General features: G+C 72.0%; 46 protein-coding genes and 1 pseudogene. 15 read left to right on the top strand and 32 right to left on the bottom strand.

Going from position 1 to position 56,571, the window contains the following annotated elements; translation table 11 throughout:
• The first annotated feature begins 204 nt into the window (after window positions 1–204).
• Together ACIRR8_RS24120 and ACIRR8_RS24125 are read left to right on the top strand one after the other, a co-directional pair.
• Window positions 205–1,521: a type ISP restriction/modification enzyme gene (locus tag ACIRR8_RS24120; RefSeq protein WP_404068335.1), complete on the top strand. Its 1,317-nt coding sequence runs from the start codon at window positions 205–207 to the stop codon at window positions 1,519–1,521.
• A gap of 46 nt (window positions 1,522–1,567) precedes the next feature.
• Window positions 1,568–2,764 (top strand): CaiB/BaiF CoA transferase family protein, encoded by a 1,197-nt coding sequence (locus tag ACIRR8_RS24125; protein ID WP_404068337.1) that lies wholly within the window; start codon window positions 1,568–1,570, stop codon window positions 2,762–2,764.
• A 79-nt stretch (window positions 2,765–2,843) separates the two neighbouring features.
• On the opposite strand, the gene ACIRR8_RS24130 is transcribed toward ACIRR8_RS24125, so the two are convergent.
• The gene (locus ACIRR8_RS24130) at window positions 2,844–3,107 is read right to left on the bottom strand and encodes a hypothetical protein (protein ID WP_026242095.1); all 264 of its coding nucleotides are present in this window, start codon (window positions 3,105–3,107) and stop codon (window positions 2,844–2,846) included.
• Window positions 3,108–3,349: 242 nt separating this feature from the next.
• On the bottom strand, window positions 3,350–4,159 hold the full coding sequence (locus tag ACIRR8_RS24135) for an SGNH/GDSL hydrolase family protein (RefSeq protein ID WP_404068340.1): 810 nt from the start codon (window positions 4,157–4,159) through the stop codon (window positions 3,350–3,352).
• Window positions 4,160–4,346: 187 nt separating this feature from the next.
• On the opposite strand from ACIRR8_RS24135, the gene ACIRR8_RS24140 reads away from it, so the two are divergent.
• Window positions 4,347–5,441, top strand: coding sequence for a DUF5925 domain-containing protein (locus ACIRR8_RS24140; protein ID WP_404068342.1), 1,095 nt, complete (start codon window positions 4,347–4,349; stop codon window positions 5,439–5,441).
• Window positions 5,442–5,482: 41 nt separating this feature from the next.
• On the opposite strand, the gene ACIRR8_RS24145 is transcribed toward ACIRR8_RS24140, so the two are convergent.
• Window positions 5,483–5,857, bottom strand: coding sequence for a GntR family transcriptional regulator (locus ACIRR8_RS24145; protein WP_404068344.1), 375 nt, complete (start codon window positions 5,855–5,857; stop codon window positions 5,483–5,485).
• Between the two features lie 94 nt (window positions 5,858–5,951).
• Between ACIRR8_RS24145 and ACIRR8_RS24150 the strand changes: the two genes are divergently transcribed.
• Together ACIRR8_RS24150 and ACIRR8_RS24155 are read left to right on the top strand one after the other, a co-directional pair.
• Window positions 5,952–6,872: a GNAT family N-acetyltransferase gene (locus ACIRR8_RS24150; protein WP_404068347.1), complete on the top strand. Its 921-nt coding sequence runs from the start codon at window positions 5,952–5,954 to the stop codon at window positions 6,870–6,872.
• Complete coding sequence (locus ACIRR8_RS24155; protein ID WP_404068350.1) at window positions 6,853–7,365, top strand: DUF402 domain-containing protein; 513 nt, start codon at window positions 6,853–6,855, stop codon at window positions 7,363–7,365. The genes ACIRR8_RS24150 and ACIRR8_RS24155 overlap by 20 nt, the downstream gene beginning before the upstream one ends.
• A 36-nt stretch (window positions 7,366–7,401) precedes the next feature.
• Here ACIRR8_RS24155 and ACIRR8_RS24160 read toward each other — a convergent pair whose 3' ends face one another.
• Genes ACIRR8_RS24160 through ACIRR8_RS24175 form a run of 4 tightly spaced genes read right to left on the bottom strand, consistent with a single transcriptional unit; the run spans window position 7,402 to window position 12,057 of the window.
• Entirely contained in the window at window positions 7,402–8,895 is a 1,494-nt protein-coding gene (locus ACIRR8_RS24160; protein WP_404068352.1) for a trifunctional class I SAM-dependent methyltransferase/NUDIX hydrolase/VOC family protein, read from the bottom strand.
• Window positions 8,896–8,908: 13 nt separating this feature from the next.
• The gene (locus ACIRR8_RS24165) at window positions 8,909–10,441 is read right to left on the bottom strand and encodes a tripartite tricarboxylate transporter permease (protein ID WP_404068355.1); all 1,533 of its coding nucleotides are present in this window, start codon (window positions 10,439–10,441) and stop codon (window positions 8,909–8,911) included.
• A gap of 3 nt (window positions 10,442–10,444) precedes the next feature.
• Window positions 10,445–11,077 (bottom strand): tripartite tricarboxylate transporter TctB family protein, encoded by a 633-nt coding sequence (locus ACIRR8_RS24170; RefSeq protein WP_404068358.1) that lies wholly within the window; start codon window positions 11,075–11,077, stop codon window positions 10,445–10,447.
• Complete coding sequence (locus ACIRR8_RS24175; RefSeq protein WP_404068361.1) at window positions 11,074–12,057, bottom strand: Bug family tripartite tricarboxylate transporter substrate binding protein; 984 nt, start codon at window positions 12,055–12,057, stop codon at window positions 11,074–11,076. Before ACIRR8_RS24175 ends, ACIRR8_RS24170 begins: the two co-directional genes overlap by 4 nt.
• A gap of 148 nt (window positions 12,058–12,205) precedes the next feature.
• On the opposite strand from ACIRR8_RS24175, the gene ACIRR8_RS24180 reads away from it, so the two are divergent.
• The 3 genes and pseudogenes from ACIRR8_RS24180 (at window position 12,206) to ACIRR8_RS24190 (ending at window position 14,467) form a co-directional block, all read left to right on the top strand.
• Window positions 12,206–12,859, top strand: coding sequence for a response regulator (locus ACIRR8_RS24180; RefSeq protein WP_404068585.1), 654 nt, complete (start codon window positions 12,206–12,208; stop codon window positions 12,857–12,859).
• A 171-nt stretch (window positions 12,860–13,030) separates the two neighbouring features.
• Window positions 13,031–13,192: pseudogene (locus ACIRR8_RS24185) on the top strand (GNAT family N-acetyltransferase); the annotation flags it as partial.
• Between the two features lie 210 nt (window positions 13,193–13,402).
• Window positions 13,403–14,467: a lytic polysaccharide monooxygenase gene (locus tag ACIRR8_RS24190; protein ID WP_404068363.1), complete on the top strand. Its 1,065-nt coding sequence runs from the start codon at window positions 13,403–13,405 to the stop codon at window positions 14,465–14,467.
• A gap of 89 nt (window positions 14,468–14,556) precedes the next feature.
• Here ACIRR8_RS24190 and ACIRR8_RS24195 read toward each other — a convergent pair whose 3' ends face one another.
• The 3 genes from ACIRR8_RS24195 to ACIRR8_RS24205 all read right to left on the bottom strand — a co-directional run bounded on the left by ACIRR8_RS24195 (window position 14,557) and on the right by ACIRR8_RS24205 (window position 20,195).
• Window positions 14,557–15,447, bottom strand: a complete 891-nt coding sequence (locus tag ACIRR8_RS24195) for an esterase/lipase family protein (protein ID WP_404068366.1) — start codon at window positions 15,445–15,447, stop codon at window positions 14,557–14,559.
• Window positions 15,448–15,624: 177 nt separating this feature from the next.
• Window positions 15,625–16,665 (bottom strand): DNA polymerase thumb domain-containing protein, encoded by a 1,041-nt coding sequence (locus tag ACIRR8_RS24200; protein ID WP_404068368.1) that lies wholly within the window; start codon window positions 16,663–16,665, stop codon window positions 15,625–15,627.
• Complete coding sequence (locus ACIRR8_RS24205; protein ID WP_404068371.1) at window positions 16,662–20,195, bottom strand: DNA polymerase III subunit alpha; 3,534 nt, start codon at window positions 20,193–20,195, stop codon at window positions 16,662–16,664. The genes ACIRR8_RS24200 and ACIRR8_RS24205 overlap by 4 nt, the downstream gene beginning before the upstream one ends.
• A 181-nt stretch (window positions 20,196–20,376) precedes the next feature.
• Between ACIRR8_RS24205 and ACIRR8_RS24210 the strand changes: the two genes are divergently transcribed.
• Both ACIRR8_RS24210 and ACIRR8_RS24215 read left to right on the top strand, forming a co-directional pair.
• Window positions 20,377–21,429 (top strand): DUF3533 domain-containing protein, encoded by a 1,053-nt coding sequence (locus ACIRR8_RS24210; RefSeq protein ID WP_404068373.1) that lies wholly within the window; start codon window positions 20,377–20,379, stop codon window positions 21,427–21,429.
• A 187-nt stretch (window positions 21,430–21,616) separates the two neighbouring features.
• Entirely contained in the window at window positions 21,617–22,108 is a 492-nt protein-coding gene (locus ACIRR8_RS24215) for a phospholipase (protein WP_404068376.1), read from the top strand.
• Between the two features lie 76 nt (window positions 22,109–22,184).
• Here ACIRR8_RS24215 and ACIRR8_RS24220 read toward each other — a convergent pair whose 3' ends face one another.
• The gene (locus ACIRR8_RS24220) at window positions 22,185–23,303 is read right to left on the bottom strand and encodes a S1 family peptidase (RefSeq protein WP_404068378.1); all 1,119 of its coding nucleotides are present in this window, start codon (window positions 23,301–23,303) and stop codon (window positions 22,185–22,187) included.
• Window positions 23,304–23,633: 330 nt separating this feature from the next.
• Here ACIRR8_RS24220 and ACIRR8_RS24225 point away from each other — a divergent pair, with 330 nt between their 5' ends.
• A complete protein-coding gene (locus tag ACIRR8_RS24225) occupies window positions 23,634–24,542 on the top strand; it encodes an alpha/beta fold hydrolase (RefSeq protein ID WP_404068380.1) in 909 nt (302 codons plus the stop codon).
• A gap of 27 nt (window positions 24,543–24,569) precedes the next feature.
• Here ACIRR8_RS24225 and fxsT read toward each other — a convergent pair whose 3' ends face one another.
• The 4 genes from fxsT to fxsA all read right to left on the bottom strand — a co-directional run bounded on the left by fxsT (window position 24,570) and on the right by fxsA (window position 32,612).
• Window positions 24,570–28,502 carry an FxSxx-COOH system tetratricopeptide repeat protein gene (fxsT, locus tag ACIRR8_RS24230; protein WP_404068383.1) on the bottom strand — a complete coding sequence of 1,311 codons (3,933 nt, stop codon included), beginning with the start codon at window positions 28,500–28,502 and terminating at the stop codon, window positions 24,570–24,572.
• Entirely contained in the window at window positions 28,499–29,815 is a 1,317-nt protein-coding gene (gene fsxC / locus ACIRR8_RS24235) for an FxsC protein (protein WP_404068385.1), read from the bottom strand. Before fsxC ends, fxsT begins: the two co-directional genes overlap by 4 nt.
• A 141-nt stretch (window positions 29,816–29,956) precedes the next feature.
• Entirely contained in the window at window positions 29,957–32,305 is a 2,349-nt protein-coding gene (fxsBH, locus tag ACIRR8_RS24240; RefSeq protein ID WP_404068387.1) for a radical SAM/SPASM protein FxsBH, inactivated beta-hydroxylase extension form, read from the bottom strand.
• A gap of 52 nt (window positions 32,306–32,357) precedes the next feature.
• Entirely contained in the window at window positions 32,358–32,612 is a 255-nt protein-coding gene (fxsA, locus tag ACIRR8_RS24245; RefSeq protein WP_404068390.1) for an FxSxx-COOH cyclophane-containing RiPP peptide, read from the bottom strand.
• Between the two features lie 123 nt (window positions 32,613–32,735).
• Between fxsA and ACIRR8_RS24250 the strand changes: the two genes are divergently transcribed.
• Window positions 32,736–33,665, top strand: coding sequence for a DUF4231 domain-containing protein (locus ACIRR8_RS24250; RefSeq protein WP_404068392.1), 930 nt, complete (start codon window positions 32,736–32,738; stop codon window positions 33,663–33,665).
• A 43-nt stretch (window positions 33,666–33,708) separates the two neighbouring features.
• Here the strand turns inward: ACIRR8_RS24250 and ACIRR8_RS24255 are convergent, their stop codons facing one another.
• From ACIRR8_RS24255 to ACIRR8_RS24300, 10 genes are all read right to left on the bottom strand, one after another.
• Window positions 33,709–34,188 carry a hypothetical protein gene (locus ACIRR8_RS24255; protein WP_404068395.1) on the bottom strand — a complete coding sequence of 160 codons (480 nt, stop codon included), beginning with the start codon at window positions 34,186–34,188 and terminating at the stop codon, window positions 33,709–33,711.
• Between the two features lie 191 nt (window positions 34,189–34,379).
• The gene (locus ACIRR8_RS24260; protein WP_404068397.1) at window positions 34,380–35,279 is read right to left on the bottom strand and encodes a S1 family peptidase; all 900 of its coding nucleotides are present in this window, start codon (window positions 35,277–35,279) and stop codon (window positions 34,380–34,382) included.
• A gap of 251 nt (window positions 35,280–35,530) precedes the next feature.
• Window positions 35,531–36,352: a DUF1684 domain-containing protein gene (locus ACIRR8_RS24265; protein ID WP_404068400.1), complete on the bottom strand. Its 822-nt coding sequence runs from the start codon at window positions 36,350–36,352 to the stop codon at window positions 35,531–35,533.
• A gap of 4 nt (window positions 36,353–36,356) precedes the next feature.
• A complete protein-coding gene (locus tag ACIRR8_RS24270; RefSeq protein WP_404068402.1) occupies window positions 36,357–37,649 on the bottom strand; it encodes an NtaA/DmoA family FMN-dependent monooxygenase in 1,293 nt (430 codons plus the stop codon).
• Window positions 37,650–37,651: 2 nt separating this feature from the next.
• Window positions 37,652–38,764 carry an LLM class flavin-dependent oxidoreductase gene (locus ACIRR8_RS24275; protein WP_404068404.1) on the bottom strand — a complete coding sequence of 371 codons (1,113 nt, stop codon included), beginning with the start codon at window positions 38,762–38,764 and terminating at the stop codon, window positions 37,652–37,654.
• A gap of 289 nt (window positions 38,765–39,053) precedes the next feature.
• Entirely contained in the window at window positions 39,054–40,028 is a 975-nt protein-coding gene (locus ACIRR8_RS24280) for an ABC transporter substrate-binding protein (protein WP_404068406.1), read from the bottom strand.
• 48 nt (window positions 40,029–40,076) lie between these two features.
• A complete protein-coding gene (locus ACIRR8_RS24285) occupies window positions 40,077–40,829 on the bottom strand; it encodes an amino acid ABC transporter ATP-binding protein (RefSeq protein ID WP_404068589.1) in 753 nt (250 codons plus the stop codon).
• 17 nt (window positions 40,830–40,846) lie between these two features.
• Complete coding sequence (locus ACIRR8_RS24290) at window positions 40,847–41,761, bottom strand: amino acid ABC transporter permease (protein WP_404068408.1); 915 nt, start codon at window positions 41,759–41,761, stop codon at window positions 40,847–40,849.
• A gap of 46 nt (window positions 41,762–41,807) precedes the next feature.
• On the bottom strand, window positions 41,808–43,649 hold the full coding sequence (locus ACIRR8_RS24295; protein WP_404068410.1) for an FAD/NAD(P)-binding protein: 1,842 nt from the start codon (window positions 43,647–43,649) through the stop codon (window positions 41,808–41,810).
• Window positions 43,646–44,518 carry an amino acid ABC transporter permease gene (locus tag ACIRR8_RS24300; RefSeq protein ID WP_404068413.1) on the bottom strand — a complete coding sequence of 291 codons (873 nt, stop codon included), beginning with the start codon at window positions 44,516–44,518 and terminating at the stop codon, window positions 43,646–43,648. The genes ACIRR8_RS24295 and ACIRR8_RS24300 overlap by 4 nt, the downstream gene beginning before the upstream one ends.
• Before the next feature lie 486 nt (window positions 44,519–45,004).
• Here ACIRR8_RS24300 and ACIRR8_RS24305 point away from each other — a divergent pair, with 486 nt between their 5' ends.
• Entirely contained in the window at window positions 45,005–45,955 is a 951-nt protein-coding gene (locus ACIRR8_RS24305) for an ABC transporter substrate-binding protein (RefSeq protein ID WP_404068416.1), read from the top strand.
• Window positions 45,956–45,980: 25 nt separating this feature from the next.
• Here ACIRR8_RS24305 and ACIRR8_RS24310 read toward each other — a convergent pair whose 3' ends face one another.
• The gene (locus ACIRR8_RS24310) at window positions 45,981–47,249 is read right to left on the bottom strand and encodes a DUF5685 family protein (protein ID WP_404068419.1); all 1,269 of its coding nucleotides are present in this window, start codon (window positions 47,247–47,249) and stop codon (window positions 45,981–45,983) included.
• A gap of 311 nt (window positions 47,250–47,560) precedes the next feature.
• On the opposite strand from ACIRR8_RS24310, the gene ACIRR8_RS24315 reads away from it, so the two are divergent.
• Window positions 47,561–48,004: a cell division protein SepF gene (locus tag ACIRR8_RS24315; RefSeq protein WP_030569882.1), complete on the top strand. Its 444-nt coding sequence runs from the start codon at window positions 47,561–47,563 to the stop codon at window positions 48,002–48,004.
• A 67-nt stretch (window positions 48,005–48,071) separates the two neighbouring features.
• Here the strand turns inward: ACIRR8_RS24315 and ACIRR8_RS24320 are convergent, their stop codons facing one another.
• Window positions 48,072–49,295 (bottom strand): acyl-CoA dehydrogenase family protein, encoded by a 1,224-nt coding sequence (locus ACIRR8_RS24320; protein WP_404068422.1) that lies wholly within the window; start codon window positions 49,293–49,295, stop codon window positions 48,072–48,074.
• A gap of 103 nt (window positions 49,296–49,398) precedes the next feature.
• A complete protein-coding gene (locus tag ACIRR8_RS24325; RefSeq protein ID WP_404068425.1) occupies window positions 49,399–51,159 on the bottom strand; it encodes an MFS transporter in 1,761 nt (586 codons plus the stop codon).
• 454 nt (window positions 51,160–51,613) lie between these two features.
• On the opposite strand from ACIRR8_RS24325, the gene ACIRR8_RS24330 reads away from it, so the two are divergent.
• The gene (locus tag ACIRR8_RS24330; RefSeq protein WP_404068428.1) at window positions 51,614–52,618 is read left to right on the top strand and encodes a phosphatase PAP2 family protein; all 1,005 of its coding nucleotides are present in this window, start codon (window positions 51,614–51,616) and stop codon (window positions 52,616–52,618) included.
• A gap of 73 nt (window positions 52,619–52,691) precedes the next feature.
• On the opposite strand, the gene ACIRR8_RS24335 is transcribed toward ACIRR8_RS24330, so the two are convergent.
• The 4 genes from ACIRR8_RS24335 to ACIRR8_RS24350 all read right to left on the bottom strand — a co-directional run bounded on the left by ACIRR8_RS24335 (window position 52,692) and on the right by ACIRR8_RS24350 (window position 56,354).
• Complete coding sequence (locus ACIRR8_RS24335; protein WP_356754620.1) at window positions 52,692–52,907, bottom strand: I78 family peptidase inhibitor; 216 nt, start codon at window positions 52,905–52,907, stop codon at window positions 52,692–52,694.
• A gap of 346 nt (window positions 52,908–53,253) precedes the next feature.
• Window positions 53,254–54,219, bottom strand: coding sequence for a helix-turn-helix transcriptional regulator (locus ACIRR8_RS24340; RefSeq protein WP_404068432.1), 966 nt, complete (start codon window positions 54,217–54,219; stop codon window positions 53,254–53,256).
• A gap of 48 nt (window positions 54,220–54,267) precedes the next feature.
• On the bottom strand, window positions 54,268–55,080 hold the full coding sequence (locus tag ACIRR8_RS24345; protein ID WP_404068434.1) for a transferase: 813 nt from the start codon (window positions 55,078–55,080) through the stop codon (window positions 54,268–54,270).
• Complete coding sequence (locus ACIRR8_RS24350; protein ID WP_404068437.1) at window positions 55,077–56,354, bottom strand: glycosyltransferase family 4 protein; 1,278 nt, start codon at window positions 56,352–56,354, stop codon at window positions 55,077–55,079. The genes ACIRR8_RS24345 and ACIRR8_RS24350 overlap by 4 nt, the downstream gene beginning before the upstream one ends.
• Window positions 56,355–56,571 lie beyond the last annotated feature (217 nt).

Genomic DNA, 56,571 nt, shown 5'->3' on the forward strand with positions numbered 1-56,571 from the left:
GGCGCCCGGGTTCTCGTTCGCGGGGCGGTGGCGCCCCACGTGGGCCGGGGCTACAACCGCCCCCCGCCGGGGCGGGGGGGGATGTTTCACGACAGGCCCTGGGACCGCCCCTACGGGGCGCCCGTCTCCGCCGTTACGATGCGAACGGGTCACGGCGGACAGGGCCGGCCGAGGCAAGGGCAGCGGACAGGGGAGGACGGCTCGGTGGCAGCGCGCGGGACGGCAGCGGCGACGGCGTCCGGATCGGGCGAGGACACGGCGTCCGTGGAGCTGGACGAGCTGATGCCGTGGTCGGTGCGGCCGCTGCGAACCGGCCGCACCTGGGTGAGCGGTCCCGATCCCGCCGCACTCCGGGCCCGTTGGGAGCGCCTCGCCGCCGCCGAAGGCGCCGAGCAGGAGCGGCTGTTCCGCCCGAGCCGCTCCCGTACGCCGCACACGCCGGTCGCCGCACTGCCCGGCCGGTCCACCAGCGGGAGCAGCGCCGGGACCACCACCGGCACCGGCCGCTTCGCCCGCGAACCGGGCGCCTGCCCCGACCCCGTACGGATCGCGCACGGCCCGTTCGACGAGCAGTGGCTGCTCCCCGACCACCGGCTGATCGACGCGGCCCGGCCGGAGCTGTGGCGGGTGGGCGACGAGCGGCAGCTCTTCGCGGTCGAGCACGGTCACGTGCCCCAGACCACCGCCGGGCCCGCCCTCTCCGTGACCCACCTGCTCCCCGACGGCCACTCCCCCGCCGGACGTCCGGGCCGGATCCGGCCGCTGTACCGGCGCCCCGGCGCCACCGACCCGAACCTGGCACCGGGCCTGCTGGACGTCCTGCGTGCGCGGCTGGGGCCGGAGGCGGCCGACCCCGAGTCCGTACTGGCCTGGATCCTCGCCGCCGCCCTGCCCTCCCCGTCCGGCTGCCGGGTCCCGCTGCCCGCCGACGCCGAGGTGTGGGCGGCCGGGGTGGAGCTCGGCCGGGAGCTGGTACGGCTGCACCTGCGCGGGGCCCGGGACGGCGAGCGGCCCCGGCTGCCGGGCGGGCGCAGGCCTTACGTGCGGGCGGCGCTTCCGGCCCGGCCCACCGGGATCGCGTACGACGCGGAGGACGAGGCGCTGGTCGTCGGCGACGGCCGGATCTCGCCGGTGCCCGCGGGGGCCTGGGAGTTCACGGTGAGCGGGGTACGGGTGGTGGAGCTCTGGTTCGGGCGCCGGGCGGCGGCCGCGGTGGGCGCGGTGCCCGAAGAGGCGTCCGGGGACGGGCCCGAGGGGGGCGGGCTGGACGCGGTCGGGGCGCGCGGGTGGATCCCGGAGTGGACCTCGGAGCTGCTGGAGCTCATCACCGTACTGGCCCTCCTGGACGGTCTGCGGCCCCGGCAGGCGGCGTTGCGGGCCCGGCTGGAGCAGGCACCGCTGATCTCCCGGGGCGAGCTGCGGGCGGCCGGCGTGCTGCCGGTCCCGGCCTCCGCACGGCGGCCCGCCTCGGTCCTCGGCCACCAGGAGGAGGGGCCGGAGGGGCAGTTCGCGCTGCTGTGAGGGCCGAAGGTGGCGAAAGGGCCGGTCGGCAGGGTAAGCACGGCCCATGAGCACTCAGCCCCTCCCCCTCGACGGCATCACCGTGGTGGCCGTCGAACAGGCCGTCGCCGCCCCCTTCGCCACCCGTCAGCTCGCCGACCTCGGGGCCAGGGTGATCAAGGTGGAGCGCCCGGACGGCGGTGACTTCGCGCGCGGCTACGACACGGCGGCCCGCGGACTCGCCTCGCACTTCGTCTGGTGCAACCGCGGCAAGAAGTCGCTCGCCGTCGACCTGAAGGACCCGCGCGGTCTGGCGGTGGTGCGTGAGCTCGTCGCCGGTGCCGATGTGTTCGTACAGAATCTGGCCCAGGGCGCGGCGGCCCGGCTCGGGCTGGACGCCGCCACGCTCTGCGCGGCGCACCCGCGGCTGGTGGCCGTGGACATCTCCGGGTACGGGGAGAGCGGACCGTACGCGCACAAGCGGGCCTACGACATGCTCGTGCAGTGCGAGGCGGGCCTGGTCTCGGTCACCGGGACCGCCGGGCAGCCGGTGAAGGCGGGCATCCCGGCGGCGGACATCGCGGCGGCCATGTACGCGTTCTCCGGGGTGCTGGCGGCGCTGCTGCGGCGCGGGACGACCGGTCGCGGCGGGCCGGTGCAGGTCTCCATGCTGGACGCGCTGGCCGAGTGGATGGGCCATCCGCTGCACCAGGGGATGCACGGGTCCGCCACTCCGCCTCGCACGGGCCTCGCGCACTCGGTGATCGCTCCGTACGACGCGTACGGCACGGCCGACGGTGAACAGGTGCTGCTCTCCGTGCAGAACGACCGGGAGTGGCGGCGTCTGGCCGAACAGGTGCTCGTACGGCCGGAGTTGGCCGACGATCCGGACTTCGCGACGAACACCGCGCGCACCGCCAACCGGAGGCGGACCGACGAGGTGGTGGGGCGGGCGCTGGCGCGGCTGACGGGTCAGGAGGCGCTGGACGCGCTGGACGCGGCGGGGATCGCGTGTGCCCGGCTGAACACGGTGGCCGGCGTGGCGGCGCACCCGCAGCTGGCGGCGCGGGACCGGTGGCGGGAAGTGGAGTCACCGGTGGGGCCGCTGCGGGCGCTGCTGCCGCCGATCACGCTGCCGGGCGGCCCGGAACCCTCGATGGGTGCCGTACCTGCGCTGGGTGAGCACACCGATGCGCTGCTGCGAGCCCTGGGGATGACGGACGAGCAGACATCGGCGCTGCGCCGGGACGGAGTGATCGCCTGAGCCACGCCGAACAGCGGGGCGCACGAACGGTAGGGCCGCCCCGAGCGGTGGGCCGGCCCCGTGGTCGACGTGGCGTCGGTCAGTGGCGGCTGCCGAAGAGCGAACGCCGCAGTCGCCGCAGCGGGGCGAAGAGCGACACACGGGCGCTCCTGCTCCGGCGGGTGTGCGCGGCGTCACGCGAGGTCAGCTCGCGCATCAGCAGCGTCGCTTCCGCCGACTCGCGCTGCGGGACGACAGGGCCGCCGAGCACCGCGAGATGGCGGTCGAGGCGCGTACTGGTCGCACCGCTTCCGCATGTGATGGCAGGCACCCGCGGCCTGCTCCGCACCGTTATCTGTTCCATGTCACTCCCCACCCGTACGAGGGCACCCGGTCCGGGCAGGTTAACCCTATCGCCCCACGGTGACACACGGGTATCCCGTCTGCGGGACGAGCACACCTATACGGAGGTTGACGACCAGTTACCGAATCCGCCCGATTCCCGGGCGACTTCGGACAGTTCGGATGGATTGTTCGACGGAGCGGGAGGTCCCGACGCCCGGGACCCTCCCGCCCGGCAAGCTGGTTCGCCGTTCAACTCACTTTTCAGGCAGCCGACTTGAAGACCGGCAGATATCCGCCCGACTGTCCGGCGGCGGTGGGGTGGTAGGACTCGCCGATGTTGAGCCAGTTCACGCTGTGCAACCAGGCGTTGCCCGAGCAGATCTCGTGTCCGGTGAAGGTCGTCCTGACGTCACCGAAGGTGAATCCGTGGTCGGCGGCGCGCTTGGCGGTGGCGGCGTTGAGGTGGTCGGAGGCGCCGTTGATGGCGGTGCGCTCCCGCTCGCTGAGGCCGGCCACACAGTTGCCGCTGAGCTGGTAGAAGCGGGGGTAGCCGAGCACGACGACGCGGGCGGAGGGGGCCTTGGCCTTGATGGCGGAGTAGACGGAGTCGAGCCGGGCGGGCAGGGTCGAGTCGACGTAGGCGCGGGCGGTGGCGATGCGGTTGAGGCAGGTGGCCTCGGACTGCAGGACACAGGTCGTCATGACGTCGGCGAAGCCCGCGTCGTTGCCGCCGATGGAGATCGAGACCAGGTCGGTGGAGGCGTTGAGCGGTCCGAGCTGACTGCTCGTGACGTCGTTGGTCCGGGCGCCGGAGCAGGCGGTGAAGGCGAAGCTGGAGGGGGAGTTGGCGTTGGCCCAGAGCCGGGGGAAGGCGCGGGTGCTGCGCTTGCAGTCGCCGCTGGCGCTCTCGTAGCTGCCGGCGCCGACGCCGGAGGAGTACGAGTCGCCGAGGGCCACGTAGTCGACGGCTTGGGCGGAGGAGTCGGCGTTGGCGATCCCCGCACCGGTCAGGGCGAGGGCGGCACCGAGCAGGAGCGAGGACGAGAACGCCACGAGTCTGGACATTTTCATGGGGGACTCCTTGAGCAGGGGTAACTGCGTTACTCCGTAGTAGCAGCGCACCCGGCTTGCCGGAAGTGTTCATGCCAAAAATAGGTGACGAGTGCTTCCGTCCGCCGTCCGGAGTTCAACGCGCGCGCCTTGACGCGCCGGTGAAACCTGAGTGCGTGGGGTGGCGCCGTGCCGGATCATGGGCGCCATGTCTGCCAACCCCGAGTCCGCTCTGCCGATCCGGCTCACCGTCGACGACAGCGACTCCCCGTCCGACGTCGTCGACGCGCTCTTCCTCGGCCGCTTCGCGACGGGCGAGCAGCCGTATTCCCACAGCTCCTCCCTCGACCGGGTCAAGGCCGGAGCGACCCTGCTGCCGCCGCACGCCTCGGTGCTGAGGTCCGCCCGCGACGACGACCGCAGCGCCACGCTGGCCGAGGGCGACGGCTGGACCCTGCTGATCTCGCGGTGGAGCCGGGGCGCGGACGTCACGGTCACCGCGACCACCGCCGAGCTGGCGGAGAAGGTCCTCGGGCAGGCGACCGACGGTGCGCGGGACGAGCCGGAGCCGCAGCCGGACAACGTGACCATGGGCTTCTGGTACGTCTCGCCGCGCCGCGGCCCGTACCGCACCACCCGGCAGATCGCCGCCGGAAGCTGGGACGAGGTCCGGCCCAACTACACCGCGCCGGTGGCCGATGCCATGGACCGGCTGATGAAGGTGACCCCGGACGACATCGCGGGCCGGCTGCTCCTGCTGCACGGGCCGCCCGGCACCGGCAAGACCTCCGCGCTGCGCACGCTGGCCCGGTCCTGGCGCGACTGGTGCCAGGTCGACTGCGTACTCGACCCGGAGCGGCTCTTCAACGACGTCGGCTATCTGATGGACATCGCGATCGGCGAGGACGACGGCACGGCGAAGGGCCGGTGGCGGCTGCTGCTCCTGGAGGACTGCGACGAGCTGATCCGCGGCGAGGCCAAGCACACCGCGGGCCAGGCGCTGTCCCGGCTGCTGAACCTGACGGACGGTCTGCTCGGCCAGGGCCGGAACGTGCTGGTGGGCGTCACCACCAACGAGGACCTGGAGCGGCTGCACCCGGCGGTCGTCCGGCCGGGCCGCTGCCTGGCCCGGATCGAGGTGGGCCCGCTGACCCGCTCGGAGTCGGTGGCCTGGCTGGGCACGGAGGAGGGCGTGGGCAGGGAGGGCAGCTCGCTCGCGGAGCTGTACGCGCTGCGCCGGGGTATCGGCCCCGCGTCGGTGCCGAAGCAGGACGCGGGGGCGGACGCGGGGCTGTATTTGTAGGCGGTACGCGATCGCAGCCGGTACGGGGACGGGCGGCGGGCTCAGTCCCCGTACGCCACCCGCACCGCGTCCTTGGCCAGGGCCAGGGCCTGTTGCCGGGTGAGGCCGAGTCGCTCGGCGGTCTCGGCGTACAGCTGTGCGGCGGTCGCCGCCTTCTGCTCGGCCGCGTCTCCGGCGGCGGCGACGAAGGTCCCGTTCCGGCCGCGGGTCTCGATCACGCCGTCGGCCTCCAGCGCGCGGTAGGCCTTGGCCACGGTGTTGGCGGCGAGGCCCAGCTCCTCGGCGAAGCCGCGTACGGTCGGGAGCCGGTGGCCGACGGGCAGCGCGCCGGAACGGGCCAGTTCGGAGAGCTGGGTACGCAGTTGCTCGTACGGGGCGATGCCGGAGTCCGGGTCCAGGACGATCTTCTCAGTCACCCGCCGATTCTCCCTCACGGGCGGTCTCAGGGGCGGTCTCACAGCGGGAAAAAGGGGAGGCGGTCGCGGCGCGGTCGCGCGTAACCTCCGCCGCATGACAGTCATCGTGCGCGACTTCCGGCCATCCGACGCGGAGGCGTGGACCCGCGTCCGGCGCGCGGCCGTCCCCTATCTGGTGTCCACCCCCGAGCAGATCACCCACGATCTGGCGCACGCCCATCCGGACCGGCACTACCGGCTGCTGGTGGCGGAGCGGGACGGCGAGATCATCGGCACCGCGCAGGCCGGTATCGCCCACGACAGTCCGGAGCCGGGTCAGGGCTTCTGCACCCCGCACGTCCTCCCCGGCCACACCGGCCACGGGGCGGGCTCTCTGCTGCTGAGCACGGCGGAGGAGCATCTGGCGCAGGCGGGGGCCACGGTCGTGCACGCCTGGGTGCTGGAGACGCCGGAGAGCCTGGAGTTCGCGCGCGGCCGGGGCTACCGGCCGGGCCGCTCCGCGCACTTCCAGCACCTGGACCTGGTGAACGGAGTGCTGCCGCCGCTTCCGGAGGTCACGGCGGGCGTCGAGCTGAGGCGGGGTTCCGACTTCGCCGACGATCCGCGGCCGCTCTTCGACGCGGACGCCCAGGTGACCCTGGACGAGCCGAGCGACATCCCCACCGAGCTGGACGACTACGAGGACTGGCTGGCGACCGTCTGGCGCCACCCGACCTTCGACGCCGCCCTGACCACGGTGGTCCTGGTGGACGGTCAGGTGGCGGCGTTCAGCGCGGCCGGCACCGACGGGCACCGGACGTACTCCAGCAACATGACCGGCACGCTGCGGGCCTTCCGGGGCCGGGGCCTGGCCCAGCTGGCGAAGAACGACTCGCTGCACCGGGCGCGGGCGGCCGGATACACGGACGCCTACACCGCCAACGACACGGGCAACGACCCGATGCTCGCCATCAACAAGTGGTTCGGCTACACGGTCCGCGCCACGGAGGTCCGCCATGCCCGCACTCTCGGCTGAGTCCCGTGCGCCCCGGTCCAGGGGCGTGGTCGTGGCCCTGACCAAGGCCGGCCGCACGAAGATCAGGTATCCGGCGGAGCTGGTCCGCGACGACGGCATCCGGGTCACGGTCCGGGCGCCGTGGGCCGCGCCGGGAGTCCGGGACTTCGGCTTCGTACGGTTCGAGCCGGGCGATGTCCTCACCGAGCACTACTGGCGGGACCGGTGGTTCGCGGTGAAGGAGGTCCGCACCGGTGACGGCGGGCTGAAGGGCTGGTACTGCGACATCACCCGGCCCGCCGTCCTGGCCGACGGGGTGCTGGCGGTCGAGGACCTGGACCTGGACCTGTGGGTCTCGGCGGACGGCTCCTCCGTACTGCGACTGGACGAGGACGAGTTCGAGGCGAGCGGCCTGGCCGCACGCGACCCCGGGGCGGCCGGGTCGGCGGCCGCGGCCTTGGACGAGCTGGAGGAGCTGGCCCGGCGCGAGGGTCTGGCGGGCCTGCTGGCCTGACGCACGCCTCACCGCTTCAGGGCCAGGGCTCGGGTTTCAGGGCCGCGGCTCCGACGTCACGACCAACTCCACCTCGTATCCCGCCTCGTCCTCCAGATGGGCGGCGCAGTGGCCGCCACCCCCGGCGTACGGGTGGCGCTCGGGGTGCAGCAACCGCCAGCCGTACGACGGCGCCTCGGCCGTCAGGGCGTCCAGCGTGGCCCGGTCCGCGACGTGGAACGCCAGGTGGTGGAGGCCGGGGCGGCGGCGGTCGTGGTGGTCGGCGGAGAGGTCGGGCGACGCCTCCACGACCACGTGACTCTCGCCGCGCCGCCAGCTGCGGCCGCTCGCCCAGCGCTGGTACGGGAGATGGCCGAGCCGGGTCAGCAGCCAGCCCCACCGGCGCTCCGCGCCCGCGAGGTCGGGCACCCACAGCTCGATGTGGTGCACCCGGCCGGTCCGCTCGGCGGCGGGCGGGAGTGCCACGGCCCGGCGGGGGCCGTCCGGCCGGTGGGCGATCGGGTCGCCGTCCTCGTGCCAGTGGATCATGAAGTGCTCGCCCGCCCGGTAACCGTCCAGGCCCGCACGGCAGTACGCGACCATGTCGTCCGGCAGGGCGTCCAGCGGAAACCAGTCCAGCTCGGAGCACTTCTCCGGCTCCGCGTTGCGCGGCGGGTGCTCCGCGTCGTACTCCGCGACGAAGAACCAGCCCATCCGCGCCCCGCCGCCGGGTCCCCGGTGCTGCATCACGAGCGCGACCCGCACCTCGTCGGGATCCAGGACGACACCGATCTCCTCCGCGGCCTCCCGGATCACCGCCTCGCGGACGTCCTCCCCGTCCTCCGCGTGGCCGGAGGGCGTGTGCAGCAGCCCGTCCGCGTAGCCCGTGCCGGCGCGGCGGGCGAGCAGGACGTCCGGGCCCCGGCGCAGGATCAGGTGGACGTCGACGACCTCCGTGTGCCGGTGAGGCGGCTCGGCGCGGGCCACCAGGGCGTATCGCTCGTCGTCGACCTCCTTGCCCCACAGCCGCGCGTCACCGGCCAGGTCCTCGTGGTGGACGCGCTCGGTGTGCGGGGCGAGCAGGGCCGTGATCCGCTCGGCGGAGAGCCCGACACCGCCCCACACGCCTTCGATCAGGACCAGCCGCCCGCCCGGCTTCAGCAGCCCGAACCAGTGGGCCAGGGCGGCCGCCGGGTCGGGCAGCAGCCAGACGACGTGCCGGGCCAGGATCACGTCGAACGCCCGCTCCCCCACCGGCGGCAGGCCCGCGTCCCCGACCAGGACCTCGGCGCCGGTCCCGGCGAGCTTGGCGCGGGCCAGCTCGGCCATCCGCGGCGAGCGGTCCACGGCGGTGACGCGGTGCCCCTGGCCGGCGGCGAGCAGGGAGAGGCTCCCCGTACCGCATCCCAGATCCAGCACGTCACCGCGGGTGGCGGGCAGCCAGCTCTCCAGCCGCCCGGCCCACGCGTCACGCACGGCCGGGTCGAGAAGCCCGTGGTCGGGCTCCTCGTCGAAGGATCCGGCCGCCGCGTCCCAGTCGATCGTCGTCATGCCATCGATACTCTCAGCCACCACTGACAGTGCCGGTTTCCTCCTTCTCCTTGCAGCCGTTCCGCCGCCGCACGACGGTCAGCCGGTACACCAGCGGCCAGGCGAGGATCAGCGCCACGATCGCGTAGACGGTGACGGAGAACGGGGTGTTGACGAGTCCGGACACGCCGCCGTCGCTGATCTGGAGCGCGCGGCGCAGCTGCTGCTCGGCGGCCGGGCCGAGGATGACGCCGATGACGGCGGGGAGCACCGGCAGTCCGTACCGCCGCATCCCGAGCCCGAGCAGGCCGATGACCAGAAGGATCACCAGGTCCAGGGACTCTCCGCCGACCGCGTACGCGCCGACGGCGGCGAAGAAGAGGATGCCCGCGTAGAGGTAGGGGCGCGGGATGCGCAGGAGCTTGGCCCAGACGGGGGCGAGGGGCAGGTTGAGGGTGAGCAGCAGCACCATGCCGACGAAGAGCGAGGCGATGAGGCCCCAGACCAGCTCGGGTTCGCGTTCGAACAGCAGGGGCCCGGGCTGGATCCCGTACTGCTGGAAGGCGGCGAGCATCACGGCCGCGACGGCGGTGGTGGGCAGGCCGAGGGTGAGCATGGAGACGAGCGTTCCGGCGGCGGAGGCGGAGGCCGCCGACTCCGGTCCCGCGACGCCTTCGATGGCCCCTTTGCCGAACTGGCCGCGGTGCTTGGAGAGCCGCTTCTCGGCGACGTAACTGAGGAAGGTGGGGATCTCCGCGCCGCCCGCCGGTATCGCCCCGAACGGGAAGCCGATGAGCGGGCCGCGCAGCCAGGGCTTCCAGGTGCGGCGGAGGTCGTCCCGGCCGAGCCAGGGGCGGCCGACGGGGATCGCCTCGCCGGTGGAGCGGCGCAGGTGGGCGGCTACCCAGAGGGCCTCGCCGATGGCGAAGAGGCCGACCGCGACGATCACCACGTCGACCCCGTCGGCGAGTTGGAGCGAGCCGAAGGTGAGGCGCTGCTGTCCGGTCATCTGGTCCAGGCCGACCAGTCCGATGGTCAGACCGATGAGCAGGGAGGCCAGTCCCCGGATGCGGGAGGCGCCGAGGACGGAGGTGACGGCGATGAAGGCCAGCACCATGATCGCGAAGTAGTCGGGCGCTCCGATGCCGATGGCGAGCGAGGCGACCGTCGGAGCGAGGACGACCAGCAGGATCGTGCCGATCATGCCGCCCGCGAAGTGGCCGATGGCAGCGGCGGCCAGCGCCTGCGCGCCGCGTCCGGCCTTCGCCATCGGGTTGCCCTCGATCGCGGCGACCACGGCGGCGCTCTCACCGGGGGTGTTGAGGAGGATCGAGGTGGTGGAGCCGCCGAACATCGCGCCGTAGTAGATCCCGGCGAACATGATGAACGCGCCGGTCGGGTCGAGTCCGTACGTCACCGGGAGCAGCAGCGCCACCGCCATGGCGGGCCCGATGCCGGGCAGCACGCCGATCGCGGTGCCGAGCAGGACGCCGAGGGCGGCCCAGAGCAGGTTGGCCGGCGTGAGCGCCGTACCGAACCCGTCGATGAGGGAGTTGAGGGAGTCCATCGGTCAGATCACCCCCATCAGCGGGCCGCCCGGGAGGGGGACGCCGAGCAGGTGGTCGAAGAGGAAGTAGGTGGCGAGGGAGAGGACGGCGGCGATGAGCGGATCGCGGTCGAGGTGGCGGCTGCCGAGCGCGTAGGCGGAGCCCCAGAAGAGGAGCGCTCCGGCTACGGGGAAGCCGAGGGGGCCGATGAGGACAGCGGTGGCGAGGAAGACGCCGCTCAGGAGGAGGACGGTGCGCCAGTCGGCGGGTTCGTCCAGATCGACGTCCTCGCCGCCTTCGGCCTCGCCGCGCCCGCCGCGCAGGACGTCGACGGCGAGGAGGACGGCGACCAGGAGGAGCGCCGAGCCGACGACGAAGGGGACGGTACGGGGGCCGATGGGGCCGCGCTGGGCGATGTCGACGCTCATGGTGAGGGCGTCGGTGAGGACGAGGGTGCCGATGGCGAGGAGGAGGACGCAGACGCCGAGTTCGGAGTGGTCGCGCAGCCAGGAGCGGGTGGTGGTGTCCCGCTTCGGGGCGGGCTCCTGGGTGAGGCCGCTGGGCTCGGCCGGCCCCGTGGGCCTGCTGGGCTCGGCCGGCCCCGTGGGCCTGGTGGGCTCGGCCGGCCCCGTGGGCCCTGTCGGTTCGGTGGTCACAGCCCCAGCTCCTTCAGCACGGTGGCGACGCGCCGGTCCTGTTCGGCGAGGAAGGCGCCGAAGGGCTCACCGGCGAGGAAGGCGTCGTCCCAGCCGTTCTTCTCCCTCGACTCCTTCCACTCCTTCGACGCGTGCAGTTCGGTGACCAGGCCGATGAGCTTGGTGCGTTCGGCGTCGGAGAGGCCGGGCGGGGCGACGATGCCGCGCCAGTTGGTGAACTCGGTGTCGAGTCCGGCCTCACGCAGGGTGGGCGCGTCCATGCCGGGGACCCGCTTCGGGCCGGTGACGGCGAGCAGCCGCAGCTCGCCCGCCTCGATCTGGTCGCGGTACTCGCCGAGGCCGGAGACGCCGAAGCCGACCTTGTTGCCGAGGACGGAGGCCAGCAGCTCGCCGCCGCCGTCGAACGGGACGTAGTTGACCGCTTTCGGGGCGATCCCGGCGGCCTGCGCCATGAGCATGGGGGCGAGGTGGTCGGGCCCGCCGGGCGAGGAGCCACCGCCGACCGGCACGGCGGCCGGGTTCTTCTTCCAGGCGGCGAGAAGCTCACCGATGGTGCGGTACGGGGAGTCCTTACCGACGACGACGATGTCCGGCTCCTCGGTGAGCCGGGCGATGGGGGTGGTGTCGGCGAGGGTGCTCGGGGAGTTGTTGGTGTGGACGGCGCCGACGACACCGAGGCCCATGGAGAGGGCGAGCTTGCCGTTGCCGTGTTCGCCGACGAGCCGGGTGAGGCCGACCGTGCCGCCCGCGCCGGGGAGGTTGAACACCTCAATGTTGTGGGTGAGTCCGGCGTCCTCGGCGTTCTTGGCCATGGTGCGGGCGGTGATGTCGTAGCCGCCGCCGGGGGTGTTGGGGACCATGAAGCGGAGCCCGGGGATCTGGGTGCCGGTGTCGGAGCCGTCGCCGGTGGCGAGCAGGGGTGGCCCCACCAGCACGAGCAGTGCGGCTCCGAGCAGGGCGATGGGGGTGCGCAGTCGCACGGGTTCCACCTTTCGCTGTGAAGTGGCCCACATGTTGCCCGCGCGTTAAGAACCTGTCTCTCTTCCGGAATCAACGGACGTTGTGGTCGTTGCGGTCGCGGCTTAGCGTGGCGGCGTGACAACGGTGCTGGTGGTGGACGACGACTTCATGGTCGCGAAACTGCACAGCCGCTATGTGTCCGCAATGGACGGTTTCACGGTGGCCGGGGTGGCACACAACGGTGCCGAGGCCTTGCGGGCGGCCGAGCGGCTGCGCCCCGACCTGGTGCTGCTGGACATCTACTTGCCGGACATGGACGGGATCGACGTCCTGCGGGCCCTGCGCGCGGCGGAGGAGCGGGACACCTCACGCCCCAGCACGGACGCCCTGTTCATCACGGCGGCGAGGGACGCGGGCGTGATCCGGGCGGCGCTGCGGGCCGGGGCCCTGCACTACCTGATCAAGCCGTTCAGCCGGCCCGCCCTCCAGGAGCAACTGCGCCACGTGGCCGCGCTCCGCACCCGCCTGGACGAACTGGGCGAGGCGCGCCAGGAGGACGTGGACCAGATCTTCGGCACCCGCCCACCCGGCTCCCGCGAACTCCCCAAGGGCCTGGCCGCCCCCACGGCGGACCTGGTCGAACGCACCCTGCGCGCCCGCCCGGAGGGCCTGTCCGCCTCGGAGTGCGCGGAGGCGGGCGCCCTGTCCCGGGTGAGCGCACGGCGGTACCTGGAACACTTCGTGGGTACGGGGCGGGCGGAGGTGACGCTGCGCTACGGGGGGACGGGGCGGCCGGAGCGGCGGTACCGGTGGATCGGGTGAACTCCCAGGCCCTCGCACGCCGTTGACCTGCGCCACCGGCGTGAGCCCGTACACCCGCGCTCAAGGCGCACCACCGGCAGACGACAGCAGCGGCGGCCGGGTTCGCGGGCCGGTAAAACAGCTTTGAGCCCCGTGTGATCAGGGTGGAAGCCGACTCACCGGAGGTCCTGACTGGCCGTGGAGGAAAACAATACCCGGGCGCGTGCGCTGTACGAGCGGCTGGACTATACCGCGTACGACCGCCGTCCGGACTCCTGGCGCGCGCAAGCCCCTGACGGGTCGTTGCACCGCCACGAAACGATGTGCACGTGGATGCGGAAGGAGCTCCCGTAGGTTCCGTCCGGGCGCCCGCGTCCTCTGCCAGCTCCTGAGCAGCCCTCCACCTCAGCGCCTTCTTAGCCTCTCCTTAAAGCGGCCATAAGGATCTCCTCCACCCCGTCCCAGCAGGCTTTTTGGCCTTTCCGAGCGGCTAGCTTGCTGATCGCCGGGACGGATCGAAGACCTGGCGCCCCACCGTTGTGCCGCTTTGAAGGAGAACCCTCCATGACCGCTCGTCGCAAGGCCGCCGGAATCCTCACCCTCGGCTTCGCACCGTTCGCGCTGGCCGGGCTGACCGCCACTCCGGCGCTGGCCCACGGTTCGCTCACCGACCCGGTGAGCCGGGTGTCCGCGTGCTTCGCGGAGGGGCCGGAGAGCCCGGTGTCGGCGGCGTGCAAGGCGGCGGTCGCGGCCGGCGGGACGCAGGCGCTGTACGACTGGAACGGCGTGAACATCGCCAACGCGGCCGGCAAGCACCGTGAGCTGATCCCGGACGGCAAGCTGTGCAGTGCGGCCAACGACAAGTTCAAGGGGCTCGACCTGCCGCGCGCCGACTGGCCGGCCTCGCCCGTGAAGGCGGGCAAGCACACCTTCAAGTTCCGGGCCACTGCCCCGCACAAGGGCTCCTTCGAGCTGTACCTCACCAAGCCGGGCTACGACCCGACGAAGCCGCTGGCCTGGTCGGACCTGGAGGCGAAGCCCTTCGCCCAGGCCACCGACCCGGCGCTGGTGGACGGTTCGTACGTTTTCGACGGGACCGTCCCGGACGCGACGGGGCGGCAGCTGATCTACACGGTGTGGCAGCGCTCCGACTCCCCCGAGGCCTTCTACGCCTGCTCCGACGTGGTCTTCGGCGGCGGGTCGGGCGGTGCCGGTGGTGGCTATGCGCCGGAGGAAAAGCCTGCGGGTGAGGCGCCGAAGCCGCAGGAGAGTGCTCCCGCGCCCGCCCCCTCCGCCCCCTCCGAGGACGCCATCACCGAAGGCGCCGAGAAGTCCTCCGTCGAGCACAACGGGCACGGTGACGACGACGCGAACACCGGAGCCAAGGTCAACGCCGCCGCTCCGGCCGCCGAGCCTGAGGCTGAGGCTGCGCCCAAGACCGCCGGCGAGGGCAACGCGCCGCAGGCCAATGCCGCCGGGCAGGAGGACGTGCTCGCCGAGACCGGTGGGTCGAGCAGCAGCACGTATCTCGCGATGGGCGGGGCCGCCGTACTCGCCGTCGGCGCCGCCGTGTTGTTCTCCTCGCAGCGCCGCCGGGCCACCGCCTCCACCGGTCGCCACAGCCGCTGACCCACGCCGTACGGCATGAACACGGGCCGAGGTCGTTGTCCGCCCCCACCGGACAGCGACCTCGGCCCGTGCGCTTCGCACGCCGCGCGTCAGCCGATGACCGAGGAGCAGGTGGTCGGGGTCGCGCGCGCCGGGTCAAGGGCGTTCGCCACCTCGTGGAAGGCGATCCGGGCGATGGTCCCGATCGCCACGTGCTCGGACAGGTCCAGCGGGCACAGGTCCTGGAGCAGGACGTTGCGTACGTTCGGTCCGTCCAGGTACTGCGTGCGGTACGGGGTCACCACCTGGTCGTACTTGGTGGCGATGACGGTGTAGCGGACGCCGGGTACGGTGTCGCCGCCCGCCGTGAGCTTGGTGATGAAGGGCGAGCCGACGACCTGGTCGGCGAGGCCGGGGGTCTTGTCGTTGATGAACTTCTCGACGCCGGGGAAGTACGGCAGCAGCTTGGTGAGGCCGAGCAGGGTGGTGCCGTGGTTGCTCGGGGCGAGGCCGATCAGGGCGTTGACCTTGGCGGCGCCGCCCAGGAACTTCAGGTAGTAGTTCGGCATCATGCCGCCCTGGGAGTGGCCGACGATGTCGGCCTTCGGCGCTCCGGTGGAGGCGAGCACCTTGTCGACGAAGACGTCGAGCTGTTCGGCGGACTTGTCGACGGGGCCGAGGCCGTGGAAGAACGGCACGCCAGGGAGCTGGCCGTAGTCGAGGGAGAAGACGCAGTAGCCCCGGTTGACCAGGTAGGGGGCGAGGACCAGCCAGTTGTCGATCGAGTTCCCGAAGGTTCCGTGGACCAGGACGACGGGGCGGGGGTGGGCGGCGGAGGGCTTGCAGGAGTAGTCGTTCCAGCCACGTGAGGTGGCCGCCGCGGCGCTGGGGGCCGCCGTCGCTGTCGCCGTGGGGGCGACGAGAAGGGTGACGGCCAGGAGGAAGGCGGCGAAAACGCTGCGCGTGCGGGGAACGCGCGCAGCACGGAACCAGGGCAGCATCGTGTGGTCTCCTTGCGGCTCAAGGGAGGTGCGATGGGGGTGCGCCCTGTGGCCCGGACCACAAGCTTTGTGTGCTCATGCCAAATTACGCACGAGTAAGGTTCGGTGGGAAGTTACGCGTCGGTAAAAAATGGCGCGGCCTCACCGTAGATCGAGTACGGGCGTCAACCACGTGATTCAGGCCGCGAGTCCGGCCGGCTTCACCGCACCGGGCCCGAACCTCTCCCGCAGCCGGTCCGCCACCTCCTCGATCCGGCGCGACCGCTCGTCCGCCGGGTCGAAGGTGAGCTGGCGGGAGGCCCGGCCCGCGTCGGCCAGCCCCTCCGCGCGCAGCGCGATCCCCCGTACCCGGGCCCGCTGGAGCCCGAAGGACTCGTGGATCCGGTAGGCCAGCGCGGTGAGCGCCGCCGAGTGCGCGGTCGGCTCCCCCAGCGTCCGGCTCCGGGTCAGCGTGGCGTAGCCGGTCCGGTCCGCGTACCGCACCGAGACCGCCAGCGACCGGCACACCTGCCCCTCGCCCCGCAGCCGCGCCCCCAGCTCCTCGGTGAGCGAGAGGAGGGCGCGGCGGTGCCGCTCGGGCGACAACTCGTCGCGGGGGAAGGAGCGTTCAGCGGCGAGGGAGCGGGCGGCGGCGTTCGGGACGACCCGGGTACGGTCGATGCCCCGCGCCCGTTCCCACAGCTCACGCCCGGTGCGTACGCCGGTGATGCGCTGGAGCGTGGCCAGGGGGGCGGCGGCGATCCGGCCGACGGAGTCGAGCCCGTAACCGCACAGGGTGCGCGCCGTGGCGGCCCCGACGCCGTCCAGGGCGGCGGCCGGGAGCGGCGCCAGGAAGGCCGCCTCCTCGCCCCGGTCCACCACGAAGGTGGTCCCGGGCGCGGCCCGCCGGGCGGCCATCCGGGCCACCATGGGGTTGGCCGCCGCCCCGATCGAGCAGTCCACCCCGTGCAGGGCGAGCGCCCGGACCCGGATCACCGAGGCCAGACCCTGCGCGTCCCGGCCGAAGTAGCGCAGCGCGCCGCCCACATCGGCGAGCGCCCCGTCGGGCGGTGCGGCCTCGACGACCGGGGTGAAGGCACCGAGCAGAGCGAGCAGGCCGGTGTAGCCGGCGCTGTCGGGGGGCCCGCCGACGGTCCTGCGGAACCGCAGGTAGAGGACGCCTGCCGGATCATCGGCCAGCACGCGCTCCCCCAGGACGCCTCCTGATGCCTCCGTCATCCCGCGCTCCCCTGCGACTGGTGCCACAACTTCCTTCCGGTGGGCGGACCTTCGCCGGGTGGCTGGAGGTCGGCCCAGGGGTTCATCTCGTAACCGGTCTCCATCCGTATACGACGTCCGGGCCCGGGTTCCGCCTCCTCCGCGCCCTCCTCCCGCTGCTCCTCCGCCAGCCGGGCCGCCACCGCGTCGAGCCCTCCGGTGCGGCGCAGTTCGGCCAGTTCGGCGAGGTTCCAGGCGGCCTGGCCCACCACACTCAGGCTGCGCGCGCCGCGCCGCTGCACCACTCCGCGTACCAGCAGCAGCCAGGAGTGGAAGACGGTGTGCGCGCAGGCGGCATGGCTGTCGTCGAAGAACGCCAGGTCGGCCAGGCCGCTGCCGTCGTCGAGGGTGGTGAAGATGACCCGGCGGCCGGAGCGTATCGGCGGCGTCTGGGTGGCCACCTTGGCCCCGGCGACCAGCACGGTCTCACCGTGCCGGGCCTCGCGCAGCCGCTTGGCGGAGACCACGCCCAGCTCCTCCAGGAAGGCGTGGTGATCCCCCATCAGATGGCGGGAGACATCCATGCTCAGCACTCCGAGCTCGGCGCTCAGCCGCTCCGCCTCGTTGAGGTCGGGCAGCCCGAGCGAGCCCGTACGGTGCCCGTCGCCCAGCGGGAGCTGCCCGCCCCGGACGCCGGAACCGGCGCCGGAACCGGAGCTCCGGTGGGCGCGGTGGAGCTCGGAGAGGTGCAGCAGCAGATCGCGGCGGTTGGCGCCGAAGGCGTCCAACGCACCGACCTGCGCCAGCCGTTCGGCGACCGGGCGGCCCGGGCGGGCCCGCTGCCAGAAGTCCAGCAGCGAGGTGTACGGCTGCCCCTCCTCGATCCGGGCGGCCTCGGCCTCGCTGATGCCGTGGACGTCAAAGAGCGCGAGCCGCAGCCCCCAGGTCTCCTTACGATCCCTCTCGTCGGACACCAGTTCGATTCGATGAGCGACCGCCGACCGGTTCACATCCAGCGGCAGCACCGGCACCCCGCGCCGCCGCGCGTCCGCGAGCAGCAGCCGCTTCGGGTACATCCCGGGGTCGTGCGTGAGCAGACCGGCGTAGAAGGCGGCCGGGTGGTGCACCTTGAGCCAGGCCGACTGGTACGTCGGTACGGCGAACGCGACGGCGTGCGCCTTGCAGAAGCCGTAGCTGCCGAACGCCTCGATGATCTTCCAGGTGCGGGCGATCACCTCCTCGTCGTACCCCATGGCCGCCGCCCGCCGGGGGAACCACTCCTTGATCAGGCCCTGCGACTCGGGGTGGGAGAGTCCGCGCCGCACCCGGTCGGCCTCGCCCCGGCCGCAGCCGGTCATGATGGCGACGATCTCGATGATCTGTTCGTGGAAGACGACCACGCCGTAGGTGCCGCGCAGGGGTTCCTCCAGGTCAGGGTGGGGGTAGCGGACCGGCGCGCGGCCGTGCCGGGCCTCGATGAACGGCCGCACCATGTCGGCGGCGACCGGCCCGGGCCGGAACAGCGAGATGTCGACGACCAGGTCGTGGAAGGTGGCGGGCTGGAGCCTGGAGACCAGGTCGCGCTGGCCGGGCGACTCGATCTGGAAGCAGCCCAGCGTCTCGGCGGTGCGGATCAGCCGGTACGTCTCCGGGTCGCCCGGCGGTACGGCGTCCAGGTCCACCTCCGTGCCCGAGGCGCGTTTCACCTCGGCGACGGCGTGCGCCATCGCCGACTGCATCCGTACGCCCAGCACATCGAGTTTGAGCAGCCCGAGGTCCTCCACGTCCTCCTTGTCGAACTGGGACATCGGGAAGCCCTCGCCGCTGGTGGGCATGGTCGGCGTACGGTGCAGCAGCCCGGCGTCCGAGAGCAGCACCCCGCACGGGTGCATGGCGACCCCGCGCGGCAGCGCGTCCAGCCCCTCCACCAGCTCCCAGAACCGGCCGTACCGGTCCTGGTTACGCGCGACCTCCTTCAACTCGGGCAGTTCCTCCATCGCGGCGCGCGCGTCGCGGGCCCGGATGTGCGGGAACGCCTTGGCGAGCCGGTCCGTCTCGGCCGGGTCCATGGAGAGCGCGGCCCCGACGTCCCGGATGGCGTGGCGCACCCGGTAGGTCTCGGGCATGGCGACGGTCGCGACGCGTTCAGGCCCGAAGCGTTCGATGATCCGGCGGTAGACGTCGAGCCGGCGGGCCGATTCGACGTCGATGTCGATGTCGGGCAGGACGAAGCGGCGCTTGGACAGGAAGCGCTCCATGAGCAGTCCGTGCTCCACCGGGTCGGCGTGGGCGATGCCGAGGAGGTGGTTGACCAGGGAGCCCGCGCCGGAGCCGCGCGCGGTGACCCGGATGCCCATCTCCCTTACGTCGTCCACGACCTGAGCCACCGTCAGGAAGTACGAGGCGAAGCCGTGGTGGGCGATGATGTCCAGTTCCCCGTGCATCCGGTCCCAGTACGCGCGGTCGCGGTCGTGGCCGAGCCGCACCATTCCGGCGGCGGCCCGGGAGGTGAGCACCCGGTGTGCGGTACGGCGGCCGGCGCCGACCAGGTGCGGCTCGGGGAAGTGGATGGAGCCCATCCCGATGTCGGCGGCGGGGTCGACGCGGCAGGCGTCGGCGGCGTCCCGGGTCTCCGCCAGCAGCCGGGCCGCGGCGCCCGGCCCGAGACCGGCGGCGGAGGCGATCCGCTCGGCGGTCTCCCGCATCGCGCCCTCGCCCTTGAGCCAGCGCTCACCGCTGTCCAGGGGCGAGCGGCGCGGGTCGAGAGGGACGAGCCGGCGGGCGGAGTCGAGCACGTCGGCGATGGGGCCCTGGCCCGGGTCGGCGTACCGGACGGCGTTGGTCAGCACCGCCCGTACACCCTGGTCGGCGGCGAAGCCGAGGGTACGGGCGGCCAGCCGCAGCGATCCGGCCCCGGCGCCCGGGCGGCCGTGGTCGACGGCTTCGAGGCGCAGGTCGTCGCCGTACATCTCCCGCCAGGGCGCGAGCAGCGCGGCGGCCCGGTCGGGTCGGCCCGCGGCGAGCGCCCGGCCCACCTCGGAGGCGGGCCCGAGCAGCACGGTCAGCCCGTCGGCGGGCAGCGCTTCCCGGCCGACCAGGGGCGGCCCTGTGACGTCGGGCGGCCCGGACCCGTCGAGCGGATCGGCGGAACCCCGCGCATGGGCGGCGGTGACGAGCCGGCACAGCTCGGCCCAGCCGCGTGCGCCGTCCCGGGCGAGGAAGGTGGCACGAGGTGCGGATTCATCGACAAAGGAACCGCCGCGCGCGGGAGTGCGCGGACGCACAGCGCGCCGGCCGACCCCCTCCCCGTACGACCCGTACGACCCGTACGAGGCCACGGCGAGGTCCACCCCGAAGAGCGGCCGCACCTCGCGGTCCCCCGCCCGGCACGCCTTGGCGAACCGGACCGCCCCCGCAAGGGTGTCGCGGTCGGTCAGCGCGAGAGCGCGCATCCCCCGCTCGGCGGCCCGCTCGGCAAGCCGCTCGGGGTGCGAGGCCCCGTAGCGCAGGGAGAACCCCGAGACGGTATGGAGATGCGTGAAACCGGACATGCGCACCTCCTGAACCGCTCCGACCGTTCCGTCACTCACCACCCCCTGCTCTCCACCATAGACCAGCTTCGAACATTCGTACGATATCCAGCGCGCGGAGCACCACGCACCCCCGCCCGCCCCTGAGCCATTCGGCCCCACCCCACCTGCGCGGACACCGTCCCGCCCGGACGGTGGGGGCATGACTTTCGTCGACGAGGTGAAGAACGCCGTCACTCCGCGGGCCGCCCTGCTCGTCATCGGCGTACTCGGGTTGCAGCTGCTGTTCATCGCGTCCTACGTCGGCGCGCTGCACAAGCCGAAGCCGACCGATGTGGCCTTCGGAGTGGTGGCCCCGCAGCAGGTGTCCCAGCAGCTCGTCCCCCAGCTCGACGGGCTGCCCGGCGGGCCGCTGGATCCCCGGGCGGTGAGCAGCGAGGCCGAGGCGCGGGAGCAGATCATGAACCGGGAGATCGACGGGGCCCTGATCGTCTCGCCCCAGGGCCGCACCGACACCCTGCTGGTCGCCTCCGGTGGCGGGACCGTGCTGTCCAGCGCTCTGGAGCGGATCCTGACCCAGGTCGAGGCGGGCCAGCAGCGGACCGTACGGACCGTGGACGTGGCGCCGGCCTCCGCCGACGACTTCGACGGGCTCTCGTCCTTCTACCTGGTGGTCGGCTGGTGCGTCGGCGGCTACCTCTGCGCGTCGATCCTGGCGATCAGCGCCGGCACCAAGCCCGCCAACCGGCAGCGCGCGCTGATCCGGACGGCGGTGATGGCGGTGTACGCGGTCGCCGGCGGCATCGGTGGCGCGGTCATCATCGGGCCGATCCTCGGTGCGCTGCCGGGCAGCGTCTGGGGCCTGGCCGGTCTCGGCGCCCTGGTCGTCTTCTCGGTCGGGATGACCACGCTGGCCCTGGAGGCCCTCACCGGCATCGTCGGGATCGGCCTGGCCGTCCTGATCATCGTCGTCGCGGGCAACCCGAGCGCGGGCGGCGCCTTCCCGCTGCCGATGCTCCCGGACTTCTGGCGCGCGATCGGTCCGGCCCTGCCGCCGGGCGCGGGCACCTGGGTGGCCCGCTCGATCGCCTACTTCCGGGGCAACGCGGTCACCGGGCCGCTGCTGGTGCTCTCCGCGTGGGCGGTCGCCGGGACGGCGCTGACCCTGCTGCTGTCGATGCGGCGGCGGGGCGGGCCGGATGGCGGGAGCGTGGAGGCGGCGTCGTCACCGTCCGGCGGGTCGACGGCCGTCTGAAATCTCCGCCGTCCGTTCACGGGGCCGCCTCTCCGGCGGCCCCGTCCGACGTTCCGCCCAATTCCTGATGTCAGGTCGGTTCAACGGCTATGCATGACAGGTTCATGACGACATTCTGGAGCCTCCTCGTCCACCCGACGAGGAGCACGGCCAGGACCACTCCTTCCCACCCCCACGGAGATCGCTCATGCGTCGTCGATTCACGGCTCCGCTCGCCGCCGTCGCCCTGTCGCTCCCGCTCACCCTGATCAGCGCCGCCCCCTCCTCGGCCGCCCCCGCCGACAAGCCCCAGGTGCTCAGCTCCTGGACCCAGACGAGCGCCTCCAGCCACAACGCCTGGAACGCCGCCCGCAACAACCAGGGCGCCTGGTCCGCGTACGGCTTCGACTGGTCCACGGACTACTGCAGCAGTTCCCCCGACAACCCCTTCGGCTTCCCCTTCCAGACTTCCTGCGCCCGCCACGACTTCGGCTACCGGAACTACAAGGCCGCCGGTACGTTCTCCGCCAACAAGGCCCGTATCGACTCCGCCTTCTACGAGGACCTCAAGCGCGTGTGCGCCGCCTACTCCGGCGCGAAGCGGACCTCCTGCAACAGCACCGCCTGGACCTACTACCAGGCCGTACGCGCCTTCGGCATCGCGCCGGCCAAGGCGGACTCCACCGGCCCGGCCGCCTGAGCGCAGGCACGGGAGAGGCCCCCGGCTCGCGCCGGAGGCCTCTCCTTGATGCCGTGCCGTTCCGTGCGGTGTCACGTCAGCCGATCTCGGCCCCGTAGGCGGCGAGCGCCTCAGGGACCGGCTGGAAGAACGTCGTACCGCCCGAGGAGCAGTCGCCGCTGCCGCCCGAGGTCAGGCCCAGCGCGGTGTCGCCGGCGAAGAGGGCGCCGCCGCTGTCGCCCGGTTCTGCGCAGACCGTCGTCTGGATGAGGCCGTTGACGATGTCGCCGTTGCCGTAGTTGACCGTGGCGTCCAGCGCGGTGACCTCACCGTCGTGCAGCTGGGTGGTGGAGCCGCTGCGGGTGACCTGCTGGCCGACCGTCGCGTCGCCCGCCTGGGTGATCGCCTGGGTGGAGCCGTTGTAGAGGTTGACCTCGCTCGGGTGCGCGGTGTCCGAGGTGTACTTGACCAGGCCGTAGTCGTTCTCCGGGAAGCTGGAGCCCTCGGTCGCCCCGATCTCCCCGCCGCCCTGGGTCTCCGACCAGCTGGTGACCGACTCGGTGCAGTGGCCGGCGGTCAGGAAGTACGGCTCGCCGTCCTTGACCACGTTGAAGCCGAGCGAGCAGCGGGAGCCGGAGCCGTAGATCGCGTCGCCGCCCGCGATCAGCGGCTTGAACTCGCCCGCAGCCTTGTTGAGTTCGGCCTTGCCGCCGAGCCCCTCGACCACGGCCGAGAGCTTCTTCCAGGCCGCACCGTCGACCGTGCTGTCGGCGGTGACGAGGACCTTGTTGCTCACCGGGTCGACGGCCCAGGAGGTGCCCGGGATCGTCGCCTTGTCGGTGAGGGTCTGCCGGGCCGACTTCAGCTCGGCGAGGGAGTGCTCCACGACCCTGGCCTGGCCACCCGCCTGGCGGACCTGCTCGGCGGCGGCCTCGTCGACGACGTTCACGACGAGGGCCTTCGTCGTGCTGTCGTAGTAGGAGCCGGCCGCGTCCGCGCCCAGGTCCCGGTCGAGCGTGGTGGCGAGCTTTCCGGCCGCCTCCGCGTTGAGCGTCTTGACCGTGAACTGAGGCACCTCGTCACTGGCGTTCGCACTCTGGAACGTGAAACCCGCTACGACCAGGGCGACGACGGCCGATCCGGCCACCGTCGCACGCTTCCTGGATATGCGTCGATGCTTCAACTTCGACCTCCTGTGGGGCCGCGTACGGAGCATGTGGGGTGCTCGTACACGGAGGATGGGGCGCCCACTATTCCTAGGGGGTCCGGTAGCACACAAGGCCGACTTCCAGACGTGCACACGACACCGACGCTTCACCCGCGCGATGTTCACTTACCGCGGGTCATGCCATGTCGGTTCCGTTTGCGAACACTCGGTGCAACGATCGGCCGCCCCTGGGTGAGGACTAGTCCTGTCCTGATTTCACCCCTGCGAGGGTCTGATCGACCGTCGACAAGGAACCGACGGGGAGTGCCGGTCGCCGACCTGATGGGTCATCATCGAAAAGCCGGCAGACGCCGGGGGGACCGAGCTGGGGAGGCGCGGGTGCGCAATCGGGTGCGCGCGGCGGACGGGCGGCATCTGATGGTGGAGCGGCTGGGCGACCCCCGGGGCAGACCGGTGTTCCTGCTCCACGGGACGCCGGGCAGCCGGCTCGGGCCCGCTCCTCGCGGCATGGTCCTCTATCAGCGCCGTACGCAGCTGATCACCTACGACCGGCCGGGATACGGCGGCAGCGACCGGCAGGCGGGCCGCCGGGTCGGCGATGTCGTCGAGGACGTCCGGGCGATCGCCGACTCGCTGGGGCTGGAGCGGTTCGCCGTGGTCGGCCGTTCCGGCGGGGCCCCGCACGCGCTGGCCTGCGCGGCGCTGCTGCCCGAGCGGGTGACCCGTACCGCCGCTCTGGTCACGCTGGCGCCGTGGGGTGCGGCCGGTCTCGACTGGTTCGACGGGATGGCCGCGTCCAACGTGCTCGCGTACTCCACGGCCGCCGCCGACCCGGACTCCCTCGCGGCGTCCTTCATCGTCCGCTCGGCGCAGATCCGGCAGGACCCGGCCCGGCTCCTGGACGATCTGCGCCGGGAGCTGACCGACTCCGACCGGATGGTGGTCAACGACGCGGGCATCCGGTCCATGCTGCTGCGCAACTACAGCGAGGGGCTGCGGACTTCGGCGTACGGCTGGATCGACGACGCGATCGCGTTCTGCAGCCCTTGGGGGTTCGAACCGGCCCACATCACCGGCCGGGTGCTGCTCTGGCACGGGGTGAAGGACGTGTTCTCGCCGGTGGGCCACTCCCGCTGGCTCGCCGGGCAGATCCCGGGCGCCACCGCCGTACTGGAACCGGCGGCGGCGCACTTCGACGCGCTCTCCGTCCTCCCGCGCATCCTCAACTGGCTGCTGGACGAACGGGAGGACCCGGGCGAGCCGCTGCCCGCCACGGCGACGGGGTGACCGGACGCGCTGCCGGAAGGACCGGCCTCACACCGCCAGCGGCTCCAGCTCCCGCCGGAAGCGGCGCTCGTCCCGGGCGATCTGGGTCAGCGGGTGCTCGTCGCCGAGCTGCCGGGACAGCTCGCCCAGCAGCTCGGCCCGCACCTGCGCCGCCTCCTCCCCGCGCCCCATCGCGTCCAGCGTGACCGCCATGTTGGAGATCATCGCCAGGGTCTCGGGATGGTGGGCCCCCAGCGCCTGGCGCAGTTGCACCGCCAGCCGCTGCTCCGTCTCCAGCACCAGCGGAAGGTCGCCGCGGTCCGCCGTGGCGTTGGCCAGGTTCATGACGCAGAAGAGCGTGTTCGGGTGCTCCCGGCCGAACCGCTCCCGCATCGAGGCCACCACCAGCGTCAGGATCTGCTCCGACCGCTCCGCCTCCCCGGTCCCCGAGAGGTAGACGCCCAGGTTGTTCTGGGCCGCCAGGGTGTACGGGTGCTTCTCCCCCGGCACCTTCATGTACTGGTCCACCACCTCCTGCGCGGCGTCCCGGGCCTGGACCGCGTCCCCGGCGGCGAACAGGTCGGCCGCCAGGTTGAGGTCGCAGGCCAGCGAATCGGGGTTGGCGGAGGTGTACTTGGCCCGGTACCGGGCGCGGGTGGCGACCGTCAGCCGGTGGGCGTCCTCCAGCCGCCCGGCCCGCCGCAGCGACACCGCCAGGCTCTTGGCCGCGCTCAGCGTCGTCGGGTAGGTGCGGCCGAGCGTCTCCTTGAAGCTCTCGTACGTACGGCTGAGGAGGCCGACGGAGTCCTCGTACCGGCCGACCTCGCGCAGGTCGCGGGCGAGGTTCATGGCGGAGGAGAGGGAGTACGGGTGCTTCGCGCCGAGCACCTCGGTGCGCCGGTCGTAGACGTCCTGGTCGATCTCGCGGGCCCGCGCGTACTGGCCGATGCTCCGCAGGTTCAGCGCCAGGTTGTTGGCGGCCGCCAGGGTCCTGGGGTGCGCGTCGTGGAAGATCTGGCCGAAGCCCTCGTGGGCCTCGGTGGCCAGCTCGATCGCCCGCCCGTAGTCGCCGAGCAGCCCGAGGTCGATCGCCAGGCTGCTGGTGGTCATGTACGTGTGCGGGTGCTCGGCGCCGAGCACCTCCCGCTGCCGGAGCAGCGTGAACTCGTCGAGCTCCTTGGCCTCCACGTAACGCCCGCGTGTGCGCAGGATGTTGGAGAGGTGGAAGCAGAGGTAGAGGTACTGCAGGTCCCGCTCGCCCAGCGTCTCCCGCCAGACCTCCCGCAGCTCCTCCCCGAGCGATTCCGCGGTCCTGATGTCACCGCGCTTCCACAGGTAGCGGACCCGGTCGATCAGCAGCCTGCGGGTCTCCGGCTCCTTGCAGTTGCGGGCGTCGGAGGGGCCGAGGTGCGGCCAGATCGTGGCGAAGCGCGGCCAGGTCTCCGGGTTGTCGATCGGCTCGTCGTCGTCGGGCCGGGCGCCGGCCAGGATGCGGTGGACGACGTGGCGCGCCTCGCGCTGCTCCTCCTCGTTGAGCTGGGCCTTGATGACCGCCTGGACGAGGCGGTGGACCTGGATGGAGTTGGAGACCTGGTCGACCTTGGCCAGCGCGAACCGGCCGATCTCCCGGATGACCCGGCCGAGCACCAGCTTCTCCTGGAGCGAGGAGTCGTACGGCTTCAGCGCCTCGATCATCTCCTTGCTGTAGAGGAGGTTGGCGGAGATCGGCTCGGGGGCGAAGAAGGCGCAGAGCTGGAGGAGGCGGACCGCCGCGGGCGAGCGGTCCTTGAGCCGGGCGATGGAGATGTTCCAGGTCGCGGCGACCGGTTCCGGGTAGCCGGCGGGCTGGTTGAGGGCGAGGACCTGCGGCGCCTGGCGGGCGAGCTGTTCGAGATAGGTGTCGATAGGGGTGGCGGTCTCGGCGATCCAGGCCGCCGCCTGCTCGACGGCGAGCGGCAGGTCGCCGACGGCGGTGGCCACCTGGTCGGCGTCCTCGTCGCTGAGCCCCGGGGCCCGGCGCTGGAGGTGCTCGACCGACTCCTCCCGCAGGAAGACGTCGACGGGCAGCGCGTCCCCGTGCTGGGACCAGCTCTGGTTGCGGGAGGTGACCAGGATGTGGCCGGAGCCGCCCTGCGGGAAGTAGCGGCGCAGCGTCTCGGGGTCGTCGGCGTTGTCGAAGACCAGCAGCCAGCGCTCCGACGGCACTCCGCGCCGCAGCAGGTCGACGGCCTCCTGCGAGGCGGCCGCCATGTCCTCGCCGCCCTGGGCGCCGAGCCGGACGGCGAGTTCGGCCAGCGAGGCGACCACGTCGTCGCCCTGCTCGGACGATATCCACCAGACCAGGTCGTAGTCGGCCATGAAGCGGTGCACGTACTCCAGGGCGACCTGCGTCTTGCCGACGCCGCCGAGTCCGTACAGCGTCTGCGGCTGCGGCAGGACCACGGCCATCCCGCCGCCGAGCTGGTCGCGCATCCGCTCCAGGACGAGGGAGCGTCCGGTGAAGCCGGGGTTGCGGGGCGGTACGTTCCAGATCCTGGGGACGGTGCCGGGGAAGCGCGGTCCGGGTGAGACGCCGTCGGCCGGCTGCACCGGACGGTCCAGGGCGCGCATCAGGGCGGCGGTGGCGTGCACCTCGTCCAGCCGGAAGAGGTCGACCGGGTTGCGGTCGATGTACGGAGCGGAGAGGCGTACGTCCCCGACGCGCAGCGGCAGCAGCTGGCGCCGGCCGCCGCCCGGGTCCTCGGCGACGGCCCGCTCCCAGAGGTCTACCGCGCGCTGCGACTTGAGGTAGGCGCTGGAGAGCAGCACCACGGTGCGGGCGGCGTTCTCGGCGGTCGGCGCCGGACGTGGCGCGGGCTGTTCGGCGGAGACGTCGCGCGGGACGACCCGGAAGCCGGCCCGGGTGAGGACCGATTCGATCCAGTCGGCCCACATCCGGTTCTCCGCCACATAGCTGAGGAAGAGGTCGGCGGGCAGGGCGGGGCGGCGGCGGGTGAAGGCGTCGCGGATCCGCAGGCGTACCTCTTCGCCGACCGGCGGCATGGAGGTGATCTCGCGGTCGGTGATGACGGCGGTGAGCCGTTCGAAGGCGGAGAGGAGGGAGTTGGTGAGCCCGGCCTCGTCGCCGAAGGTGGCCAGCGTCTCCTCGTACGCGTAGTACGGGCGGTAGGGGATCTCCACCGCGCCCCAGTAGGCGGTGAGTTCGTCGCCGGACAGGTCGCGGGGCAGCCGGTCGAACTTGAGCCGGGCCAGCGCCCGCCCTGCGTCCGCCTTCTCCTTCTCGCCCTCGTCGATGCGCATCGGGACCGGGAAGATGGAGATGGGGCGGCCGGTGTAGCGCTCGGCGATCTGGCGGGCCACGGAGGCGGCGCCGTCGATGGACTGGTCGCTGAGGGTGAAGCAGTCGACCAGGGCGTCCGGGAGGTGGACGGTGCAGATGTCGGCGATGTCGCTGAGGCCGGTCCGGCTGTCGATGAGGACGTAGTCGTAGTTGGCCTTCATGTCCTCGCGCAGCGCGTCGAAGAAGTGGCCGCCGCCGAGCCGGTCGTAGAAGTTGTCCCAGTCGAAGGTGGAGACGGTGGCGCTGTACTCGCGGTTCTGCCGTCCGGCGGAGACGAAGTCCAGCGTGCCGCCCTGCGGGAACTCCCAGCCGAGCGCCTCCGGGGTCAGCGAGACGGCGTGCGGCTGGATGCGGGCGTAGTCGCGGTGCCAGTCCTCTGCGCGCTGGGCGGGGCTGGTCGCGGCCCAGGCGTACTCGGTGATCAGGTCGATCACGCCGGTGGTGGCGCCGAGGGTGGCGGGGTCGAGGAAGGGGTGGAAGAACCGGTGGAGGCCGGGCGCCTCCAGGTCCCAGTCGACGGCCAGCACCCGCTTGCCGTTGGCGGCGAGGATCCAGGCGGTGTTGGCCAGGGCCATGGTGCGCCCCGTGCCGCCCTTGTACGAGTAGAAGGTGACGATGCGCCCGTCACGACCGGCACTCATAGGTCCTCCGCTTCCGTCGCAGGGTCGTGCGGGTCGGCTGTGTAGCTGGTGTTGCCCATGGGGCCCGTGAGTCGGGTCCGTTCGCCGTGTCCTCCGCCGGTCACCGGCGGATAGGCCGTGGCGTGCCGCAGATACTGCTGGGCGGCCACCTCGACGACCTGCGGCAGGATCTGGCCGAACGCCTCCATGGTCGGCACTCCACGGGCCGCGGCGCGGCAGAAGGCCCGTCCGTGGCGCATCTTGGCCGGCATGGTCGCTTCGAGCTTCTCGGTCAGTTCGGCCTCCGCGGCCCGGCTCTGGTGGTCCTCGCGGCTCCACGGCACGACCATGGTCACCCAGGGCCGGTCCTCCGCGTCGAAGGCGGCGAGCCTGCGGCGGCGGTCCTCGTCCTGGAGCGCCCAGCGGTCGACGAGGAGGATCTCGGGCGTGGTGGGTGGTGACTTCCCCTCGGGCCGGCCCGACTCCTCGTCGAACGAGGTGATCTGCGCCTGGTAGTTGAGCGAGCGCACCAGTTCCTCGGCGACATAGGCCAGCGGGCGGGCGGCGGCCGGGTGGTAGGGGTTCCAGTCCTGCGGGTGGTCGCCGTAGTAGTCGCCGATGCGCCCGTCGGGCAGGTCGTGGCGGGTAGGCGCGGCGATGGTGATCCGCATCGGCCGGGGAGCGCCGACCCCGCTGCTCGGGGAGCCGAAGGCGCTGGGTGCGAGGCGGTAGTCGACGGGTCTGCCGGTGTCGATGCGGACGGTGTCGGCGACCCGGACGATGCGCTTGGCCAGTTCGTAGACGGCCCGTTCGTACTCCTGGGCGAAGAGTCTGAGCTTGATCAGGCCGTAGAGGCCGTCGGTGACGTACCGGTCGCCGAAATCGCGGTGGTTGAACTGTAACCGCTCGGCGGAGCCCGGCAGTTGGCTCGGCGGCACCGGCACCCACAGGGCCGGGACGATCGCCTCGGCGGGCTGGTTGGAGCGGGCCCGGTGGTGGATGGCCCGCTGCTCGAAGGCGTGCCACTCCTTGCCGCACATCTCGCTGGCGAAGTAGCGCGGCGAGAACAGCGGGACGAAGACCCGGCAGGTGGCGAGCGTTTCGCCGAGCCGCTCCGACCAGCCCTCGCCGGAGCGTATCTCGCGGTCCATGAAGCCGGGGGACGCGCCGGCGGGCAGATCCGTCATGGCCAGCACATGGCCGCAGAGATCACGGAAAAGGCGCTCGACCCACATATCGGGGTCCGTTCCGCTGCCGTGGCCCGGCGTGTGGGCGTAACTCAGAAAGAAGTACGGCCGATGGTCCGCCGCTCGCTGCTGCGTCGATGCGTACACACGACCCCCGTCCTGTGTGAGCACTCGCACCCGAGGAGTAGGAAAGGAATGCGAGCGAATTCATCATTCCGGAGCGGACTCCGCTCCACCCCCCTGCCGTTCGGTCATTGAACGCTAATTTTCAGTCAACCGATCCCGTATTCACCGCACTGCGGCGGACTCCGTAGCGGTCTTGCGACCGTTCCTCCCGGATGTCCCGTGTGTACCGTTGATCTCTTTACGCATCGCGGCGAGCAATTGTTTTCCGTCGACGGTCGTTTCGGCCGCCTCTTCGATCAGGTCGAGCGCTTGCGGGACCCCGGCGAGGAACTGAGGTGCGAAGAGACCGAGCCCGACCCGTTCGTACGTTTCCGACAGCAGCCGGGAGAACGGAACGGGTTCTTCCCCCTCCTCCTGCCAGGGCATCCGATGATCCCAGGAACCGTCCGAGGCGTACAGGTCCGCGGCCTCGGCCAGCGCCCGCAGTTTCGCCCGCCGGAACCCGCGCAGCAGCGCCATCGCCAGGGCCTGGGCATCACCGGCGGCCGCGATGCCGAGCGCCCCGTACCCATGGCGCCCGGCCTGGACCGGCGGGCCGCCGGCGAGCGGCGTGAAGGTGGTGAGGGGCGTGAAGACGGCGAGCGGCGTGAAGGTGGTGAGCACGGCCGCCGCCTCGGCCGCCTGCTCCGGAACGGTCTCCGCCAGCAGCTCCCAGGCGGCAGCGAGAGAGGCGGACCAGGCGTCGGCGGCCTGCGGGGAGAGGCGCTCGGCGGCGGGCGTGTCGAAGCAGGAGCGGTACGGATCGAGATCGTCCAGTACGGGTACGGGAACCGGTCCGTCGGCCACACGTACGGGACCGGCCACCGCGAGACGGCGTACCGGCGACCACCGCGAGCTCTCCCCGGCTCCGCGCGCGATGTGCAGCACCGCGACGCCTTCGGCACGGACGGCGAACCCCTCCCTCTCGGCCCGCACCACCGCCGTGCCCGTCTCCCCCGCCCCGCCGATCCGGACCTCGCCGAGCGTCGGCAGGAAGAGGCGGCCGTCGCGGTGGACCACCGGGACGGCCAGGTCGAGCCCGGCGTGTACGGCGGCGGCGGCCACCGTGGCGGCGAGCCGCTCCACCGGAGGACCGTGCACCGGCCGGCCGGCCCGTACCGCCTCCAGCGCGTCGAGCAGCCAGGTGCGGGTGTAGGGGTGGGCGAGGACCAGGTCCAGGCCCTCCTGCCCGGCCGGGTCCGCCTCCAGCTCGGCGGCGAGCGCCCACGCCGACTCCCAGACCTCCCCGCCGCTGCCGCCGAGGCCGTCGTGGAGGGCGGCGAGCAGGGTGCGGGTCAGATCCTGCTGGGCGGCGAGCAGTTCGTACGGGTCGCGGACGGCGGACGACTCGGTGGCGGCGGCCGTGCGGTCCTCGATGCCCCGGATCAGCGCGGCCAGGTCGGCGCAGTAGACGGACGGGTTGTCGAAGCCGCCTCCCGTGCGATAGCGGTGGGTGTAGAGGCCGCCGCCGCACGAGCGTACGACGGGGCAGCGGCGGCAGGTCTCGCTGACCCCGGCCAGGCCGAGCTGGCGGGCCCGGACGCCGGGATGGGCCGCGACCTCGTCGAAGCTGTGGGTGAAGACGTCGAACCCGGTGGCCGCGGCGCCTTCGTAGGCGCTCTTGAGGGAGTCGACCTGCTCCAGCTGGCCGTCGGTCTCGACGACGACCAGGTCCGTGGGCGCGAGCCCGAGGGACTCGGTGAGGCTGGGGCCGCCGCTCAGGGTGGAGAGCACCGAGGAGAAGAGGCGGACAGGCACCGGCCTGCCCTGCTCCTGCCAGCGGTCGAAGATCGTGAGAAGCCACTCGGCGTACGCGGTGGGGGATCCGCCGGGGCGCGGCGGGGGCTCGTCCCAGGTGGCGTGCGGAAGGAGGAAGTCGATGAGCGGCGGTTCGAGTCCGGTGAGCGCGTCGAGGACCGCGACCGGGTCGTTGGCGATGTCGACCGTGCAGAGGAGGCCGAGGTCGAGATGGCGGTAGCGGTCCTGCCGGAGCAGCTCCACGGCCTTGAGGACCAGCGGGTGGCTGCTGCGTCCGTCGGCGTAGCGGCGGTGGCGGTCGTTGGCGGCGCGGTCGCCGTCGAGGGAGATGCCCACCTTGACGTCGAACTCGTCGAAGAGGTCGAGGTAACGGGGGCTCAGCTGGAGGCCGTTGGTGTGGATCCGCAGATCCAGTTCGGCGATGCCCGCGAGGGCCGAGGTGAACTCCTCGCAGACGCGGCGCAGTCGGGCCGGTCCGGCGAGCAGGGGCTCCCCTCCGTGCAGGATCACTGTCACGGAGGGCAGGGCGTGGGTCCTGGCGTGTTCGGCCAGGCGTCGAGCCGTCCGGGAAACGACATGGTCAGAGATTGCCTTGGGGCGGGTTCGCCAGCTCTGATCAGCATGTTCGTAGACATAACAATGGTCACAGGCCAGATCGCATCTGCTGTGAACCTTCAGAACGATTTCGCGGAAGGGGACCGCGGGTCCTGTCATTCCCTCAGTCTAGTGCAGCGTTCCGCACCGGAATCCGACCGTGCGGAACGACTCAGAGAGCCGAGTTGAAGGTGGAGATCCGGGAGGTACGGCCGTCGGCCGTGGGGATCACTCGCGCAAGTTTCCGAGCGGCGGAGCCACCGGAAAGGTCGATCTCGGCGAGCGGCACACGGCTCTTCTTCGCGTCAGCGAAGAGAGGGGGTGATGCGTAGGTCTTCACGGCCGTCCTAGGGGGCTCGTTCCGGTCAGGGGGACAACACCAGCAGGTGCACCATTGCAGTGCCCGGCGGCACGACTTTACTCTCATGACCTAGGTGTGCAACTCGTGTCGCACCCTCGTAAGCCGAGTGACATACGGGACTGCTCCAAATGGTTCGGAATCTTTCATTCCGACAACGGAGCCCCGACTACATGGGATACGGGAGTGAACATGACGGCGATTCCCGGACCTCTTCAGAGCATGGTCTTCAGGAACGCCGACCTGCCCGCGCTCTTCCACCGTACGGACGCGATCGCCGTGGCCCGGCAGCGCGAGGCCGTGAACACCACCCGCGTCCAGCTGGCGCTGCTGGTGGCCGGCTCGGTGCCCGCGGCGCTCCCGTGGCACGCCGACGACGGTCTCGCCGTCCAACTGCTCTACGGGGCAGCGGTGTCGGCGTATCTGGGTGTCCTGTTCACGACCTACCTCGGCTCCCGGCGGAAAGCAAAGTCGCACTGGCAACTCAACCGCTCCGCAGCGGAGTTCATCAAGTCCCTCTGCTGGCGCTACGCGGTCCACGGCTCGCCCTTCGAGAGTGCGACCCACCACCCCGAGGCGCTCTTCGCCAACCGGCTGGAGGACGGGCTCCAGGAGCTGAGGAAGGTGGGCTGGGCCGATCCGCGCGAGGAGATGACGGACGCCGACGGGGCGGTCATCACGGAATCCATGCGGGAGTTACGGGACAAGGCCTTCACCGTACGCAAGGAGACGTATGTACGGGACCGGTTGATCGAGCAGCGGCGGTGGTACCGCAGACGGCGGCTGGTCTCCCGGCGCGGCGCGCTCGTCTGGTCCGGGGCGATCGTGGCGCTGACGCTGCCGGCGCTGGGGCTGAGCGTGGCGCAGCTCTTCGGGGCGGGGCGCTCGCTCGGGCTGACCGGGGTGCTCTCGGCGGCGGGCGCGGCCTGTCTCGCCTGGAACGAGCTGCGCCGCCACCATCCGCTGATCTCCGCGCACTCCTTGGTGGAGGACGACCTGGAGTCGATGCAGGCGGCGATGGAGACCACGCTCACCGAGCGGCAGTGGCCGGTGGCGGTCTTCGAGACCGAGCGGATCGTCTCGCCGGAGCACACGGACTGGCTGGTGCGGCACCGCACCTGACCGGCCGCCGGCGGTACCGGCACGCACGGCACCGGAACCGTGGTCAGCCCCGCTCCACGCCCTCCCGCCAGATGACGGTGACCGGGCGGCCCAGCGTACGGGCGTAGTCGACGATGTCGCCGGTGCCGCCGAGGCCCCGGGCCGGGCGGCCGTCCCAGACGGCGAGCAGCAGGTCGCAGTGGTCGGCGATGTAGGCGCCGGCCGCGTAGTACGCCTCGTCGGTGGAGTGCGGGAAGCCGAGCCGGACCTCCTGTGCGGCGCGGGACTTGAGGAGGCGGTAGCGGTCCAGGTCGGCGCTGGACTCGAAGCAGGCCTCGTAGTCGCCGCTGGGGATGACCACCGTCAGCTCGGCGCCGCAGTCGAGTGCGAGGCCGGCGAAGAGCTGGTCCGCGCCGACCGCCAGGCTGGAGAGCGCCTCGGTGGCGCCGTCGAGTCCGCACAGGGCCGCGCGCAGACCGGCGAGGACGTGGGTCCGGGCCCCGTCGGGGATGGAGCGGTGACCGGTGATGCCGATGCGATTCACGGACCTGGGACCCCCTGGTGTCGGCGCTTCGCGTGCGACCGGTCGTCGCGACATCCTCTCAAGAGCCGGGGGGCGCGCGGGAGCCCCCGTCCGGAATTCCGGACGGGGGCTCGTATGTACGGACAGCGCCGGGCGTGTCCGGTGCGCGGGCCGGGGAACCCGTGCGCCGGTGGGGATACCCGGTGCGCCCGTCAGTAGACGCTGACGCCGTAGGCGTTCAGGGCCTCGACGACCGGCTGGAAGAAGGTCGTGCCGCCGGAGGAGCAGTTGCCGCTGCCGCCGGAGGTGAGACCGATCGCCCGGGTGCCGGAGTAGAGCGGGCCGCCGGAGTCACCGGGCTCGGCGCACACGTTGGTGCGGATCATGCCGGTCACGATGTCGCCGCCGCCGTAGTTGACGGTGGCGTTGAGACCGGTGACCGATCCGCTGCGGGTGCCGGTGGTGGAGCCGCGGCGGGTGACGGCCATCCCGACGGTGGCGTTGGCGGCGCTGGTGATGTCCTGGCCGCCGACCGTGCCGTCCTTGGGGATGGTGGTGTTCGTGTAGCGCACGATGCCGTAGTCGTTGCCCGGGAAGCTGGAGCCGGCGGTCGTGCCGAGCACGGTGGTGCGGGCGGAGTTGGCCCACCAGGTGGTCGAACCGTTGGTGCAGTGACCGGCGGTCAGGAAGTAGTAGGTGGAGCCGCTGCGGACGTTGAAGCCCAGCGAGCAGCGTCCGGTGTTGGAGTAGATCGCGTCGCCGCCCGAGATCAGCTTGTTGAACGTGCCGGGCGTGCGCTCGATCGTGAGGGCGGAGGCGTTGGCGCCCGCGGCCTTCTTGATCTGGGAGATCTCCGCCTTGGTGACCGTGCTGTCGACGGTGACGACGAGGCGGTTGGTCTTCGGGTCGATGTTCCAGGCGGTGCCCGCGATGTCGGCGCCGAGCACGGCGTCGCTCGCGGTGGACAGCTGGGTGGCGCTGAACGTACCGGTGGGTTCGGCGCTGGCGGTGGGGACGGTGAACGCCGCGACGGCGGCGAGTCCGGCGAGGACGGCCGTGGTACGGACGCGTCTCGCCTGGTTGTGGCGGGGGTTGGTGCGCTTGATCCTCACTTCGGGTTCCTCCGAGGGGAATCGGGGGCCCTCCTGTGGGGTGGCGGGCCCGTGAGGCGCAGTCGGGGGCCTGTCCGGATTCCGGAGTTGCCGTGCCCCTGACAATCGCTGACGGGAGTATCGAGGCGCCCGGACGGGAGACGCAAGCATGCCTTTCGGCCACCCACGTCCCACCCGCAACCCGGCCCCCGGCAGCGCTCGGGCTGCCGGGGGCCGGGAGGGTCGCACGGGGCCCCGGAGGGCCGTGCGGCTCAGGCGTCCAGGCGGTTCCGCTCCCCCGCCGGGACCTCCACGGTGAGGGTGTTGCCCGGGGGCGGGAAGGGGCAGATGAAGTGATCGGCGAAGGCGCACGGCGGCAGCAGTGCGCGGTTGAAGTCGACGTGCACGCTGCCGTCGGCGGCGGGCGGACCGGGGCGCAGGAAGCGGAAGCGGTAGCTGCCGTTCTGGCTGGTGGCGTCGGCGAAGACGGCCCACAGCGAGCCGTCCGGCTCGACCGCCACCTGGAGCGTGTGCTCGTCCCCGGCCACCGTGAAGGCGATCTCCCCGCCGAGCCCGAGCCCCCGCTCGACCCCGTCGGCGTTGGGCACCCGTACGGCCCGCTCCTCACCGTACGGACGGAAGGTCCCCGGCAGCGCCCAGTCCGGGTCGTAGGGGGTGGCGTCGATGGTCGAGAAGGCGTGCCGCGACGGTGAATCCGGGTCGAAGTCCCGTACCGCCCATAGCCCTTCGCGGCGGAGCACCACCAGCCGCCGGACCCCCTGCGCCACCCGGGAGTCGTCGATGGGGCCGCGGTCGGCGGAGAGGCGGACCTCGCCGGTCAGCGGCTTGCCGTCGACAACGATGCCGTCCTCGGCGGTGGCGGTCAGCACCACCTCGTCACCGTCCTCGCGCCACTGGCCCGGGACGGCCGGAATTCGACCGTCCGGGTGGTCGGAGAGCCAGTGGGTTCCGGTCAGGGAGAGAGGGCCGTAGGGGGCGGCGACCGCGAGGACGCGCTCCTCGTGCCACCGCTGCCACTCCTCGGCGGCGTCCGGGCCTCCGGCCTGCTGGTGCTGCTGTGCGTCCGTGCTCATGCGATCAACCTTTCCACACCGGCTCCGCGAGGCCGAGGTGCGACCGCAGCGTGGAGCCGGAGTATTCGGAGCGGAATGCTCCGCTCTCCTGGAGGAGCGGGACGACCCGGTCGACGAAGTCGTCCAGGCCGCCCGGGGTGAGATGCGGTACGAGGATGAAGCCGTCGGCCGCCCGCTCGTCGACGAACGCGGTCAACTCCGCCGCGACCGTCCGCGGCGAGCCGATGAACGACTGCCGGGTGGTCGTCTCGATGACCGTCTGCCGCAGGGAGAGCCCCTTGGCCTCGGAGATCGCGCGCCACCGGGCGACGACGCCGACCGGGTCACCGTGCAGGACCCGCCCCTTGACCAGGCCCGAGTCGAGGACCGGGTCGACCTCGGGGAGCGGGCCGTCGGGATCGTACGCGGAGAGGTCGCGGCCCCAGAGCTGCTCGGCGGCGAGGATCGCGTTCTGCGGCGAGACCTGTTGGCGCCGGATCTCGTACGCGCGCTCCTGCGCCTCGGCGTCGGTGTCGCCGATCACCACGGTGACCCCTGGCATGATCTTGAGGTCGTCGGGCTCACGTCCGTACGCGGCGAGCCGGGCCTTGACGTCGGCGTAGAAGTCGCGGCCCGCCTCCAGGGTGCCGTGCCGGGTGAAGATGATGTCGGCGGCCGACGCGGCGAACTCCCGGCCCTCGCCGGAATCCCCGGCCTGGATCACCACCGGGTGGCCCTGCGGGGAGCGGGGCACGGTGAACTCACCGGAGATCGTGAACTGTTCGCCCTCGTGCGCGAAGGGCCGCGACTCGCCGCCCGGCGTCCAGGAGTCCCACAACTCGCGGGCGGTGGCGACGAACTCGGCGGCCCGGGTGTAGCGGTCGGCCCGGTCCAGATAGCCGCCCCGGCGGAAGTTCTCCCCGGTGAAGGCGTCGGAGGAGGTCACCACGTTCCAGGCGGCGCGTCCCGCACTGAGGTGGTCGAGGGTGGCGAGACGGCGGGCCAGCTCGTAGGGCTCGTTGAAGGTGGCGTTCACCGTGGCGGCGAGGCCGAGCCGATCCGTGACGGCGGCCAGCGCGTTGAGCACGGTCAGCGACTCCGGGCGGCCGACCACGTCCAGGTCGTGGACGCGGCCGTTGTGCTCGCGCAGCCGCAGCCCCTCGGCGAGGAAGAAGAAGTCGAACTTGCCGCGCTCCGCCGTCCTGGCCAGATGGACGAAGGACGAGAAGTCGATCTGACTGCGGGAGCGCGGGTCGGCCCACACGGTGGTGGCGTTGACGCCCGGGAAGTGCGCGGCCAGATGCATGGTGCGAGCCATGGTCAGGCCTCCTTCGACGAGGCCGGCGAGACCGAGGCGGCTGACGAGGCCGAGGCGGCTTCAGAGCGCGCGTAGCGGCTGGCGGGCCGGGCGAGGCCCAGGTGTTCGCGCAGGGTTCCGCCGGGGTGAAAGGTGCGGAAGAGGCTGCGGTGCTGGAGGAGGGCCACGGTGCCGTTGACGATCCTTTCGAGGTCGCGCTCGGGGGTGATGGGCGTGAGGTGGAAGCCGTCGGCCGCGCCGGAGCGGTGCCACTGGGCGACCAGGTCGGCGAGGTCGACCGGGCCGCCCCGGAAGTAGGTTCCGCGTGCGGCGAGTCGGGGGCCGCTCTCCAGTCCGGGTTCGGGAGCGCTCTCGACGTCGCCGAGGTCGACGGTGAGCGCGACGAGGACCCGCAGCGTGTCGGGATCCCGCCCGTGGGCGGCCGCCCTGGCGCGTAGCTCGTCCCGGAGCGCTGCCGCCTGCTCGGGGGTGGTGGCCCGGATGTGGACGACGTCCGCGTGCCGGGCCGCCGCCTCCTTCGCGGGCGCGCCGACGGCGTCGATGACGGTGACGGGGCGGCCCTGCGGCGGGCGCGGCACGATGGCGGGGCCCTTCACCGTGAAGGTGGCGCCCGTGAAGTCGACGTAGTGCAGCTTGTCCCGGTCGATGAAGCGTCCGGTCGCGGTGTCCCGGATCTCCGCGTCGTCCTCCCAGCTGTCCCAGAGCCGGGCGGAGACGTCGGCCACCTCGCCTGCCTCCTGCCAGAGCGCGGCGGGCGGTGCGGCGGAGCGGCGGCCGAAGAGCCGGGCCTCCGCCTCGGTGGTGGACACCTCCACGTGCCAGCCGGCCCGGCCGTTGCTGACCCAGTCCAGGGAGGCGACGGCCGAGGAGACGTGGAAGGGCTCGGTGTGGGTGGTGGTGACGGTCGGGACGAGGCCGATGCGGTCGGTGGCGGGCGCGACGCGGGCGAGGACCGCCAGCGCGTCGAGGCCGGGCCGGGCGAAGGAGTCGCCGAGGGTGACGTAGTCGAGGGCGCCGTCCTCGGCGAGCGTGGCGAGGCGGAGGTAGTGGCCGGCGTCGTAGTGCGGCGGGCCGCCGATCTCGGCGGCCAGGTGGAGGGGTGTACGGGCGGACATGGCGGGACCTCTCGGGTCGACGGGTGGGGCGGGGGCCTCGCGCCGGAGGTGTCCTGCCGGTCGGGCCGGGGCAGCGGGCCCGGACCGGACCGGCAGGAGACCTCCGGTGGTCATCGGCGGTGCGAGGGCGCTCCGGTCGGACCGGAGACACCCCTGAGACCCCTGAGCGGAAGACCGGCCGGGTCTCGCGGGACCGGCCGGACGGTGCCGGTCCCGCGAGACCTCGGCGGGCGCCTCGTCGGTCGGGGCCGGGTCCACGGCACCGGCCGACAAGGCGCCGCCAGGCGGGTCAGCTCTTGGTCTTGGGCAGGCCGGGCGGGTTGATCTCGGACTTCTCCACGGCCTCGCCGGTCAGGCCCCAGCGCTCCAGGACCTTGCCGTACGAGCCGTCCTCGATGATGTGGTCGATCGCTGCGGCGTACGCCTTGACCAGGCCGCTGTCCTTCTTGGTGGTCGCGGCGATCTTGCCCTGGAGGCCGCCGCCGGCGCCGGAGATCTGTCCGGCGATCTCGCTCTGGCCGGCCGTCGCCACGTGGAAGGCGGCGGACGGGCTCGGGCCGAGGTGGGCGTCGATGCGGCCCGACTGGAGCGGCAGGTAGTAGTCGTTCTCCTTCTGGAAGTACTTGATCTCCACGGGCTTCCGCCCGGCCTTGACGTTCTCCTCGCTCCACTCGACGAGGATCTTCTCCTGGTTGGTGCCGGAGGAGACCGAGATCGTCTTGCCGGCGACGTCGGCCGGGCCGTTCACCTTCCAGCCGGATCCCTTCTTCGCCTCGAAGGCGAGGTTGTCGAGCCGATAGGTGGCGAAGTCGTACTTCTCCTTGCGCTCCTCGGTCACGGTGACGTTGGAGAGGACCGCGTCGAACTTGGAGCTGTCCAGGCCGACGAAGAGGTTCTCCCAGGAGACCTGCTCGAACTCCGGCTTCAGGCCGAGGGTGTCGACGACCAGGGTGGCGATGTCGATCTCGGAGCCGATCCGGGTCTTGTCGTCGGTGGCGTAGAAGCCGAGCGGCGGCACGGCGTCCGCGCTGGCCCCGACCTTCAGCGTGCCGCGCTTGCGGATCTCCTCGGGGACGAGGCCGGCGATGGCGTCGACCTTCTTGCCTCTGAGGCGGTCCTGGTCGGGACTGGTGTTGATCCCGGTGTCCTTCTTGTCCTTGGACGCGGCCACGTCGGTGGAGGCGTCGGAGTTGCCGCAGGCGGTGAGCAGTCCGGTGGCGGTGAGGGTGGCGATGGCGAGGGTGATGCTGCGGCGGACGGACACGTACGTACTCCTTGTGGATGGTGCGGAGGAAAGGGACATGAAGGCGGTTCAGAGAACCTTCGAGAGGAACGCCCGGGTGCGTTCCTGGGTGGGGTGGTCCAGAACGTCGGAGGGCGGGCCCTGTTCGACGATCCGGCCCTCGTCCATGAAGACGACGGTGTCGGCGACCTCACGGGCGAAGCCGATCTCATGGGTGACGACGATCATCGTGGTGCCGCCGTGCGCCAAGTCCTTGATGACGTCCAGGACTTCACCGACGAGCTCCGGGTCCAGCGCGGACGTCGGCTCGTCGAAGAGCAGCAGCCTCGGCTCCAGCGCCAGGGCGCGGGCGATGGCGACGCGCTGCTGCTGGCCGCCGGAGAGCTGCGCCGGATAGGCGGCGGCCTTGTCGGCGAGGCCGACCCGGGCGAGCAGCTTCTCCGCCGCCGCGACGGCCTCCTTGCGGGGCCGGCGCAGGGCGGAGACGGGCGCCTCGATGATGTTCTCCACCACGGTGAGGTGGGGGAAGAGGTTGAAGTTCTGGAAGACGAACCCGATCTTGGTGCGCTGGCGCAGCACCTCGCGCTCGCGGAGTTCGTAGAGCTTGTTGCCGTCCCTGCGGTAGCCGACGAGGGTGCCGTCGACGCTGATCCAGCCCTGGTCGACCTTCTCCAGGTGGTTGATGGTGCGCAGGAGTGTGGACTTGCCGGAGCCGGAGGGGCCGAGGATCACGGTGACCTCGCCGGGCCGCACCGACAGGTCGACGCCGCGCAGCACCTCCAGCGAGCCGAAGTTCTTGTGTACGGAGCGGATCTCGACCATGGCTTCGCCGGTTGCGCTCATCGCACGGCCCCCTTCGCGTAGTGACGTTCGACGTAGTACTGGATGATCGAGAGGGCGGTGGTCAGGAGGATGTACCAGGCGGTGGCGACCATCAGCAGCGGGACGACCCGGCCGCTGCGGCCGTAGACGACCTGGACCTGGTAGAAGAGTTCGCCGATCGCCATGACGGAGACGATCGAGGTGCCCTTGAACAGCGAGATGATCTCGTTGGCCGCGTTGGGCAGGATCGAGCGCATCGCCTGCGGCAGCACGATCCGGCGCAGCTGCCGGAGCTTGGGGATGCCGAGGGCAGCCGCCGCCTCCAACTGGCCGCTTCCGACGGCCAGTACGCCACCGCGTACGATCTCCGCCGCGTACGCCGCCTGGTGCAGCGCGAGGCCGAGGACGGCCGCGCTGACCGCGCCGACCAGGTTCATCGTGTCGAAGGTGAAGAAGCCCGGCCCGAACGGGATACCGAACTGCAACTCCTTGTACAGATAAGCCAGGTTGAACCAGAACAGCAGCTGCACGATGAGCGGGATCGAGCGGAACGCCCAGATGTAGCCGTACGCGACCGTCCGCAGGAACGGACTGGCCGACAGCCGCATGAACGCCAGCACGATGCCGAGCGCGAAGCCGAGGACCGTCCCGTAGAAGGTCAGTTGGAGCGTGAGCCAGACGGCTTTGAGGATGACCGGTGCGGTGAAGAACTGAGCGAAGACGTCCCATTCCCAACCGGGGTTGGTGACCAGTCCGTTGATGAACTGGGCGACCAGGATCGCGGTCACGGCGACGGCGACCCAGCGCCAGGGGTGGCGGGCCGGGACGACGGTCAGCTCTCCGTAGTCGGCTCCGGGGTCGGCCTTCTTCGCGGCCGGGCCGTCGGGTGTTCCGGCGGATGGATCGATGGGTGGATCGCTGGTCAGCGACATGGCGGGGTTCCTTGGGAGCGGGGTTGCGGGAAGGTCCGCGGCGGATTCAGGAGGCGAGGCGGCCGTGACAGGAGAGGTCGCGCAGGAAGGTGAGGGCGGCGCGGGCGGTGGCGTCGTTCTGCCGGAAGGCGGGTCCGCCGGTACGGGGCCGGGTGAAGGCGCCGCTGTTGCGGGCCGTGGTGAACGGGCCGAGTGCGAAGCGGCGCGGGTGCGGGCGGCCCTGGCGGTCGACGACGCGACTGTCGGCCGGGTCCACGGAGAGCAGCCCGGTGTCGGTGACGGCGGCCCCGCCCTCGTACAGGGTGCGCAGCAGCGGGCTGGCGGTGTGGCGGAGCGAGGGGTCCGGCAGGCGGGCCTCGACCAGCGCGCGGGCTTCGGTGCGCTCGCCGGGCACGGTGGCGGAGGAGGCCCGGAAGACGCCGCGCTCCTCGTCGGCCTCCACGGTGACGGAGGCGCCGAGGAAGCGGACGACACCGGCCCGGGAGAGCGCGAGGAGCTGTTCCAGGCGGGGTCCTGGCGGGCCGGAGGCGAGGTAGCTGAAGAAGCCGTGCCACCAGGAGCCGATGTCACCGAGCCGGATGAGCTGAGCGTAGGCAGAGAGCAGTCCGAGGAAGACCGCGAGATCCGTGCTGTGGTCCGGGTCGTGACGGCGCGCCAGGTCGGCGGTGATGTAGTCGCGCAGCCCGTCCTGGAGCGCCTCGGCGCTCTCGTACGTCACGCCGTCCAGCGGCCGGTCGAGCGCGTCCAGGTCGAGCCGGTCGGCGGGGTCGGGTACGGCGCCGGCGACGAGATCGGCCAGTTCGGCGCTGCCGGGGTCGGCGGCGGCGTACTTCGCGTCGAAGACCCCGGCGTCCAGGGTGGTGCGCTCGGGGTGGGCGGTGAACAGCCGGTGGTAGTGGGCGTGGCCGAGCTCCTTGGCGACCAGCGGCCAGACATCGCGCCGGAAGTCGGGCGGCCCGGTCCGGCTCAGCAGCTCGTCGGCCCAGGCGGGCGTCAAGTAGCGCGGCAGCGGCGGGCGTTCACCGGTCCAGGAGTAGCCGATCTTGGAGTGGTACGGGACGCCGCGCCGCGATCCGACGTACAGCACGGGCTCCTGCCCCGACGGCACGTAGACCCCGTTCTCGTGGCGGCCGCCGCGGCCCTCGGTGAGCAGGACCAGCAGGTCGACGAAGGCGAGGCCGAAGCCTCGGACGATGACCGGTTCACCGGCGGGCAGTGCGGTGAGGTCGGTGTCGGCGGTGAAGTCGGGCGGCAGGTGGAGCAGTCCGTGCCGCGCCGCGAAGTCGCTCAACTCGGCCTGTTCCGGATCCTGTTGTGCGTCCAGGTGGCCGACGGTCAGGACGACGAGGTCGGCGAGGAGCGGTTCGGTGCGGTCCTTCAGTCTCACGCGCTGGCGGGAGCCGCGCGGGCCGGTGACGGCGAGGGCGGTGGTGCGGTGCTCGTGGACGGTGACGGAGGGCGGCAGGGCGGCCAGGGCGCGCTGGTAGGTCCAGCGGAGGTAGGCGCTCTGGAGCCGCCGGCTGGGGAAGTCCTGGCCGGTGAGGCCGTGGATCTCCGCCAGGACGGCGGGCTCGGCGTCCGGTGTGACGCGCCCGGCGCGGACGTCCTCGGCCCAGTCGTGCAGGGCCGGTCCGGCGACGACCGGTCCGGCCAGCTCCACCGTCTCGTCGGTGAACATGGTGACGTCCTCTGCCATGGAGTTCATCCAGAGCAGCGGCGACTGGTCCGGCCGCCAGATCCGTCCGCCGCCGGCCGGATAGGGGTCGACGAGGTGGAGGTCCAGGGGCAGATCCCCGTACAGCTCACGGGCGTTGGCGGCGATGCGCTCGATGACGCCGGTGCCGCGCGGTCCGCCGCCTATCACCACGAGCGTGGGCGCGGCGCTCATCGGGCACCCGCTGTGCCGCGCGCGTAGTAGCGCTCCACATAGCGCTGGCCGATGCTCAGCAGCGAGGTGACGAGCGCGTACCAGAGGGTGGCGACGAGGAGCAGCGGGATGACCTGGTAGGTGCGGTGGTAGACGAGCTGGACGGAGTAGAGCAGGTCCTGCACGGCGATGATGCTGACGATGGAGGTGCCTTTGAGGGTGCCGATCAGCATGTTCCCGGCCGGCGGGACGATGGAGCGCATCGCCTGCGGCAGCACGATCCGCCGGAAGCGCCGCCAGGGCCCGAGCCCGAGGGACTGCGCGGCCTCGATCTGGCCGCGCTCCACGGAGAGGATGCCGCCGCGGACGACCTCGGCGGCGTACGCGGCCTCGTGCAGCGTCAGTCCGACGACGGCCACGGTGACCGGGCCGAGGAGGGTGACGGTGGAGACGCCGAGGATCTGCGGGTACAGGACGCCGATGTTGAACCAGAACAGCAGCTGGACCAGGATCGGCGTGGACCGGAAGAGCCAGACGTATCCCCAACTGACGGCCTGCAGAACGGGGTTGCCGGAGAGCCGGAGCACGGCGAGGAGCGCCCCGAGCGCGAAGCCGAGCACCATGACGACGGCGGTGAGCCACAGGGTGAGCCAGAGCCCGCGCAGGACGGAGGCGGTGGCGAAGTAGGAGATGACGACGTCCCACTCGAAGGCCTCGTTGCGGATGACCGAGTTCAGTGCCAGCGCGAGCAGGATGAGCACGGCAACAGCCGCTGTCCAGCGACCCGTTCGGCGTACGGGGACGATGCGGGGAACCACATCGTCGCCGTCTTTCCTGACGGGTGGTGGCGCGGAGGACGAGGGAGGCAGCAGATCGGTCTGCGGGGGCATGCGAGGGCTCCGTGGATGCTGAGATCGAACACGGGGCGTACCTTCACACCACGAACCACACACGGACCGGGCCCCTCAGCGCCGGTCCGTGTCCGAGATAAGCGGTGAACACGGCGCGCTGTCAAGCCTGTCCACACTCTGAGCCGTATGTCTCACGTCAGTTGACGCGCACCCGGATGCCTGTTCCACTGGCCCCATGCATTCGCAGCAGTGGCTGGTCACCCGCTCCCACATCGACTTCGGTCGCGTGTGGTCCTCTTCCTGTTGAGCTGACCCTCTGCTGTCCGGATCTCTCCCTGCTCACGCCTGATCTGAGGGCGTTCGAGCACCGTTCCTCGCGTGACTTCACCTCCACCACACCGCGTCACCCTCCCCTCGCTCCGCCGCACGTTCCCAGGCACCGCTGAACCTGTCGCCGCCGCTCCGCGCCCGTCCGGGCCCGGGGCCGGTCGGCATACCTTGACGAACCCGGAGAAAGACAGAGCCATGCCCAGATCACGCCATAGCGCCCTTTTCGCCTTGATCACCGCCGCCGCGCTCACCCTCACCGGCTGCGCGGACCCGGCGGAGCCCGGGGCGAGCACCACCAAGGGCGAGGCCAAGGGGAAGACCCCGACCGAGGACGTGGTGTCCTCGGTGAAGAAGGTGGAAGCCGTGGCGGAGCTGCTGCCGCAGGAGGTCCGCAAGGCCGGCACCCTGCGGATCGCGGCCGCCACCGGCTCCCCGCCCGGGGCCTTCTACGAGGAGGACGGCACCACGCTCTCCGGCGCCGACATCGACTTCGCGGACGCGGTGGCGAAGGTGCTCGGCGTGGAGCTGAAGCGCGAGGTGGCCTCCTTCGAGGCGATCCTGCCGGCGCTCGGCAGCGGGAAGTACGACCTGGGCACGGGGAACTTCGGCGTCACCGACGAACGCCGCAGGACGATCGACTTCGTGACGTACATCAACGACGGCCAGGGCTTCGCCGTCCGCGAGGACAGCAAGCTGAAGGAGATCACCGACCTCACCGACCTGTGCGGCCTGAACGTCTCCACCGGCGCGGGCACCACTTTCGAGGTCGCGCTCCAGGAGAACCTGCCGCGGTGCGCGGAGAAGGGCAAGAAGCCCTACGAGGTGAAGACCTACGCCGACCCGGCGGCGGTCTGGCTCTCCCTCAAGCAGAAGCGCACCGACGTGAACATGTCCACCATCAACGGACTGCGCTACGCCGTGACCCAGCAGGAGGGACTGCGCTTCCTCAACGAGTACAAGCGGCTCGACGTCGGCTTCGCCTTCAAGAAGGGCAGCCCGCTGGCCCCGGCCTTCCAGGCGGCGGTCAACCAGCTCAAGAAGGACGGCACCTACGACCGGATCCTGGAGAAGTGGGGCACCACCGAGTCCGCGATCGAGGAGTCGCAGATCTCGCCGCCGGAGCTGAAGGGCCCCGAGCCGAAGTAGCCCGGGGCCGGCGGGCCCTGCGGGCTCAGCAGTCGCACCCGCAGGACTCGCCGCAGCAGCAGCACCCGTCGCCGCACTCGCCGCAGCAGTTGCACGCCTCGCAGCAGTCGCCGCAGCTCTGGCACGGCGCCTCCCGCCGCTCCCGGCTCCACGGGTCCTCGTAGCTCCCGCAGCACAGCTGGCAGGTGCAGGCGAGCCCGGCCCACACCAGGCACCCGGCGATCAGCCCGCGCCGGTCGCGCGGCGGGCGCGGCGGAGGCGGTGCGGCGGGGCCGCCGGGGGTCGGGCCGTAGGGGCTGCCGGGGGTGGGACCGTACGGACTTCCAGGAGTCGGGCCGTACGGATTGCCGGGCGGCGGCCCGAAGGAGGCGTCGGGCGACAGCGGTCCCCCGGGTACGTCGAGGCCCGGCGACACCTCAAGCCCCGTGTGCGAGCAGGACGACGTGCCGAACGCCCGGTCGACCGAGCGCCGCAGCTCATGGGCGAGCAGGACGTGGACGAGCTTGCCGTCGGCGAACTCCACCTCGCGCAGTGCGAGCCGTACGCCGTGCAGCGCGTCGTCGCAGAGCCGGCGCGCCTCGGTCAGCGGGGTGCCGGTCACCGCGAGTGGGTTCCAGGCGCCCGACGCGGCGTCAGCTTCCCGGTCCTCCACGGCGTCCAGCAGATGCGCGAGCCGCCCGAAGAGCCGTCCGGCCTCCGCGAGCGGCGCCGCGTTCTGCGGCTTCCCGGCGAGGACCGCGGTGTGCGCGAAGGCGGCCGCGGTGGCCGTCTCGGTGGGTTCGGTGACCGTGAGCAGCGGTGTGCCGGGCCCGGCGAGCGTCTCGATGCCGGTCTGCCGGTCGACCGCGTCGACCAGCAGCGCGGTGTCGAAGCCGAGCGCCGCTCCCGTACGTGCTCCCGCCCGGTCCCATCCCGCCGCCACCCGCCGCGCCGCCGCCGCGACCGGCCTGCGGGCCAACAGCCCGTCCCCGTCGGCGACGTGGTCGCGGACCTTGGCCGAGGCGAGGACGAGCGAGACGGCGGCGGCGAGCTTGGCCCCTTCCCCCTTGGCGACCGGAGCCGTCCGCATGGCGCGCAGCGGGCACGGCCCGGCGGTGCGCCGCCCGGCGGGGGTGGCGCCGGTCTGAGCCTCCGTCAGGACCGAGACGATTAGACCATCATAGTTCGTGACGATCCGGGCAAACTGCCCGTGATCCGCCCTCAGGGCCAGGCAGAGACCGCACAGATGGGCCATCCACTCGGTCCGCAGACCTTCGGAGAGCCGGTGCGTACAGGGCCTCACGATTCCGAACATGCCGATCCCCCGCGAGCCGTTCCAGCCGGTGCGCGCCGCTCGCGCACCTGAGCGCCGTGCATCGTATCGAGTGACCCGTTCACCCGTACGTCCCCCATGTCACCCGTACGGACCGGCGCATCATATTTTCCCAACGGGGCAGGCCTTACGCAGGAGGAACCTTGACGAACCGCCACATCTTCTGCACCAGTACCGTCACGAATCACCTGCGCGGCGACTATCCACTTGGCGCGGTATCCGCATCATGGACGACCATAGGGATACGAAAGAGAAGCGGAACACCAAGGAACCGCGGTTGAGAGGAGGCGTCCATGGGATCGGTGCGCAAGGCGAGTGCGTGGCTGGGGCTCGTAGAGGACAACGACGAGCGGTACTACGACGACGAGTACGCCGAGGGTACGGAGACGGGCACGGGCAACCAGGCCTGGGTCACCGACCCGCGGGTGCAGGTGGCCGCCGAGGCGGCGCAGGAGCAGGACCGCCGGATCGCCACGGTGACCCCGGACAGCTTCCGGGACGCACGGGCCATCGGTGAGCTGTTCCGGGACGGTGTCCCGGTGATCGTCAACCTCACGGCCATGGACCCCGCCGACGCCAAGCGTGTGGTGGACTTCGCCGCCGGGCTGATCTTCGGCCTGCGCGGTTCGATCGACCGGGTGGCCACCCGGGTCTTCCTGCTCTCCCCGGCCGACACGCAGGTGGTCGCCGGGGAAGCCGCCGGCCGCAAGGCCGACGGCTTCTTCAACCAGAGCTGAGCAGGGCGCTCGCCGGAAAGTTCCGGTCAGCGCCTCCGGTCGGCGCGTCCCTCCGGACGGGCCGTGGTCACCGGAAGGCGTCGAGACCGGTGAGCGCCTTGCCCAGCACCAGCTGGTGCATCTCCACGGTGCCCTCGTACGTGAGCACCGACTCCAGGTTCGTCGCGTGCCGCATCACCGGGTACTCCAGGGAGATCCCGTTGGCACCGAGGATCGTGCGCGAGGTACGGCAGATCTCGATCGCCTCCCGCACGTTGTTGAGCTTGCCGAAGCTGACCTGCTCGGGGCGGAGCCGTCCCGCGTCCATGCGGCGGCCCAGATGGTGGGCGAGCAGGATGCCCTTGTGCAGCTCCACGGCCATGTCCGCCAGCTTGGCCTGGGTGAGCTGGAAGCCGCCGATGGGACGGCCAAACTGTTCCCGGCTCCTCGCGTAGTCGAGGGCCGACTCGAAGCTGGCCCGCGCCGCGCCCATGGCGCCCCAGACGATCCCGTACCGCGCGTGGCTCAGACAGCTGAGCGGGCCGCGCAGCCCCGTCGCGTCCGGCAGCACCGCGTCGGCGGGGAGCCGGACGCCGTCCATGACCAGCTCGCTGGTGACCGAGGCGCGCAGCGACCACTTGTGGTGGATCTCCGGCGCCGAGAAGCCGGGCGTGTCGGTCGGTACGACGAAGCCTCGGATGCCCCGGCCCTCGTCGCCCTCGTCGGTCTGGGCCCACACGATCGCGACCCCGGCGACCGATCCGTTGGTGATCCACATCTTGCGGCCGGTGAGCACCCAGTCCCCGCCGTCGCGCTTGGCGTACGTCCGCATCCCGGCCGGGTCGGAGCCGTGATCCGGCTCGGTCAGTCCGAAGCAGCCGATGATCTCACCGGCCGCCATGCCGGGCAGCCACCGCTGCTTCTGCTCCTCAGAGCCGAAGCGGTGGATCGCGTACATGGCGAGCGAACCCTGTACGGAGACGAGCGAGCGGATCCCGGAGTCGGCGGCCTCCAGCTCCAGGCAGGCCAGCCCGTACTGCACGGCGCTCGCCCCGGCGCAGCCGTACCCGTCCAGCGACATGCCGAGCGCGCCGAGCGCACCGAGCTCCCGGGCCAGCTCCCGGATACCGGGCAGCTCGCCCTTCTCGTACCACTCGGCGATGTGCGGCAGGACCCGGTCGGCGGCCCAGGTGCGGACGGTGTCGCGGATCGCCAGGTCGTCGGGGCCGAGCAGATCGTCGATGCCGAGGGGGTCGGCAACGTCGAACGGCGGGAGCTTCGACGGCTTCGCGGCGGACTCGGTGCTGGTCATGGGGGTGCCTCCGGCGGCTCGCACGGGGTCCGGAGGGGCGGGGGTCGGCCGCCGCCTCCGAAAACTAGCAGTGGTAGTCGAAACGTCGTGGAGACGTTACGGCTCAACGTGCCGCTCGTCCAGAGCCGGTGGCCTCGGCCCGTTCGCGCCGCGCGGGGAGCGGCAGGTGCGCGGCCTCGCGCTCCCGAGCGGGGGCCGGAACGGCGGCGTGGGGCTCCGGCGCGGAGGCCGTGCTTTCAGAGGTTCCGGGCTGGGCGGCCGCCTCCTCAACGGTTCCGGGCTCGGCCGCCGGGCGGCCGGCCAGGAGGCAGGTGTCCTTCGGCGGGCAGTCCATGGCCTTGGGCAGCCGCAGCGCGGCGAGCGCGCCGAGCAGCAGCAGGCCCGCGCTGACGAAGAGCGTGACGTGCAGCCCGCCGACGAAGGCGTGCCGTGCCGTCGAGCGCAGCAGCTCTCCGGTCGGGCCGCCGAGCTGTGCGGCCACCTGGTACGCCTCGCCCAGCGAGTGCGAGGCCTCCGCGCCCGCGCGGGCGGGCACGCCCTGGTCGCGCAGGGTGGCGAGACCCGGGGCGTAGGCGGCGTTCATGACGCTGCCGAGGAGCGCGATGCCGAGGCCCGCGCCGAGCTGGTAGGAGGTCTCCCCTATCGCCGCCGCCCCGCCCGCCCGCTCCGCCGGTGCGTCGCTGAGCATCGACTCGTACGCCCCGAAGAGCGTCGTCTGGAGTCCGAAGCCGAGCAGGACGAAGGCGCAGGTCAGCAGGGCGGGCCGGTCGTGGTGGCCCATCGAGGTGAGCAGCAGCACGGAGGAGGCCGTCAGCACGAAGCCCCAGCCGACCATCCTGCGCGGGCCGACGCGGCGCAGGGTGTACGAGCCGGTGGCGCCGGCGGCCATCGCGGCGAAGGTCAGCGGGAGCAGCCGCAGCCCGGTCTCCAGCGGGCTGAGGCCCAGCACCAGCTGGAGGTACTGGACGGCGATCAGCTGGAGGCCGACCAGGGCCAGCATGGCGAGCACGATGCAGCCGACGGCGGTGGAGAAGGCCGGGCGGGCGAACATCGCGATGTCGATGAGCGGGTGCGTACGGCGCCGCTGACGGCGTACGAAGAGGATCAGGAGTGCCAGTCCGAGCGCCAGCGGCCCCAGCGCGACCGGGTCCAGCAGGCCCGCGCCGCCGCCGAGCCGCTTGACGCCGAGGACGACCCCGAGCACTCCGGCCGCGGCGGTCAGCGCGCCCAGCACGTCCCACGGGCCGTCGTCGGCGCCGCGCGACTCCGGCAGCAGCCAGCGGCCGAGCGGCAGGATGACCGCCATCAGCGGGATGTTGATCAGGAAGACCGAGCCCCACCAGAAGTGCTCGACCAGGAAGCCGCCGACGACCGGCCCGGTGGCGGCGCCGACCGCGGCGACCGCGGTCCAGACCCCGATGGCGAGCGCCCGCTCCCGCCGGTCCGGGAAGACCTGGCGCAGGATCGACAGGGTGGCGGGCATGATCATCGCGCCGCCGACGCCGAGCAGGGCGCGGGCCGCGATGAGGACGGCCGGGGTGTCGGCGGTCGCGGCGAGCAGCGAGGCGGCGCCGAAGAGCGCGTAGCCGAGGAGCAGCACCCGCCGTCGGCCGATCCGGTCACCCAGCGTGCCGAAGAGGATGAGCAGCGAGGCGCAGACGAGGGGGTAGGCGTCGACGATCCAGAGGAGTCCGGTGGCGCTCGGGCGCAGGTCCTCGGTGAGCGAGGGGACCGCGACGTGGAGCACGGTCGCGTCGAGCGCGACCACCAGCAGGCTGAGGCAGAGGACGACGAGGACGACCCAGCGGTTGGAGCCGTCGGCGGCTCGGCGCAGCCTGGCTCCGGCCGTGGTCGTCCCGGACATCTACGTACCTCCCGATGAGTCCCTCGCGCTCGGTGGACCGGCGGGGACCTCTTTGTGTCGCGTCTCCCGGGGCCCGGCATCGACGGGCGAGTGCGCCGTCAGCGTACGCGAGTTCGGCCTGGTGAGACGTGGCCCACCTCATACACCGGTTCGCCGCACAGTGTGTCGTACGCCACGGAGGCCCCGCCCGCGGGCTCCCGCGGCGGCGGGCCGGAGCGGTGCGCGCCTCCCCCGAATGGCCGGATCAATTCCTCCGGATTCCCGTGCACGAAATTACCCGGAAGATCAAACACGCTTCCGAACAGAACCCCGGGGAAAAGGGACACAAGATCACCGGGATTGTTCTCCCGGCCCGGAAAAAGTCATCGTTCTGAGACGAAGTCCACATCACATCGTCATCACAAAGCGGCCGGATTGGCCTGCACACACACTCACTCGCTGTAACGTCGATTGGGTGCGTACCGACATCTTTGCCCGCCTGGACCGGGAGCCGGAACCGCCGAAGATAGTGGCACCGCGGATGAGCCGTCACCGTGCCGCCCTCTTCGGCGGGACGTTGGCGTTCTACCTCGCCATCGTCTTCGCCGTGCTCGTGACGTCCTGGCTGGTGGCCCTGGACTGGAAGGTCATGCTGTTCCGGCCCTACCAGCAGTGGCCCGAACTGCACGCCTTCCTCGACTACTACGTCGTGCTCGGCCAGCGCGGCCCGACGGCGGTGATGGTGGCCTGCTGGCTGGGCTGGCGCTCCTGGCGTCAGCACACGCTGCGGCCGCTGCTGGTCCTCGGCACCTCGCTGCTGCTGCTCAATGTGACGGTGGGCGCGGTCAAGCTGGGCCTCGGGCGGCTCGGCCCGCACTACGCGACGCAGATCGGCTCGGCCGAGATGTTCGCCGGCGGCGATATATTTCCTTCGGGCCACACCGCCAACGCCGTCGTGACCTGGGGAATCCTCGCCTATCTGGCCACCACGCCCCGGGCCAGGCGCTATCTGTCGGCGGTCTCCGCCACGGTCTCGCTGGGCGTCGGCCTCACCACCGTCTACATCGGCACGCACTGGCTCAGCGATGTGGTGCTGGGCTGGGCGGCGGGTCTGCTGATCCTGCTGGCGCTGCCCTGGTTCGAGCCGCTGATCGCACGGGCGGAGAGCTGGGTCTTCGCCGTGCGCGAGCAGTGGCGCGCGCGGCGCAGGGCGGTGCGCCAGGTGCGGGCCCCCGAGATCGTCCCGCAGCCGGTGCTGCTCCCCCAGTCGATCGCCGCCGAGGGCGCGGCCCTCACGGCCGGCGGGAGCACCGCCACCGCGCACCTGGCCACCGGCGCCCGGGCGCGCCATGTGGCCACGGCCTGCCCGGAGCGGCCGCAGTCGGCTCCGGCGGGCACCCGCCGCCCGCCGGCCCACCCGGAGCACGGCCCCCGGACCGCCACCAGCCCGGCTCCGGCCGGCCCGTTGGCGGGCGGCTAGGACGGCATCCGCTGAAGCGGCGAGGGCCCCGACCATCCGGTCGGGGCCCTCGCCGTATCCAGGGGCAGGGGTGTCAGCCCACCCAGCAGCGGGTCACCGTGGCGTCCTCGACCTGGAAGTTGATGCGTCCGGAGCGGAACTCCATCGTCAGGAACGTGCCCGGCGGGACCGCCCGGACGGTGTCCCAGCCACGGCTTCTCGCCTGCTGTTCGGCGGCGTCGGCACCGAGGCCGACGTACGAGTCGGGGGCGTCGTCCGGCTGTGCGGGAGGGGTCGGTTCAGAGGCCATACCCTCACCGTAGGTGGCCGGGGACCCGGACGGAAGGCGGGGCCGCAGACCACCCACGCATCCCCACATGCCGCCGCGGTCACGCTTGTGTCACAGAATCCCCACACCCGCATATCCCGCCCTATTCACCCAAACGGCCCGCCGAAAAGCAGTGGGGCGAAATGGCCGGACGCTTCGGACGACGGCGCGGTGAGGCCTGTCCCCGGGCTCCGTAAACACCTGGGGTGACCTGCCACTTCTACCCCTCTCGGAGCACGTCACCCGAATGGCCGCGACACCTGAATTTCATGCTCCCTTATACCTGTCCTACATTTCCTCACGATTCCGCCACCGGGCGGCAGTCCGGTCACAGTCCGGCGAGCGCCCGGTCGAGCCGGTCCCGGGCCCGGACCATCACCTCGGTGAGCCCGGGCGGCTCGACCACCTCGAAGTCGATCCCCATGAGCAGGATGTGGATCACCAGGACGTCCAGGTCGGGCGCGCCCGCCGTCAGCCGGCAGGTCTCCGCGTCGACGGGCTCCAGCACCCCGGCGGAGGGCGAGATGCGCCGGGCGGCCTCCGCCACCGGAGCCTTGAGCAGGACCACCGCCCGCGCCGCGTAGGCGGAGACCGAGACGCCCCGGGAGACATAGGCGGCCAGATCCCCGGCGGGCGGAGGCCGGGGCGTGAAGCGGGGGCCGTGCGGGGGTGTGGGGGTGATCCGGTCCACGCGGAAGGTCCGCCAGTCCGACCGGTCCGGGTCCCAGGCGACCAGGTACCAGCGGTGCTCGGTGCAGACGAGCCGGTGCGGTTCCACGGTCCGGCGGGTGTCCGAGCCGTCGTGGGAGCGGTAGGAGAAGCGGAGCCGCTCACTGTCCCGGCAGGCTGCGGCGAGCTCGGTGAGGAGGGCCGGGTCGACCGTGGCGGTGTCCGCGCCACGCAGCATCGGCACGGTGAAGGCGCCGAGCGCGCTCACCCGGCGCCGCAGCCGGTTCGGCAGCACCTGCTCCAGCTTGGCCAGCGCCCGTACGGAGGTCTCGCCGATGCCCTCGATGCCGTGACCGGCCGCCGTGCGCAGCCCCACGGCGACCGCGACGGCCTCCTCGTCGTCCAGCAGGAGCGGCGGCAGCTCGGCCCCGGCGCCCAGCTGGTAGCCGCCGCCGGTGCCGGGGCTGGCGTTCACCGGGTAGCCGAGCTCGCGCAGCTTGTCGACGTCCCGGCGCACGGTGCGCGGGGTGACGCCGAGCCGTTCGGCGAGGTCGGCGCCGGACCAGTCCCGGTGGGCCTGGAGCAGGGAGAGCAGACGCAGCAGTCGTGCCGAGGTCTCCAACATGGGGACGAGTCTGCCAGGACCTGCGGACAGGTCTTGTCCGCGAGCCGCTCAGGCGGGCGCGGGGTCCAGACGGACGCCGAGGTCGTTCGCCGTGGTGTAGCACGGAGTGGCGAGGACGCCGTCGGCCACCGTGCGGCTCGGATAGACGTAGGTCTTGTCGCGGCACCAGATGTCGTCGAGGATCCGGGAGATCCTGACCGCCTTCGCGCCGGCCGACGGGATCAGCCACAGCCGCCAGAGCTCCTCCGCGGTGACGGGCTCGGTGGCGAGCGGCCCGTACGGCAAGGTGAAGGCGAAACCGTCCGCCTCTCCGGCGGCGGTGAGCGGCACCCGGTGCACCCGTGTCGGCTTCCCCGGCAGCCGCGCCTCCACCACGGCGTCCTCGCCGGCCTCCACCCCGTACAGCACGCCCTCGGCGCTCATGCCGGTCGGGCCGACGCGTAGCGTGCCGGCCTCGGCGTGCGGGGCGCGGTGCCAGCTGCGCAGCGCGAGGCGGCCGTCGACGGTGGGGTACGGGACCCGGGAGGTGATCGCGGCGGTGCCGGAGTCCGGGGTGCGGTCGACGAGGGTGCGCAGGTCCCGCAGCCCCGGAAGGACGGTGAGCGTGCGGTCGGAGCCGGGCTCCTCGACGTATGCGTCCCAGCGTCCTTCGGGCAGTGCGGTGGTCGTCGGCAGCACCGCGCGCAGCCGACCGGACGCGGTGGGGCTGAGCGGGAGCCGGACCGTGGTGGCGGTCGCTCCGCGTTGGCGCAGGAGCAGTACGGCCTCGGGGCCGGGCGCGGTGGTGGGGGCCAGGTCGAAGGTGAGTGCTCCGGCCGGATCGGCGGCGCAGTCGGCACGGACGGTGGTGGCGGTGGTCATGCTGCCCTTCCCTTGCGGAGTACGTCGGCGGCCTTGTAGCCGAGGGCGTACGCGCCGTCGAGCACGCTGCCCCGGGTGCGGTGGAGCGCGGTGCGCAGCGGACCGTGGCCGCGGGCGCCTCTGGCGAGGAGTTCGGCGTAGAGGCGCTCGTGGCGTTCGGCGATCCGCTCAGGCGCGAAGCGCTCCGAGGCGGCGAGCGCGGCGCCGCCCATCCGGTGGCGCAGGTCGTCGTCCTGGATCAGCTGGAGCAGCGCCGCGGCGATCGCGTCGGTGTCGCCGACCGGTACGAGACGGCCGTCGACGCCGTCCTCGATGATCTCGGCCGGTCCGTGCGGGCACTCCGTGGACACGACGGGCACTCCGCCGCGCATCGCCTCGACGATGGTCATGCCGAAGGACTCGCGGTCCGAGGCGACGGCGGCGATCGATCCCTTGGGCCACTCGGCTTCCATGGGGTTGACCGACCCCATGAGGAACACATGGTTGTGCAGGTCCAGTTGGTCGACGAGCGCGCGCAGCGTAGCCCGTTCGTCGCCGGAGGCGTCCGCGCCGCCGTAGATCCGCAGCCGCCAGTCCGGCCGGACCTCTGCGACCTGGGCGAAGGCCCGTACCAGCAGGTCGTACCGTTTGACCCGGTGCAGCCGCCCCGCCGCGAGGACCCACTTGAGGTCGCCGCCTGCGGGCGGACATGCGGGCTCGGGAACGGCGTTGGGGATGGCCTCGATCCGCAGGCCCGGCAGCTTCATCCGGCGGCGGTAGTCCGCCGCGTCGGCGCGGGTGACGGTGGTGAGCGCGTCGAGCAGCGTGTAGCGGTGGGCGATCTCGCGCCGCAGCCGGTAGCCGTGGCTGTCGAGCGTGAGGTGCTCCTGCCCGACGCGTACCGGGCCCCGGCGGGTCTGCCGGCTGATGTGCACGTTCAGCCCGGGACGGGTGCCGACGACAACATCGGCCTCAAGTCCTCGGAGGTGGGCGGCGATCCGGGCGTCGGTGAGCCTGCTGTACTGCTTGTGCCGGCTCTCGCCGCGTGGGAACACCGTGGCGGGCCGGGCGTGTTCGGCGTCGTCACCGTCGTACGTCGGACTCTTTTTGCGCGTATCGACGAGGTGGCGCAGAGTCACACCGTCGGGTACGCCGAACGTCGGAGCCTCGCGGTGCCGGAAGACGGAGACGATCTCCACATCGTGCTGCTCGGCGAGGGAGCGGGCGAGGGTGAAGGTCGAGCGGATCGTCCCTCCGATGCCGTACGCATTGTGCAGAAGAAATGAAATATGCATGGCGCTCGCCGTTTCCCCCTGGTCTGGCCGGTCTGTCGTGACTGTACGTTCCGGCGGTTCTCCACCTGGAATACGTCCGGAATTCGGCTGGAATCCGCCGCGGAATGCCCCGCTCCTACCGAGGCCCTCGTCGCACCGCCGGAACCACGCCTGACCAGCGCGTTCCCGGAAGCCGCGGGTCCGGTTCCCCGGCCGTCGTCCGGTGACCGGAGCATGC

The sequence above is a fragment of the Streptomyces sp. NPDC101178 genome, from assembly GCF_044767965.1.
In the GTDB taxonomy this organism is placed as follows: Bacteria; Actinomycetota; Actinomycetes; order Streptomycetales; family Streptomycetaceae; genus Streptomyces.

Coding starts and splice junctions, on each gene's coding strand:
- ACIRR8_RS24270 (WP_404068402.1), bottom strand. CDS start 37,649: ATGGCTCGCACCATGCATCTGGCCGCGCACTTCCCGGGCGTCAACGCC.
- ACIRR8_RS24155 (WP_404068350.1), top strand. CDS start 6,853: ATGCCCGCACTCTCGGCTGAGTCCCGTGCGCCCCGGTCCAGGGGCGTG.
- ACIRR8_RS24250 (WP_404068392.1), top strand. CDS start 32,736: ATGACGGCGATTCCCGGACCTCTTCAGAGCATGGTCTTCAGGAACGCC.
- ACIRR8_RS24130 (WP_026242095.1), bottom strand. CDS start 3,107: ATGGAACAGATAACGGTGCGGAGCAGGCCGCGGGTGCCTGCCATCACA.
- ACIRR8_RS24315 (WP_030569882.1), top strand. CDS start 47,561: ATGGGATCGGTGCGCAAGGCGAGTGCGTGGCTGGGGCTCGTAGAGGAC.
- ACIRR8_RS24345 (WP_404068434.1), bottom strand. CDS start 55,080: ATGACCACCGCCACCACCGTCCGTGCCGACTGCGCCGCCGATCCGGCC.
- ACIRR8_RS24310 (WP_404068419.1), bottom strand. CDS start 47,249: ATGTTCGGAATCGTGAGGCCCTGTACGCACCGGCTCTCCGAAGGTCTG.
- ACIRR8_RS24220 (WP_404068378.1), bottom strand. CDS start 23,303: ATGCTCCGTACGCGGCCCCACAGGAGGTCGAAGTTGAAGCATCGACGC.
- ACIRR8_RS24295 (WP_404068410.1), bottom strand. CDS start 43,649: ATGAGCGCCGCGCCCACGCTCGTGGTGATAGGCGGCGGACCGCGCGGC.
- ACIRR8_RS24340 (WP_404068432.1), bottom strand. CDS start 54,219: ATGTTGGAGACCTCGGCACGACTGCTGCGTCTGCTCTCCCTGCTCCAG.
- ACIRR8_RS24350 (WP_404068437.1), bottom strand. CDS start 56,354: ATGCATATTTCATTTCTTCTGCACAATGCGTACGGCATCGGAGGGACG.
- ACIRR8_RS24160 (WP_404068352.1), bottom strand. CDS start 8,895: ATGACGACGATCGACTGGGACGCGGCGGCCGGATCCTTCGACGAGGAG.
- ACIRR8_RS24215 (WP_404068376.1), top strand. CDS start 21,617: ATGCGTCGTCGATTCACGGCTCCGCTCGCCGCCGTCGCCCTGTCGCTC.
- ACIRR8_RS24135 (WP_404068340.1), bottom strand. CDS start 4,159: ATGAAAATGTCCAGACTCGTGGCGTTCTCGTCCTCGCTCCTGCTCGGT.
- ACIRR8_RS24195 (WP_404068366.1), bottom strand. CDS start 15,447: ATGCTGCCCTGGTTCCGTGCTGCGCGCGTTCCCCGCACGCGCAGCGTT.
- ACIRR8_RS24140 (WP_404068342.1), top strand. CDS start 4,347: ATGTCTGCCAACCCCGAGTCCGCTCTGCCGATCCGGCTCACCGTCGAC.
- ACIRR8_RS24300 (WP_404068413.1), bottom strand. CDS start 44,518: ATGCCCCCGCAGACCGATCTGCTGCCTCCCTCGTCCTCCGCGCCACCA.
- ACIRR8_RS24275 (WP_404068404.1), bottom strand. CDS start 38,764: ATGTCCGCCCGTACACCCCTCCACCTGGCCGCCGAGATCGGCGGCCCG.
- ACIRR8_RS24290 (WP_404068408.1), bottom strand. CDS start 41,761: ATGTCGCTGACCAGCGATCCACCCATCGATCCATCCGCCGGAACACCC.
- ACIRR8_RS24285 (WP_404068589.1), bottom strand. CDS start 40,829: ATGGTCGAGATCCGCTCCGTACACAAGAACTTCGGCTCGCTGGAGGTG.
- ACIRR8_RS24325 (WP_404068425.1), bottom strand. CDS start 51,159: ATGTCCGGGACGACCACGGCCGGAGCCAGGCTGCGCCGAGCCGCCGAC.
- ACIRR8_RS24180 (WP_404068585.1), top strand. CDS start 12,206: ATGGTCGCGAAACTGCACAGCCGCTATGTGTCCGCAATGGACGGTTTC.
- ACIRR8_RS24265 (WP_404068400.1), bottom strand. CDS start 36,352: ATGAGCACGGACGCACAGCAGCACCAGCAGGCCGGAGGCCCGGACGCC.
- fxsA (WP_404068390.1), bottom strand. CDS start 32,612: ATGAGAGTAAAGTCGTGCCGCCGGGCACTGCAATGGTGCACCTGCTGG.
- ACIRR8_RS24165 (WP_404068355.1), bottom strand. CDS start 10,441: ATGGACTCCCTCAACTCCCTCATCGACGGGTTCGGTACGGCGCTCACG.
- ACIRR8_RS24125 (WP_404068337.1), top strand. CDS start 1,568: ATGAGCACTCAGCCCCTCCCCCTCGACGGCATCACCGTGGTGGCCGTC.
- ACIRR8_RS24320 (WP_404068422.1), bottom strand. CDS start 49,295: ATGACCAGCACCGAGTCCGCCGCGAAGCCGTCGAAGCTCCCGCCGTTC.
- fxsT (WP_404068383.1), bottom strand. CDS start 28,502: ATGAGTGCCGGTCGTGACGGGCGCATCGTCACCTTCTACTCGTACAAG.
- fxsBH (WP_404068387.1), bottom strand. CDS start 32,305: ATGACAGGACCCGCGGTCCCCTTCCGCGAAATCGTTCTGAAGGTTCAC.
- ACIRR8_RS24190 (WP_404068363.1), top strand. CDS start 13,403: ATGACCGCTCGTCGCAAGGCCGCCGGAATCCTCACCCTCGGCTTCGCA.
- ACIRR8_RS24305 (WP_404068416.1), top strand. CDS start 45,005: ATGCCCAGATCACGCCATAGCGCCCTTTTCGCCTTGATCACCGCCGCC.
- ACIRR8_RS24205 (WP_404068371.1), bottom strand. CDS start 20,195: ATGTCCGGTTTCACGCATCTCCATACCGTCTCGGGGTTCTCCCTGCGC.
- ACIRR8_RS24200 (WP_404068368.1), bottom strand. CDS start 16,665: ATGACGGAGGCATCAGGAGGCGTCCTGGGGGAGCGCGTGCTGGCCGAT.
- ACIRR8_RS24210 (WP_404068373.1), top strand. CDS start 20,377: ATGACTTTCGTCGACGAGGTGAAGAACGCCGTCACTCCGCGGGCCGCC.
- ACIRR8_RS24335 (WP_356754620.1), bottom strand. CDS start 52,907: ATGGCCTCTGAACCGACCCCTCCCGCACAGCCGGACGACGCCCCCGAC.
- ACIRR8_RS24150 (WP_404068347.1), top strand. CDS start 5,952: ATGACAGTCATCGTGCGCGACTTCCGGCCATCCGACGCGGAGGCGTGG.